This window comes from Acinetobacter sp. 161(2023), assembly GCF_037027805.1.
Lineage (GTDB): Bacteria > Pseudomonadota > Gammaproteobacteria > Pseudomonadales > Moraxellaceae > Acinetobacter.
Genome location: NZ_JAZEYD010000005.1, coordinates 115,344 through 173,014 on the forward strand (window position 1 = coordinate 115,344; position 57,671 = coordinate 173,014).

At 38.6% G+C, this 57,671-nt stretch carries 58 protein-coding genes and 2 pseudogenes (2 of these 60 cut by a window edge); 22 read left to right on the forward strand and 38 right to left on the reverse strand.

Annotated elements, in window-relative coordinates; genetic code table 11:
* On the reverse strand, nucleotides 1–266 hold the 5' portion of the coding sequence (locus WA249_RS06190) for a hypothetical protein (RefSeq protein WP_336167096.1). 1,009 nt of this gene lie to the left of the window's left edge; only the first 266 of its 1,275 coding nucleotides appear in the window; its start codon is at nucleotides 264–266; the stop codon falls past the left edge of the window.
* Between the two features lie 127 nt (nucleotides 267–393).
* Between WA249_RS06190 and WA249_RS06195 the strand changes: the two genes are divergently transcribed.
* Nucleotides 394–1,182, forward strand: a complete 789-nt coding sequence (locus WA249_RS06195) for a class I SAM-dependent methyltransferase (protein ID WP_336167098.1) — start codon at nucleotides 394–396, stop codon at nucleotides 1,180–1,182.
* 26 nt (nucleotides 1,183–1,208) lie between these two features.
* Nucleotides 1,209–1,742, forward strand: coding sequence for a hypothetical protein (locus tag WA249_RS06200; protein WP_336167099.1), 534 nt, complete (start codon nucleotides 1,209–1,211; stop codon nucleotides 1,740–1,742).
* Between the two features lie 50 nt (nucleotides 1,743–1,792).
* Here the strand turns inward: WA249_RS06200 and WA249_RS06205 are convergent, their stop codons facing one another.
* Both WA249_RS06205 and WA249_RS06210 read right to left on the reverse strand, forming a co-directional pair.
* A complete protein-coding gene (locus WA249_RS06205) occupies nucleotides 1,793–2,356 on the reverse strand; it encodes a hypothetical protein (RefSeq protein ID WP_336167102.1) in 564 nt (187 codons plus the stop codon).
* Between the two features lie 139 nt (nucleotides 2,357–2,495).
* Nucleotides 2,496–2,963 (reverse strand): Holliday junction resolvase-like protein, encoded by a 468-nt coding sequence (locus WA249_RS06210; protein ID WP_336167104.1) that lies wholly within the window; start codon nucleotides 2,961–2,963, stop codon nucleotides 2,496–2,498.
* 158 nt (nucleotides 2,964–3,121) lie between these two features.
* Here WA249_RS06210 and WA249_RS06215 point away from each other — a divergent pair, with 158 nt between their 5' ends.
* The 5 genes from WA249_RS06215 to WA249_RS06235 all read left to right on the forward strand — a co-directional run bounded on the left by WA249_RS06215 (nucleotide 3,122) and on the right by WA249_RS06235 (nucleotide 8,619).
* Nucleotides 3,122–3,766, forward strand: a complete 645-nt coding sequence (locus WA249_RS06215; RefSeq protein ID WP_336167106.1) for a ParA family protein — start codon at nucleotides 3,122–3,124, stop codon at nucleotides 3,764–3,766.
* A gap of 124 nt (nucleotides 3,767–3,890) precedes the next feature.
* A complete protein-coding gene (locus WA249_RS06220) occupies nucleotides 3,891–5,009 on the forward strand; it encodes an AI-2E family transporter (RefSeq protein ID WP_336167109.1) in 1,119 nt (372 codons plus the stop codon).
* Between the two features lie 124 nt (nucleotides 5,010–5,133).
* Nucleotides 5,134–5,703 carry a superoxide dismutase [Cu-Zn] SodC gene (gene sodC / locus WA249_RS06225; protein WP_336167307.1) on the forward strand — a complete coding sequence of 190 codons (570 nt, stop codon included), beginning with the start codon at nucleotides 5,134–5,136 and terminating at the stop codon, nucleotides 5,701–5,703.
* A gap of 203 nt (nucleotides 5,704–5,906) precedes the next feature.
* The gene (gene yccS, locus WA249_RS06230; protein ID WP_336167111.1) at nucleotides 5,907–8,057 is read left to right on the forward strand and encodes a YccS family putative transporter; all 2,151 of its coding nucleotides are present in this window, start codon (nucleotides 5,907–5,909) and stop codon (nucleotides 8,055–8,057) included.
* A 25-nt stretch (nucleotides 8,058–8,082) separates the two neighbouring features.
* Nucleotides 8,083–8,619: a hypothetical protein gene (locus WA249_RS06235; protein ID WP_336167113.1), complete on the forward strand. Its 537-nt coding sequence runs from the start codon at nucleotides 8,083–8,085 to the stop codon at nucleotides 8,617–8,619.
* A gap of 39 nt (nucleotides 8,620–8,658) precedes the next feature.
* Here WA249_RS06235 and craA read toward each other — a convergent pair whose 3' ends face one another.
* Nucleotides 8,659–9,888 (reverse strand): chloramphenicol efflux MFS transporter CraA, encoded by a 1,230-nt coding sequence (gene craA, locus WA249_RS06240; protein ID WP_336167115.1) that lies wholly within the window; start codon nucleotides 9,886–9,888, stop codon nucleotides 8,659–8,661.
* A 367-nt stretch (nucleotides 9,889–10,255) separates the two neighbouring features.
* A complete protein-coding gene (locus tag WA249_RS06245) occupies nucleotides 10,256–10,621 on the reverse strand; it encodes a hypothetical protein (RefSeq protein WP_336167118.1) in 366 nt (121 codons plus the stop codon).
* 242 nt (nucleotides 10,622–10,863) lie between these two features.
* Here WA249_RS06245 and WA249_RS06250 point away from each other — a divergent pair, with 242 nt between their 5' ends.
* Both WA249_RS06250 and WA249_RS06255 read left to right on the forward strand, forming a co-directional pair.
* Nucleotides 10,864–11,451: an NAD(P)H-dependent oxidoreductase gene (locus tag WA249_RS06250; RefSeq protein WP_336167119.1), complete on the forward strand. Its 588-nt coding sequence runs from the start codon at nucleotides 10,864–10,866 to the stop codon at nucleotides 11,449–11,451.
* A 13-nt stretch (nucleotides 11,452–11,464) separates the two neighbouring features.
* Nucleotides 11,465–11,779, forward strand: a complete 315-nt coding sequence (locus WA249_RS06255) for a putative quinol monooxygenase (protein ID WP_336167121.1) — start codon at nucleotides 11,465–11,467, stop codon at nucleotides 11,777–11,779.
* Nucleotides 11,780–11,824: 45 nt separating this feature from the next.
* On the opposite strand, the gene WA249_RS06260 is transcribed toward WA249_RS06255, so the two are convergent.
* Together WA249_RS06260 and WA249_RS06265 are read right to left on the reverse strand one after the other, a co-directional pair.
* Nucleotides 11,825–12,193, reverse strand: a complete 369-nt coding sequence (locus WA249_RS06260; protein WP_174745578.1) for a hypothetical protein — start codon at nucleotides 12,191–12,193, stop codon at nucleotides 11,825–11,827.
* A 92-nt stretch (nucleotides 12,194–12,285) separates the two neighbouring features.
* Nucleotides 12,286–13,695 carry an FAD-binding oxidoreductase gene (locus tag WA249_RS06265; protein WP_336167124.1) on the reverse strand — a complete coding sequence of 470 codons (1,410 nt, stop codon included), beginning with the start codon at nucleotides 13,693–13,695 and terminating at the stop codon, nucleotides 12,286–12,288.
* 411 nt (nucleotides 13,696–14,106) lie between these two features.
* Between WA249_RS06265 and serA the strand changes: the two genes are divergently transcribed.
* The 3 genes from serA (at nucleotide 14,107) to WA249_RS06280 (ending at nucleotide 17,278) form a co-directional block, all read left to right on the forward strand.
* The gene (serA, locus tag WA249_RS06270; protein WP_016140022.1) at nucleotides 14,107–15,339 is read left to right on the forward strand and encodes a phosphoglycerate dehydrogenase; all 1,233 of its coding nucleotides are present in this window, start codon (nucleotides 14,107–14,109) and stop codon (nucleotides 15,337–15,339) included.
* Between the two features lie 98 nt (nucleotides 15,340–15,437).
* Entirely contained in the window at nucleotides 15,438–16,322 is an 885-nt protein-coding gene (locus WA249_RS06275; RefSeq protein ID WP_336167127.1) for an EamA family transporter, read from the forward strand.
* A 92-nt stretch (nucleotides 16,323–16,414) separates the two neighbouring features.
* Entirely contained in the window at nucleotides 16,415–17,278 is an 864-nt protein-coding gene (locus WA249_RS06280; RefSeq protein WP_336167129.1) for an EamA family transporter, read from the forward strand.
* Between the two features lie 7 nt (nucleotides 17,279–17,285).
* Here WA249_RS06280 and WA249_RS06285 read toward each other — a convergent pair whose 3' ends face one another.
* The 3 genes from WA249_RS06285 to truB form a co-directional block, all read right to left on the reverse strand.
* Nucleotides 17,286–17,729, reverse strand: coding sequence for a hemerythrin domain-containing protein (locus WA249_RS06285; protein WP_336167131.1), 444 nt, complete (start codon nucleotides 17,727–17,729; stop codon nucleotides 17,286–17,288).
* Between the two features lie 213 nt (nucleotides 17,730–17,942).
* On the reverse strand, nucleotides 17,943–18,719 hold the full coding sequence (locus tag WA249_RS06290) for a sulfite exporter TauE/SafE family protein (RefSeq protein ID WP_336167133.1): 777 nt from the start codon (nucleotides 18,717–18,719) through the stop codon (nucleotides 17,943–17,945).
* 19 nt (nucleotides 18,720–18,738) lie between these two features.
* The gene (truB, locus tag WA249_RS06295; protein ID WP_336167135.1) at nucleotides 18,739–19,644 is read right to left on the reverse strand and encodes a tRNA pseudouridine(55) synthase TruB; all 906 of its coding nucleotides are present in this window, start codon (nucleotides 19,642–19,644) and stop codon (nucleotides 18,739–18,741) included.
* A gap of 153 nt (nucleotides 19,645–19,797) precedes the next feature.
* Between truB and WA249_RS06300 the strand changes: the two genes are divergently transcribed.
* Together WA249_RS06300 and WA249_RS06305 are read left to right on the forward strand one after the other, a co-directional pair.
* Nucleotides 19,798–20,829, forward strand: coding sequence for a lipase secretion chaperone (locus tag WA249_RS06300; RefSeq protein WP_336167137.1), 1,032 nt, complete (start codon nucleotides 19,798–19,800; stop codon nucleotides 20,827–20,829).
* Nucleotides 20,830–20,944: 115 nt separating this feature from the next.
* Entirely contained in the window at nucleotides 20,945–21,886 is a 942-nt protein-coding gene (locus WA249_RS06305; protein WP_336167309.1) for a lipase family alpha/beta hydrolase, read from the forward strand.
* Nucleotides 21,887–21,939: 53 nt separating this feature from the next.
* Here the strand turns inward: WA249_RS06305 and rplS are convergent, their stop codons facing one another.
* The 11 genes from rplS to WA249_RS06360 all read right to left on the reverse strand — a co-directional run bounded on the left by rplS (nucleotide 21,940) and on the right by WA249_RS06360 (nucleotide 31,988).
* Nucleotides 21,940–22,308 carry a 50S ribosomal protein L19 gene (gene rplS, locus WA249_RS06310; protein ID WP_003653770.1) on the reverse strand — a complete coding sequence of 123 codons (369 nt, stop codon included), beginning with the start codon at nucleotides 22,306–22,308 and terminating at the stop codon, nucleotides 21,940–21,942.
* 219 nt (nucleotides 22,309–22,527) lie between these two features.
* Entirely contained in the window at nucleotides 22,528–23,283 is a 756-nt protein-coding gene (trmD, locus tag WA249_RS06315; RefSeq protein ID WP_336167139.1) for a tRNA (guanosine(37)-N1)-methyltransferase TrmD, read from the reverse strand.
* Nucleotides 23,284–23,325: 42 nt separating this feature from the next.
* Entirely contained in the window at nucleotides 23,326–23,874 is a 549-nt protein-coding gene (gene rimM, locus WA249_RS06320; RefSeq protein WP_009392005.1) for a ribosome maturation factor RimM, read from the reverse strand.
* 20 nt (nucleotides 23,875–23,894) lie between these two features.
* Nucleotides 23,895–24,146 (reverse strand): 30S ribosomal protein S16, encoded by a 252-nt coding sequence (gene rpsP / locus WA249_RS06325; protein ID WP_000260334.1) that lies wholly within the window; start codon nucleotides 24,144–24,146, stop codon nucleotides 23,895–23,897.
* Nucleotides 24,147–24,292: 146 nt separating this feature from the next.
* On the reverse strand, nucleotides 24,293–24,715 hold the full coding sequence (locus tag WA249_RS06330) for a type IV pilin protein (RefSeq protein ID WP_336167311.1): 423 nt from the start codon (nucleotides 24,713–24,715) through the stop codon (nucleotides 24,293–24,295).
* Nucleotides 24,715–25,278: a type IV pilin protein gene (locus WA249_RS06335; RefSeq protein WP_336167141.1), complete on the reverse strand. Its 564-nt coding sequence runs from the start codon at nucleotides 25,276–25,278 to the stop codon at nucleotides 24,715–24,717. The genes WA249_RS06330 and WA249_RS06335 overlap by 1 nt, the downstream gene beginning before the upstream one ends.
* 9 nt (nucleotides 25,279–25,287) lie before the next feature.
* On the reverse strand, nucleotides 25,288–29,421 hold the full coding sequence (locus WA249_RS06340) for a PilC/PilY family type IV pilus protein (protein WP_336167143.1): 4,134 nt from the start codon (nucleotides 29,419–29,421) through the stop codon (nucleotides 25,288–25,290).
* A 24-nt stretch (nucleotides 29,422–29,445) separates the two neighbouring features.
* The gene (locus tag WA249_RS06345) at nucleotides 29,446–30,135 is read right to left on the reverse strand and encodes a pilus assembly PilX family protein (RefSeq protein ID WP_336167145.1); all 690 of its coding nucleotides are present in this window, start codon (nucleotides 30,133–30,135) and stop codon (nucleotides 29,446–29,448) included.
* Nucleotides 30,132–31,049, reverse strand: coding sequence for a PilW family protein (locus WA249_RS06350; RefSeq protein ID WP_336167147.1), 918 nt, complete (start codon nucleotides 31,047–31,049; stop codon nucleotides 30,132–30,134). The genes WA249_RS06345 and WA249_RS06350 overlap by 4 nt, the downstream gene beginning before the upstream one ends.
* A complete protein-coding gene (gene pilV, locus WA249_RS06355) occupies nucleotides 31,042–31,533 on the reverse strand; it encodes a type IV pilus modification protein PilV (RefSeq protein ID WP_336167149.1) in 492 nt (163 codons plus the stop codon). Before pilV ends, WA249_RS06350 begins: the two co-directional genes overlap by 8 nt.
* 14 nt (nucleotides 31,534–31,547) lie before the next feature.
* The gene (locus tag WA249_RS06360) at nucleotides 31,548–31,988 is read right to left on the reverse strand and encodes a prepilin-type N-terminal cleavage/methylation domain-containing protein (RefSeq protein WP_336167152.1); all 441 of its coding nucleotides are present in this window, start codon (nucleotides 31,986–31,988) and stop codon (nucleotides 31,548–31,550) included.
* Between WA249_RS06360 and WA249_RS06365 the strand changes: the two are divergent.
* A pseudogene (locus WA249_RS06365) lies at nucleotides 31,894–32,194 on the forward strand (hypothetical protein); the annotation flags it as partial. The gene WA249_RS06360 and the pseudogene WA249_RS06365 overlap by 95 nt on opposite strands.
* Here the strand turns inward: WA249_RS06365 and ispH are convergent.
* Nucleotides 32,160–33,110, reverse strand: a complete 951-nt coding sequence (ispH, locus tag WA249_RS06370; protein ID WP_003653781.1) for a 4-hydroxy-3-methylbut-2-enyl diphosphate reductase — start codon at nucleotides 33,108–33,110, stop codon at nucleotides 32,160–32,162. The pseudogene WA249_RS06365 and the gene ispH sit on opposite strands and share 35 nt — an antisense overlap.
* 122 nt (nucleotides 33,111–33,232) lie before the next feature.
* On the opposite strand from ispH, the gene gmk reads away from it, so the two are divergent.
* The 7 genes and pseudogenes from gmk (at nucleotide 33,233) to bfr (ending at nucleotide 38,180) form a co-directional block, all read left to right on the forward strand.
* Complete coding sequence (gmk, locus tag WA249_RS06375) at nucleotides 33,233–33,862, forward strand: guanylate kinase (RefSeq protein ID WP_336167154.1); 630 nt, start codon at nucleotides 33,233–33,235, stop codon at nucleotides 33,860–33,862.
* Nucleotides 33,863–33,934: 72 nt separating this feature from the next.
* Nucleotides 33,935–34,213 (forward strand): DNA-directed RNA polymerase subunit omega, encoded by a 279-nt coding sequence (gene rpoZ, locus WA249_RS06380; RefSeq protein WP_002116990.1) that lies wholly within the window; start codon nucleotides 33,935–33,937, stop codon nucleotides 34,211–34,213.
* Nucleotides 34,214–34,313: 100 nt separating this feature from the next.
* Nucleotides 34,314–34,382 (forward strand): annotated as a pseudogene (locus tag WA249_RS06385) (hypothetical protein); the annotation flags it as partial.
* A gap of 39 nt (nucleotides 34,383–34,421) precedes the next feature.
* Nucleotides 34,422–36,527 (forward strand): RelA/SpoT family protein, encoded by a 2,106-nt coding sequence (locus WA249_RS06390; protein WP_336167156.1) that lies wholly within the window; start codon nucleotides 34,422–34,424, stop codon nucleotides 36,525–36,527.
* A gap of 144 nt (nucleotides 36,528–36,671) precedes the next feature.
* A complete protein-coding gene (locus tag WA249_RS06395) occupies nucleotides 36,672–37,055 on the forward strand; it encodes a RidA family protein (RefSeq protein WP_002116996.1) in 384 nt (127 codons plus the stop codon).
* Between the two features lie 220 nt (nucleotides 37,056–37,275).
* Nucleotides 37,276–37,470 (forward strand): bacterioferritin-associated ferredoxin, encoded by a 195-nt coding sequence (locus WA249_RS06400; RefSeq protein ID WP_009392016.1) that lies wholly within the window; start codon nucleotides 37,276–37,278, stop codon nucleotides 37,468–37,470.
* 245 nt (nucleotides 37,471–37,715) lie between these two features.
* On the forward strand, nucleotides 37,716–38,180 hold the full coding sequence (gene bfr, locus WA249_RS06405; RefSeq protein ID WP_336167158.1) for a heteropolymeric bacterioferritin subunit Bfr: 465 nt from the start codon (nucleotides 37,716–37,718) through the stop codon (nucleotides 38,178–38,180).
* A 42-nt stretch (nucleotides 38,181–38,222) separates the two neighbouring features.
* Here bfr and WA249_RS06410 read toward each other — a convergent pair whose 3' ends face one another.
* From WA249_RS06410 to WA249_RS06485, 16 genes are all read right to left on the reverse strand, one after another.
* Nucleotides 38,223–39,851, reverse strand: coding sequence for a PglL family O-oligosaccharyltransferase (locus WA249_RS06410; RefSeq protein WP_336167160.1), 1,629 nt, complete (start codon nucleotides 39,849–39,851; stop codon nucleotides 38,223–38,225).
* 176 nt (nucleotides 39,852–40,027) lie between these two features.
* Nucleotides 40,028–40,498 (reverse strand): pilin, encoded by a 471-nt coding sequence (locus WA249_RS06415; protein ID WP_336167162.1) that lies wholly within the window; start codon nucleotides 40,496–40,498, stop codon nucleotides 40,028–40,030.
* 349 nt (nucleotides 40,499–40,847) lie between these two features.
* Nucleotides 40,848–41,408 (reverse strand): TPM domain-containing protein, encoded by a 561-nt coding sequence (locus tag WA249_RS06420; protein ID WP_336167165.1) that lies wholly within the window; start codon nucleotides 41,406–41,408, stop codon nucleotides 40,848–40,850.
* Nucleotides 41,402–42,484: a TPM domain-containing protein gene (locus tag WA249_RS06425; RefSeq protein ID WP_336167166.1), complete on the reverse strand. Its 1,083-nt coding sequence runs from the start codon at nucleotides 42,482–42,484 to the stop codon at nucleotides 41,402–41,404. The genes WA249_RS06420 and WA249_RS06425 overlap by 7 nt, the downstream gene beginning before the upstream one ends.
* 24 nt (nucleotides 42,485–42,508) lie before the next feature.
* Entirely contained in the window at nucleotides 42,509–43,099 is a 591-nt protein-coding gene (locus tag WA249_RS06430; RefSeq protein ID WP_336167167.1) for a LemA family protein, read from the reverse strand.
* Between the two features lie 155 nt (nucleotides 43,100–43,254).
* Entirely contained in the window at nucleotides 43,255–44,118 is an 864-nt protein-coding gene (locus WA249_RS06435; protein ID WP_336167168.1) for a metal-dependent hydrolase, read from the reverse strand.
* A 174-nt stretch (nucleotides 44,119–44,292) separates the two neighbouring features.
* Nucleotides 44,293–45,714: a glutamate synthase subunit beta gene (locus WA249_RS06440; RefSeq protein WP_336167169.1), complete on the reverse strand. Its 1,422-nt coding sequence runs from the start codon at nucleotides 45,712–45,714 to the stop codon at nucleotides 44,293–44,295.
* Nucleotides 45,715–45,783: 69 nt separating this feature from the next.
* Nucleotides 45,784–50,259, reverse strand: coding sequence for a glutamate synthase large subunit (gltB, locus tag WA249_RS06445; protein ID WP_336167170.1), 4,476 nt, complete (start codon nucleotides 50,257–50,259; stop codon nucleotides 45,784–45,786).
* A 461-nt stretch (nucleotides 50,260–50,720) separates the two neighbouring features.
* Entirely contained in the window at nucleotides 50,721–51,602 is an 882-nt protein-coding gene (locus WA249_RS06450) for a hypothetical protein (RefSeq protein WP_336167173.1), read from the reverse strand.
* 16 nt (nucleotides 51,603–51,618) lie between these two features.
* Nucleotides 51,619–52,701, reverse strand: a complete 1,083-nt coding sequence (gene aroB / locus WA249_RS06455; RefSeq protein WP_336167175.1) for a 3-dehydroquinate synthase — start codon at nucleotides 52,699–52,701, stop codon at nucleotides 51,619–51,621.
* A gap of 28 nt (nucleotides 52,702–52,729) precedes the next feature.
* Entirely contained in the window at nucleotides 52,730–53,299 is a 570-nt protein-coding gene (gene aroK / locus WA249_RS06460; protein WP_004789808.1) for a shikimate kinase AroK, read from the reverse strand.
* A gap of 11 nt (nucleotides 53,300–53,310) precedes the next feature.
* Nucleotides 53,311–55,476, reverse strand: coding sequence for a type IV pilus secretin PilQ family protein (gene pilQ, locus WA249_RS06465; protein ID WP_336167177.1), 2,166 nt, complete (start codon nucleotides 55,474–55,476; stop codon nucleotides 53,311–53,313).
* A 62-nt stretch (nucleotides 55,477–55,538) separates the two neighbouring features.
* The gene (locus tag WA249_RS06470; protein WP_336167179.1) at nucleotides 55,539–56,066 is read right to left on the reverse strand and encodes a pilus assembly protein PilP; all 528 of its coding nucleotides are present in this window, start codon (nucleotides 56,064–56,066) and stop codon (nucleotides 55,539–55,541) included.
* Between the two features lie 10 nt (nucleotides 56,067–56,076).
* Complete coding sequence (locus tag WA249_RS06475; RefSeq protein WP_336167181.1) at nucleotides 56,077–56,826, reverse strand: type 4a pilus biogenesis protein PilO; 750 nt, start codon at nucleotides 56,824–56,826, stop codon at nucleotides 56,077–56,079.
* The gene (locus tag WA249_RS06480) at nucleotides 56,823–57,464 is read right to left on the reverse strand and encodes a PilN domain-containing protein (protein WP_336167183.1); all 642 of its coding nucleotides are present in this window, start codon (nucleotides 57,462–57,464) and stop codon (nucleotides 56,823–56,825) included. The genes WA249_RS06475 and WA249_RS06480 overlap by 4 nt, the downstream gene beginning before the upstream one ends.
* On the reverse strand, nucleotides 57,464–57,671 hold the end of the coding sequence (locus WA249_RS06485) for a pilus assembly protein PilM (protein WP_336167185.1). It continues 851 nt past the right edge of the window; the window shows 208 of its 1,059 coding nt (coding positions 852–1,059); its start codon lies off the right edge, out of view; the stop codon is at nucleotides 57,464–57,466. The genes WA249_RS06480 and WA249_RS06485 overlap by 1 nt, the downstream gene beginning before the upstream one ends.

Sequence of the window (57,671 nt, forward strand, 5' to 3'; positions counted from 1 at the left end):
TAGCCCACAATATTTTTAAAACCCCGAAGAACAGGCGAAATTGTTTTCGCCAGCTCAATCATGCTCGCTTGAGGAAACCATGATTTTTGTTTTGGCATTATTCCAATAACATTGTATTGGTATTTAATTAGGGACTTTTCAGCATTGATAGATAAGCCACTCGCTCGGGTAATCAAATCGCCAAAAGAGAGAACCAATGTATTAGAATCGCCTGGTAAAAAAATGGCTCTAATGTGTTCGTCTTCAAAAATAATTTGCTTATCCATGCTCACACCGAAAGAAAATTTACTCCCACATACAACGTCAAAAATGAAACAAAATAGGTGTTTTGCCAATTTATGATTGCGGAGTATCTTATTTTATAGATGCCAGTCAGATTAAAAAGCGCAAAATATGACACAATCCTTACATCCTGCCGCTCAAAAAGGCTTCAGCTCAGCTGCTGAACTTTATCAGCAAGTTAGACCTAATTATCCCGCAGAAATAGTGAGTTGGCTGCAAAATTGCCTACAAATACAGGAAAACTCTACTGTTATCGATCTTGGATCAGGTACTGGCAAATTCTTACCCTACTTAAAACAAACACATGCAGATGTTATTGCGGTTGAGCCAATTGGCGAGATGTTACAGCAGCTTAAACAAGTTTATCCTGATATTAAAACATTACAGGCTTTTAGCAATGCAACTCCTGTAGCTGACCATGAAATTGATGCCATTATTTGTGCACAATCTTTTCACTGGTTTGACAACTTGGAGACCCTAACAGAAATGTATAGAGTATTAAAACCACAAGGACATTTAGGACTCGTTTGGAATCAACGCGACGAGCGTACGGATTGGGTAAAGGCTTTAGCTGATTTTCTAGTTCCACTTGAAGGAGACACGCCGCGTTATCATAGTGAAAAGTGGAAACGCGTATTTGAACAACAAGATTTTTTCGTATTTGATAGCCTACAAACATTTACTCAGTCACAACACGGCCCTGTCGAACAGGTCGTGAGTAAACGTTTACTCTCTACAAGTTTTATTGCCGCAATGACCGAAAAAGATCAGTTACAACTCAAAGCACAATTTGAAAAAATTGTTTATGATTTTACTGGATTGGGTCCTCAAGATCAGATTGATTTTCCATATGTCACATATGCATATCACTTTCAGAAAAGTACGTTACCCGTTAAATAATTAGTGAATAGGTTTGGTTGAAAGTTATGAAGAAAAAAACACCTCAGGTCATATTAATGTCTTTGCTTTGCTCTAGCCTATTACTTACTGCTTGTAAAAAAGCGGATGAGCCGGCAAAGACTGAGCAAAACTCGGCGACATCATCTACCGATCAGGTCTTAGAAAAACTAAATGAAAGACCTGTTAAAACTTTTCCAGTGACTGCTGATGATCCACACGATATTGCGCTCTTAGAGGATTATGACCGCCGCTTTACAGAAATGAGCGACGAGATGGAAACTGAGTTAGCAAAAATGCATAAAGCAGGCACACTAACAACAGAGTTTGAGCAAAAGCGTACCCTTGATAACGTGCGCTCTGCACTTACCATGTTAAAAGATTTAGATTTAAAAACTGAGCAAGGCCGTTATGTTCAAGGCCTCCTTTATCAATATTGGGAAAACCAAGAAAAACACTATAGTGATAAGCACGCGACTAAAGATGAACAGATCAATAACCTTGCCGACTACTTACAAGCACAAAACCAATTAAAATATTGGAAAGCATCGCAACAAAAGTAATTTCGAAAGACCAATAAAAAGCCTCCATATTCATGAAGGCTTTTTTAAAATTATATATTTTGCTTTTCAACCCAATGAATTGCTTGAACACGGAATAACTCACATGCACCATCGCCTGTATCAGTTGGGGTCAGTGAAGATTTCCAGACTAGGTTTTTATCCTTAATCTCGACAAGGTCACCTTTAAGATAAACCAGATCGCCACGTTTCACCTGTTTAATCTGCTGAGCAATTTGCGGGTTTGCAGGAATGATATGCATGTTCGACACCATCTGGATTGCTTGATCTGCTGGAACAGGTAATTTAGGGATTTTCCAGTTTAAATAACGGTCATATTGTTTCACCGAAATATGACGTGCGATTTCAGGCTGTGCAAACAATCCCCAACTTACCGCATAATCAATAGGTGAAAACTTGGCTTGTTCATCATTTTTATAAACTTTTGAACCCAAGATTCGAAAATTTCCTTGGAAAGGCTGTAATACAGAAATAGATTGGTCTTTTTCTATCGGACTCAAACCATTGGCAATATTATATTCAGCAGAGGTCGATGCAAATGCTGAACTCATGCCAATAGCAGCTAACAAGCCCATCATTAAACTTTGTTTTTTCATCGCTTTAAACCTCGAATATTGCTAGATCAAATTAAAAAGATCTTCAATTTATAGTAGTCCCAAGCCATGAAAAAAAAATCGGTATTTAGTAACAATACAGCTTAATTTCGTCTATTTTTGTGCATTCAAATTTTCTGTTTTAATCTTCTAACTGAATTCTTAAAGTTTCAAAACGAACCTTGCCTTGTTGTACAGCTTGCGCAATGGCCTGCTGACCTTTAGTGAGCCTTGCTCCCCCACTTTTCACATCAAGTAAAATAATATTGATGTCTTCTGCCGTACCATCACCATCACGAAAATCGGTGTATCCATCAAAAATAATATAATCCACTGGATCGCCCATGAATTTCGCATCGCTTGGTAAATACTGAAATTCTGGCAAAATTGGAGCAAATTGTTCTGCCATTTTTCCTTTCAATACCGCACGGCTTGTATTCACACTTCTCTTTTGTGCCTGAGTGAGGGCTTGTTGATGCTCGAGTTCAAGTTCAGCAATATATTGCTCATATTCAGCCTTAATTCGGCCATTACGAGTATTTGATAAAATAAGAGTAGTGATAATAATACCAATACCAGCACCAATAAGCATGGCAAGCCATACAGACATAAATTTTCCTTAAAAAGCACGAATCAAGATTACAGATCTAATCATATCTAAAATAACGAAACAGCTTAAACTTTTGTCAAATGTGAGCATCTCATCCACATAAAAAGATGCTAAGGTATAAAACATAAATAAATGTGCTGCTGAAAATAATTGGATTTATGAAAACGATACTTATAGCAAATCAAAAGGGTGGATGCGGAAAAACCATGACGGCCATTACGTTGGCAACAGCATTGGCACAAAAAGGATATAAAGTAGCATTAGCAGATTCGGACAATCAAAAATCAGCTTTACAGTGGTTAAAACAGCGCCCCGATACCGTCGCAACGATTCAAAGCCTCGACTGGCGACATGAGAAATCAATTGGTGATGCGCCTAAAAATCTGGATTATTTAATTATTGATGCGCCTGGTGCACTTTCAGGTGAGCATGCTGAGCAACTCATTAGTGAAGCTCATGCCATTATTACTCCGCTTCAGCCTTCATTTTTTGATATAGACAGTACTCGCCGCTTTTTAAAGCATTTACAAGATATTAAACGTATTCGCAAAGGCAAAGTACAAATTTTACTTCTCGCTAATCGTGTCAAACCGAACAGTGCCAGCTCAAAAGATATTCAACAATTCTTTGAGAAAATTGAACATGAACCTGTTGCATGGATTGCTGAACGTAGTGCTTATGGTAGCTTAGCGATGCAAGGTTTAAGCGTTTTTGATAAGCCTCAAAAGAACTTTATTACCATCCAAAACCAATGGCAACCCGTTCTAAACAAATTAATTGAAGATAAAGCAGAGTGGTTTTAAATAACTTTTAGTCTCTAAAAAAGGATGTATAGGATTTTTTACAATGCGGCCTTAAAATTTGCCTCAGGTTACTTTTCAGTTAATATGACTTTATTCTATTTAGAAAATTAGAGAAATATTTTTCGTGCATCCATACGCTCCTAATTTACAGCGGGTTTTATTGTTTGGGCTGTTTTTTATTTTGATATTTTTAGGATTTAATATCCTGAAATACTTTATTGTTCCTGTACTTTGGGCTGCCATCATTGCTTACATGACTTGGCCTATTTATTTAAGAATTCAGCATTTTTTTGGAGAAACCCGGAATAGTTTAAACGCAACTCTAATGATTAGTCTGGTCATTTTGGTTGTTGGCGTACCTTTTACCTGCGCTATTTTTATTTTGCAGCATGAAGGGCGCAACTTATATTTTGACTTACAACGTCAGGTTTTTTCAGGTCATTTAAGTGTTCCTGATTTTATACGAGAGCTTCCTTTCGTTGGAAAGGAAATTTCCCGCACACTCAATGAAATAAATACCGACCCTAATAGTACCATTCAGAACATTGCTGCTTGGCTTCAAAGCCATTTAAGTTATGGTCGAATGCTGCTCGGTGAAATTAGTAAAAATGTTGTCAAATTTGGCTTTGCCGTATTTAGCTTATTTTTCTTTTATCGTGATGGTCAACTCATCTTAACTCAGGTGAGTAAAGCCTTGGAAAAAGTAATTGGTCTACGTATCCATCATTATCTTGATACGATTTCAGAGACGACTCGTGCGGTAGTCTATGGCGTGGGTTTAACTGCAATTGCTCAAGCTGTTTTAGCTGGATTAAGTTATTTCGTAGCAGGTGTACCTAACCCAATGGTACTCACCATTGCTACTTTCTTATTAGCTTTAATTCCATTTGGTACACCAATTTCCTATTTAGGCGTCGGCCTATGGTTATTCTCTCAAGGACAAACCATGGAAGCAATTGGTGTGATCGTTTGGGGTGTAGTGATTGTCAGTAGCTCAGATAATGTGATTCGACCACTTGTGATTTCTGGTGCCACAAAAATTCCATTCTTATTGATTATGTTTGGAGTATTGGGCGGTATTGCGAGTTTCGGATTAGTAGGTTTATTTATTGGACCTGTAATTCTGGCTATTTTACTGGCAATTTGGCGTGAATGGTTACATGAAACCATTGAACCTGAACCAATGCCTAAAACGACTATGATTTATGATTCTGAGAGTGAATTTTCCAGTGACAAAGAGTGACATAATTTATTTAATTTAAAAATGTTTCTAGATACAAAGTGACTATTTAAATTAACTTGTAGGCTAGACCTGCGTTTGTTTGAATCTAACAATCATATATTTATAAGGACATCCAATCATGCAGATGTTTAATAAAATTGGCGCAGTTTTTGCGCTTACAGCTTTTTTTACGGTTGGCTGTAGTTCAGTCACAAAAACTGTATCTGATACCGCTCAAGCATTAACGACAATGCATACGAAAAAAGTGGTCGATGTAAATGAAGTGACTGCTGCTGGTATTGGTAAAAAATTAGGTACGATTAGCTTTCAAGATAGCGACAAAGGTTTAATCATTACCCCTGCTCTAGCTGATTTACCAAGTGGTACACGCGGCTTCCATATTCATGAAAATGCCTCTTGTGAACCAGCTGTAAAAGATGGGAAAGCTGGTGCTGCTTTAGCTGCTGGTAGTCACTACAACCCGAATCAAGCCCCTCATCACGGTACTCCAACGACTGGCCATTTAGGTGATTTACCTGCTCTAGTGGTCGATAATACTGGTGTTGCAACGACTGCTGTAATCGCACCTCGATTGAAACTTGCTGATCTTCAAGGTCGAGCTATTATGATTCATGCGGGTGGTGATAACTACTCAGACTCCCCTCTACCTCTTGGCGGTGGCGGAGCACGAATTGCATGTGGTGTGATTAAATAATTTATGTCTTTTTCAAATTGTGGGTATCTAAAAAGATATCCACAATTTTGTTAATTTATTGATCGTTACAACTTGGTTTAAGCCTAATAAAATCTTAAAAAATGACTGACTTTTGTAGATAAAAAGAATAATATTTTTGAAGTAATAAAAATTTAAAGTTACATACTGCTTTCTCACGTATTCTCTAATTTAGAACAAAAGCCGTGAACTATCTGACCCAAATATTTAATAGTTTTAAGACAAACTCCATTTTAATTTATTGCCTGCAAATTTTGATTGTACTCACAGGCACAACTTTAGGTTTACTTTGGCTAGGCCATAACGAACTCATCGTTCCTGTGACTTTAGGCGCGATTGCGGCAGCATTAACTGACTTTGATGATCGCTTAAGTATTCGATTACGTAACTTGGTTTATGTCTGCCTCCTCTTTTTTACAGTCAGCAGTATTCTTGGCTTTTTAGCTCCCTACAAAATTTTCTTTATTTTATATCTTTCTATTTCTAGTGCTTTTTTCATTTTATTAGGGGCGTTAGGGCAACGTTATGCCACAATTTCGTTTGGCACTATTTTGCTTTCCATTTATAGCATGTTCGGTTTAGGCGAATATGCTCATTGGTATCAACAACCTACCTACTTTGTTTATGGTGCTTTGTGGTACGGTTTCACTTCTATTTTATTTTTTATTATTAAACCGACGCTTCCCTTACAAGATAAGCTCTCACAAATTTTTAAAGAAATTTCTGTGCTACTGCAAGCAAAAGCACGTTTGTTTGATCCCGACAATAAAGAGAATGTTGAACAGCTTTTATATGAATTGTCTTTACAAAATACGCAAGTTGCTCAAAGTTTAAATCAAATACGTAGTTCCCTACTCACTCGGCTCAAGGCTTCTAGAGTCAGTAATAAAAGTATTTATTGGCTAAACCTGTATTTTTTTGCGCGGGACATTCACGAACAAGCGACTTCAAATTATTTACATTATGAACATATTCAACAGAACTTTAGCCGTAGTGATCTTATTTTCCGTTTTCAGAAAAATCTACGCCTACAAGCACAAGCCTGTCAAGATCTAGCTCAGTGTATTTTGCATAATCGACCATTTCAGCCTTCACAAGAAAGCCAGACCGTATTGAACCATTTGGAAAGTTCTTTAAAGGACTGGATACAGCAACACCCACAAAACTTTGAAGTTAAAAACTTAAGACTTATTTTTGATAATTTAAAAGGAATGCACGAACAATTTGAACAACTACAATATGCACAGCCCTTCCCTGAAAATAATACCCAAACAAGACAAGAACACTTAAATTTACTTGATGATGATATTCAAGGGTTTTCAGATCTTGTTTTAAAAATTCGTCAGCAACTGACTCCTCAATCGGCCCTATTTAGACATGCCATACGAATTGCAGTTGTGTTTGTCGCAGGCTATGCCATTTCACTATTACCCTTTGCCCGACACGGTTACTGGATTTTGCTCACTAGTTTATTTGTTTGCCAAATTACATACTTTGCGACTAAAAGTCGTTTAAAACTTAGAACAATTGGCACCTTACTCGGCGTTTTATTTGGTATTCCTATTTTGTACTTTGTTCCAAGTATTGAAGGCCAACTTATTCTTACTATTATTTGTGGAGTTAGCTTTTTTTACTTGCGCCAGAAGAAATATGCGTTGGCAACACTCATGGCAACCTTAATGGTATTGCTTATTTTCAACCTAAAAGGCGCAGGCTACAGCATTATTTTACCTCGTCTGATAGATACGCTGTTAGGCTGTTTTATTGCATGGCTTGCCGTAAACTTTATTTGGCCTGATTGGAACTTCCGCAATATTCCCAACAATATTAAGAAAAGTAGCAAAGCGACATTAGATTATTTCAATGTGATTGTTGAGCAATATCAATATGGCAAAAATCAGGATATTGAATATCGTAGAATTCGTCGCGCTGCACATAACGCACAAATTGAGCTGTCGAATATGATTTCGAGCTTGAGTGCTGAACCCAACCCGAAACCAGAGCTGATTCATTACGCCTTTCGTTATCTAGTGTATAGTCATAGCCAGTTGAGTTATGTCGCAGCATTAGGCAGCCAAAGACAAAAGATTGAGGATCAACAGGTATTACAGCTCTTACTGGATTGTCAGCAAATTCTTAAGCAGAGTTTATTAGAACAAGCTTCTGTTGACTTTAATTTTCTTGAGCAAACTTTAAAACAAATTCAAAACCTAACAACTCATGAGCACTTTTCAGAAAGCTACACTCTCGTCTTAAAACAAATGAGCTTACTATTAGAAACCTTACCTGAACTCTTAACGTTAAAAGGCAAACTTTTAGAACAAGAGATTAAATAGCTATAACACTTTATTGAGGATAAAAATGTACTTTCCAAAGATTTATAAATTTCTTTCTGCCACTTTTTTATTGCTGAGTAGCACATCATATGCATTTGAAATAAATGATTTAAAAAAGATTATAGAGTGTCAATCAGATCAAAAAACTTATACCAGTTTTGCTTCTGAATATGATGAAAATTTATCAGCGCTTGGCTTTAAAAGAATTGAAGATTCAGACCAACCTTTCATTTATTTATATAAAACTAATCAACCCATTGAACTGTTTGGTTTAAAGACAAACGAAATTGCCCTAGCTGGCCAAGGTATAACTGCCGTTTTTCGTAATGTAAATATTCAACAACTTTCAAAGAAATTTAATATTCCTCAGCATCCAGACTTTAAAACATTACCTTTTTTTAGAGGTGTTCGTACAGTCAAGACAGAACCCGCAACAGCAGATTCTTTTACTATTTATCATAATATCAATTTATCAGAAATGACCGGAAAAAGTCCGATGACCTTATTAGGTTGTACCTATGAAACAGACCGCGAAGAAATGGAAAAAATGTTAAAAGAATAGTTAAAAAAATACCGGAATATAAATTCCGGTATTTTTTATCTAGTTATTACCTTGTTGTTGTCGCTCTTGCATTTCCTGCTTTAAAGCACTTCGCGGTTGAGTAAACCAAAGAACAATAAAGGTAAATGCAGATAATACAAAGGCCCATAAATGAAATTGTGTATAGAGATAACGCACCAACTCAATCATTGCAAAGAAACTCATCATCAATAGCATCGAAACTGCCGCTGCAACAGTTCCTTTTGACACTTCAGATGACATGAGTGCAAAGCGATATAAGACTGAAAAGCTAATTCCCTCACCAAAACAGATGAGTGTCATGCCTGTAAGCAAACAAGGAATTAAATAGGTTGGCCAAACTACACCTAATATTAAAATGAGTGTTCCAATCAGCATAATCGGTAAACCAATCAGGATGGTTTTACCTAAAGCGAGACGGTCAATAATTTTAATTAAAACAATATTCCCGAGAATGAGACCAAGAAATACTGGAAATTGAGCCAAGCCATATTGCACACTGGTGAGCTTTAATTCATCTACCAAAATGATTGGAGATAAAGCAATCCAAAGCATTAAAGGCATGCCCACCAACGGTAAAGCAAGACTTAAGCCTAAAAAACGGCGGTTAGTGAACACCTGTTTAAAATCATCAAAAAGATAACTAAAAGGTTGTCGAGTTACACTGGCCTGCTGACTTGGCATCTGTTTTTTCAAACCGACCCAACTGAGTAATGCCAATACAGCGATAGCGATAAAGCCCCAATGCCAAGACACATAATCAATTAAAAAGGCTCCAAGTACTGGCCCCAACAATGGTGCAAGTAACGAGATATTTGCCATGAGTGCCATAACTTTAATTGCATCACGCTCAGCAAAACTCTCTTGAATAGCAGCATAACCCACTGCGGAAATTACACTTAGACCAATACCTTGTAAAAATCGTAATGCCAGAAACTGTTCTATTTGACGCGTTAGTAAAATTAAAAAGCAGCATAGAGCAAAGAATAAAACCCCTGCTAGCAGTACTTTTTTACGTCCGATACGATCCGACAATGGCCCAAGTAACCACGCAACCGTAGAGCCACCTAATAAATAAAATGACATTGAAGATGGTGCCCAAGTTGCACTTACACCAAAATCTTCAGTAATTGCCAACATTGCTGGCTGAATAAGATCATTACCAATATAAACCGCAAATTCAAATAGCACTAAGGCCAAAGGAAACATCAACGTTGTACGGTTCAACGTTGTCGTTTGAATATTTTTCATGAGTTGTACACTTCAAAATAGCGGCCATATGTCTCTATGACTACATATAAAATAGAATGTAGTCATGACGATGACAGTATGGTCTATCAATCTTTAGATAAGTTTTTATATGCAGTGAGAATGCATGTTTAGAATGTGAAACACCGTATTCACAAGGTGTTTAATAAAAGAAAAAATATATGACGTGAGATTCGGTAATTTTTACCAATTGGCACAATTGCCGAGCGCAACAATAGCACTTTTTAAATTGATCAGCAATCATGCAATTTCAAGAAGCTTAAATTTCAGTTTTTTGCACTAAAAGACCCACAAATTCCTGTTGTGCACAAACTCAAAGTTATCCACATATTCGATAAAAAATTAAGCATTAAGGACAAGGATTAACTTGAAAGTCTGGGATTTCCTGCCCTTTCGTACATTGATAAGTTTGCTTTTTATTGACAATTTTCCAGACTTGCTGGTCTCGCTTTAATAAATATTCTGTACGGACTTTTGTTATCGCATCTTCGCTCGGATCTGTCTGTAAAATAGTGACCTGAGCATTAGAGGGATCATCGGCAGCATTCATTTGCTGTGAAATATCCAAATTGTTTGCATCATTTAAAAGATCCGGCTGATCAAGTAATACTGCTTGTATCGGACTATCCGCAAGTTGGGCAGAAGAATTTTTCGCTGGAGTACACGCCGTTAGCGTTACAAGGCTAAAAGCAATCAGCAAACTCATTTTTCTCATACGTGATCTCTTAGATTTACCCAAACTTAATGCTAAAGACTACAAATACTTTTTTCCGTTCAACATTGTAAAGGGATTTATAAATATAAAGCTTTTCTTCAAAGCAAATAACTCAGAATGAGATAGCAACCCAATATTATTGATTTTTAGTCAACAATATTTTTCAAATTCATGCATTTTTCAACAAGAGTAAATTCCGTAAAGTACACATCAAATTTAGGAATTTAATTAGAGTGACTCCCATGAGTAAGATTTTAGTGATTAATGGTGCCAAACAATTTGCACATTCAAATGGTGAATTAAATGACACATTAACCACACTCGCAACGACCCATCTCACGGAACTTGGCCATGAAGTTCAAATGACCCGTGCCGATAGCGATTATGATGCCGAAAATGAAGTTGAAAAATTCTTATGGGCAGATATCGTTATTTACCAAATGCCAGGTTGGTGGATGGGCGCGCCTTGGACAGTTAAAAAATATATTGATGATGTATTTACTGTAGGTCATGGTTCACTTTACGCAAATGATGGTCGTAGTCGTTCTGATGCATCAAAAAAATATGGTTCCGGTGGTTTAATTCATGACAAAAAATATATGCTGTCATTGACTTGGAATGCACCGATGGAAGCATTTGATGATGCAGATCAGTTCTTCCACGGCGTAGGTGTAGATGGTGTTTATTTACCATTTCATAAAGCTAATCAATTTTTAGGCATGAGCACATTACCGACTTTTATTGTAAACGACGTGATTAAAATGCCTGACGTTAATAGTTATGTAAAAGAATATAAAGCACACTTGAACACTGTATTTGCAGCAGCTTAATAAGGAAAAATCCATGCTAACCATTATTGCAGAAATTCGCACCAAATCAGCTGGACAGCATCGTCAAAACGTATTGGATGCTTTTCAAAAAATTATTCCAACGGTTTTAGCAGAAGATGGTTGTCATGGTTATGAACCTTTGATTGATCATATATCGGATGCGAGCTTTCAAACTAAAGAGCCGGACACGATTGTGATGTTAGAAAAATGGGCAAGCGTTGCTCATCTTAAGGCACATTTGGCTACACCTCATATGCAAGCACATCATGAAGCAGTTAAAGATGATGTCATTGATGTCAAAATTAAAATTTTAGAAAGCGGCGTATAATTTAGCCCATAAAAAAAGACGATATATTTATCGTCTTTTTTGTTTTTAAGAACAAAGCTGTGTTTGGAATCCTCTAGAGCCTTTGCCTCTCGCACACTGATAGCTTTTTTGCTTATTCTGCAATTGCCATTTTTCATCGACTAATTTAAATGCATATTCTGTTCGAATGGCAGAGACAGAGTCATCCATTAAACCTGTTTGAATGACAACAATACGAGAAACAGTTGGAGATTCTACACGATTAAACACTTGCTGAACTGAAGTATTATTATGCTCTTTTGCAATCTCTGGTTGAGCTTTAAGTACTTGTTGCATCGGAGTTTCCGAACCTACAAAAGGAATTAACTTACTGGTCGTCGCACAACCAGTGAAAAGTCCAGCACAAAGTGCTGAAATCAAAAATAAGCGTTGCATCTTTATCACCAAAACAAAAGGCATAGCTTTATGATGCTATGCCTTTGTTGGTTACTCTGTAGAAACTATGTAGTTCTACAAAATAGATCTATTTAAAGATCAAATAATTTACCTGGGTTCATCAAACCATTCGGGTCAAATACTTTCTTCAAAGCTTTCATATATTCAATTTCTTCAGCTGAACGTGAATATTCCAAATATGGCTTTTTCGTCATCCCAACACCATGCTCGGCAGAGATTGAACCATCGTATTTTTTCACGGTATCAAACACATATTTATTCACAACCTGACACTTCGCAAAGAACTCATCTTTGGTTAAGTTTTCAGGTTTTAAAATATTTAAGTGCAAGTTGCCGTCACCGATATGACCGAACCAGCAAATTTCAAAATCAGGATAGTTCTCTTGAACAATTGCATCAATCTCACGAATAAACGCAGGTACATGAGTGATTAATACTGAAATATCATTTTTGTATGGAATAAACGGCGCGATTGATTCAGAGATATCTTCACGTAAACGCCATAAACTTTCGACTTGGTCAAGGCTCTGGCTCATTACACCATCAAGTACCCAACCCTGCTCCATACAATGCTCGAAAATTTCCATCGCTTTATCGATAATTGGCTCATATGGCGCTTCAAACTCAAGCAATACATAGAATGGACATTGAGTTTCAAATGGGCGTTGTACATGTCCATGATCTAAAACTTTTTGCATTGCAAGTTCACCAAAGAACTCAAATGCTGTTAAATCGATATCTTTTTGGAAAGCATGTAAGACAGGCATTACTGCATCAAAATCAGGAACACCTAAAACTAAAACTTGTAAGTTTTGCGGTTGACGCTCAAGTTTAATTTCTGCTTCAGTCACTAAACCTAATGTACCCTCACCACCAATAAACAAATGCTGCAATGCATAACCAGTTGCATTTTTAACCATACCTTTGTTTAAACGTAAAATATCGCCTTTACCAGTGACAACGGTTAAACCAAGCACCCAATTACGTGTCATGCCGTATTTAATGACTTTAATACCGCCAGCATTGGTACCGATATTACCGCCAATCTGGCTAGAACCCGCTGATGCGAAGTCAACCGGATAATACATCCCTTGTTCTTCAGCATAATTTTGCAATTGTTCAGTCACAACACCAGCTTGTACTCGTACCATACGATCTGCTGGGAAGAACTCAAGAATCTGGTTCATTTTGTCCATGCTAATGACAATTTCACCATTAGTTGCTACCGCACCCGCAGAGAGACCAGTACGACCACCTGACGGGGTAATTGCGATATTAAACTGGTTCGCAAGCTTTACAACTGCCTGAACTTGTTCAGTGGTCGATGGAAAAACGATGACCGATGGGTTCGGATTAAAATGCTTGGTATGATCTTTACCCCAGTTTTCGAGACTATCAGCATCGGTTTTAATACGGTTTTCACCAACGATTGCTGTTAATTGGGTGAGTAACTCAGGTGTTAAAGCGACTGGAGCATTCATCGTTTGCAGACCTAGCAAGAAATAAACTATGGTGGGACTATGACTTCATATTTTCAGGGTTTTCACCTGAGCAAAGCCATAATGATCATTCGCACATATGATCAAATGATCATATGTGCGAATGATCATTTGTATTCTACATGTATCCGCACAAGCGATAAAGTTCAGAATAGAGATACTGTCACTACAAAACATGTTTAACGTAAATAAATGCTTTTCTATAAGACTTTCAGAGAAAAATCGCATTTAAATCCCATACGAAACATATTTTAAAGTACTCACAAGCCATAAATAGAAGTGATTAGACATAGATAAAATTGCCATAAGACGATGGCGCAAACGAAATATCTATAGTACCGACCATTATGTTATGATAGCGCCACCAAATTTGGCCTTTGTAGCGGAGCCGTAATGAGCCAACATCTTTCACTACCTAAAGATAAAATCCGTTTCCTTTTGTTAGAAGGCGTTCACCAAAACGCAGTCGATACTCTAAACGCTGCGGGTTACACCAATATTGACTATCGCAAAACTGCTCTTGAAGGCGAAGCGCTAAAAGAAGCTGTTAAAGATGCTCACTTTATTGGTATTCGTTCGCGTACCCAATTGACTGAAGAAATTTTCGAAGCTGCAAATAAATTGATCGCAGTGGGCTGTTTCTGTATCGGAACAAACCAAGTTGATCTTAAAGCAGCAATGGCACGTGGTATTCCTGTATTTAACGCACCGTATTCAAATACGCGTTCGGTTGCAGAACTTGTACTTGCTCAAACGATTCTTCTTCTTCGCCGTGTTCCTGAAAAATCGGCGGCTTGTCATCGTGGTGGTTGGGATAAGTCTGCTGTCGGTTCTTTCGAAACTCGTGGCAAAACTTTAGGTATTGTAGGTTACGGTTCTATCGGTTCTCAGCTTTCTGTTCTTGCTGAAAGCTTAGGTATGCATGTGATTTATTACGATGCAGTGACTAAATTACCAATGGGTAATGCTCGTCAAGTTGGTTCGTTAGACGAACTCTTAGCGACTGCTGATGTCGTTACATTACATGTGCCTGATGTTCCATCTACACGCAACTTCTTCACTAAAGCACAATTTGCAAAAATGAAAGAAGGTGCAATCTTCCTAAATGCTGCACGTGGTACATGTGTAGTAATTGAAGATTTAGCAGATGCTATCAAATCTGGTCATATTGCTGGTGCAGCAGTTGACGTATTCCCTAAAGAACCAAAAGCAAATGGCGAAGAGTTTGTTTCTCCACTTCGTGGCTTAGACAATGTGATTTTGACTCCTCACGTTGGTGGTTCAACCATGGAAGCACAAGCAAACATCGGTTTAGAAGTTGCAGAGAAATTTGTTGCTTACTCTGACAAGGGTATGACGCTTTCTGCGGTAAACTTCCCAGAAATCGCGTTACCATTGACTGCTGGTCAACACCGTTTATTGCACATCCACAAAAACGTACCGGGCGTATTGTCTAAAATCAATAACTTGTTTGCTGAACAAGGCATCAACATTTCTGGCCAAACACTCATGACTAAAGGTGACATCGGTTACCTCGTAATGGACGTTGACGCTTCTGCTTCTCACGAAGCTTTAGATATGTTGCATGAAGTTGAAGGTACAATTCGCGTACGCGTATTGTTCTAATACGAACTGTAAATTTAAAAGCCACAGCATTGTCTGTGGCTTTTTTATGGGCATTTACATTATCATGTGAAAAGTATACCAATCGATCAAATAATAAAATGTCCAGTTCGAACCAGAAATCTCAGCTACATGCGTTGGGTTTTCTTATTCTCGCTATGCTGAGCGTACAAAGCAGCGCATCTTTAGCTAAATTTCTGTTCCAGAGCTTTCCTGTCCTTACCGTTTCTGCAATGCGCTTATGCTTAGGTGCAATTATTCTTGCCTTTATTTTTAGAATTTGGCGAATTAATTTTAGTCAGGTCCGCTGGAAAGCTATTTTAGCTTATGGCTTTGCTCTTGCAGGAATGAACGCACTTTTTTATCTGTCAATTGAACGGTTACCTATTGGTATTGCAGTTGCTTTTGAATTTATTGGTCCCTTAAGTGTAGCCTTATACCATGCACGCCAGAAATATGATTTTGTCTGGGTCAGTTTAGCGATTGTTGGCCTCATTTTACTTTTCCCTTTCAATCAGGCCCATAGTCTGGATTGGATCGGAGTATTATTTGCGGTTAGTGCTGGCGCATGTTGGGCACTTTATATTATTGCTGGACAGAAACCGTCAGGTATATCAGGCAATCACACTGTGTGTTTAGGAATGAGTGTGGGTGCCTGCATATTATTCCCCATTACTTTGTTCTCAGGCTCAATAGGGCAAGTTATAGAGCTCCCCAATCTTTTCTATTTTATTGGTTTGGCAATTTTAGCCAGTGCATTACCGTTCTCTTTAGAAATGCTAGCCCTACGTAATTTAACGCCCTTAAGTTTCGGAACCTTGATGAGCCTAGAACCCGCAGTTGCTGCACTTTCTGGTTTTATCTTTTTAGGTGAATATTTGTTATGGAACCAATGGTTGGCACTTGCAACAATTATTGTAGCTTCTGTCGGTTGTACCATAACTACCCAAAAAGCACGTCTGGAACGTGAAAAAACAGTAAGTTAAATCAACTAAAACTGTGAGTTAAAATATGGCATTCGCTATAATTGATCATTGTTATTTTTAAATAATATTAGATGAGGCCCTAGGGTATTTCCATGCAGAATCTTCCCATTATTGCTGTGCTCTATATGATTCTGTCGATGGTCTCATATCAAATCAGTGCTTCTTTTGCTAAGCAGCTCATTGCCATATTAGACCCTCTCACCGTTACAGCTTTAAGGTTGAGCTTTGCAACGATTATTGTCGCGATCATGTTCCGTTCATGGAAAATCTGGTCGCGCTTACCCTATTTAAAATGGCGTGATTTATTGATGTACTCTGCGTCTTTGGGTCTCATGAATATTTTATTTTATACGTCGCTTGGTAAGTTACCTCAAGGGATTGCCGTCGGCTTAGAATTTATTGGTCCATTAGGTCTTGCTCTACTTTCAATTAAACAAAAGAGTGACTACATTTGGGTAGCTTTTGCAATGTTAGGTATTGCTCTCATGGTTCCTTGGCAAGACTCAACACAGTACCACTTTTCCTATGTCGGTGCTGCTTGCGCGCTAGGTGCTGGATTTTGCTGGGCCTTCTATATTTATTTTGGTCAGAAAGTTGTGACCCAAAATATAGGGATGCATGCTTTAACCATTGGGATTGGATTATCTGCCCTGACCTTACTACCAATAGGCATCTGGCATAATGCTCCTGCATTACTTGAAACGCAGTATTGGGGTAAAGCTTTACTCATTGCTGTCTTAGCGACCGCTATTCCATATGCACTTGATTTAATGGCACTCAAACAACTCACTAAATTAACTTACGGCACCCTAACGAGTTTAGCACCAGCATTGGCAGCATTAACGGGTTTCTTATTACTTCACGAAGAAATCAGCATGCTGCAATGGGTGGCTTTAGCTTGTGTAATGCTGGCATCGATTGGGGTAACTTTAAGAAGTACTAAAAAAGTAGCATAGTTAAATACTATTGCTGCTTTTTATACTTTTTATATTCCTTTAAATATTTATTACCCAGCGTCTCTTTTTCACTGTCTTTAAGAATTTTTCCTGCTTGTTGGAAAAATTTTTGCTCTTCTTCTTTTAAATGGTGATGGACTTTTTCGCTCAGCTGTTTGGCAGTTGCTAACCAGCTTGGGCTACTCATATCCGTTTTTTCAAGCTGTTCGACCAACTCATCCATTTCATGATGCTCAGATAAAGCATGTCTTGTAATATCTAAACCCACATCATCAAACATTAAAGGAATATATAAATAACGGTCTTCGGCAACTGAATGGGCATACAATTCATTTTTTAATGCATCAAATAATTCTTTTCTTTCTTCGGTTAAACCATGTGTCTGAATAAGTTGTTCAGAAAGGTTTCGTTGATTTTCATGGCTTTCTCTTAATGCTTCGAAAATATTCATTCTCTTCCTCATTTTTTAGCTAAAAAATCTTTTTTATTTCAAGGTTTATCATACGTTGAAATTTATAATGCTTAAGTAGCTTAAAATGAGACTATTTTTTACACAGTTTTCTTTCTAGTAAATTTCTGTAATTATTTTTATATTTATGATTTTGAATGGCATCATAAAAAGTATGAACTTCGCCTCCTAATCAGTTCATACTTTTCGAAATATTTAGCCTGTTACAAACATTTGATAGCCCAAACGGCAAATCAGGATACTCACCAAAATTAAAAAGATAATACGAACAAATCCACTACCGTATTTAAGCGCGGTACGTACCCCAACAACAGAACCAAGCACGTTTGCAACTGCCATCATTAGACCAATATGCAAAATAGCGTGACCTGTCGGAATGAGGAAACTCAGAGCAGCTAAATTCGTCATAAAGTTACCGATTTTTGACAAAGCTGAAGCATGTAAAAAATCGACTTGTAAAAAACGAATAAAGAAGAAAATAAAGAAACTGCCCGTACCCGGACCAAAAATACCGTCATAAAAACCGATCGCTAAACTACCTATACCAGCCAAAATCAGCATTTTATTAGTAATTTTTTGCTCAGTGTGAACCTGTCCGAAGTTCTTTTTAACTAGCGTATAAACGGCAATCACAATCAACATCACGAACACGAAAGGTCGTAATACAGATTGAGGAATTAACGATAAACAAGCAGCACCAGCAAATGAACTAATCAGCGCACAAACAGCAATGACTGCTAAAAGCTTCCATTGCAACTTTACTCTTTTCGCAAAAGTATAAGCAGCCGATGCAGTACCAAAAATGGATGAAACTTTATTGGTACCAATTACGGTAGCAGTCGACATGTTAGGAAAAGTGCTCATGATCCCGGGAATCTGGATGAGTCCACCACCACCCACAGCAGCATCAATTGCTCCAGCAGTAAACGCAAAAAAGATCAAACTTAGGATAACGTCCCATTCCATGCCCATGCTCTATACTCTACATCTACTACAAATTTAAGATACGCTTAGGTACCAACCGTTTTTTATCGGTAATCTCAGCTAAGCCTAAACAACGCTCACCCGAAAAAACCAAAACTTCTGCTTCTGCAGAATGCTCAATATTGCTTTCTAAACCGTTGCAAAAATACTTTTCACGCCCTTCAGGCACCTGAATTTTTAAGAAATGATCAACTGGAGCATAAACTGGAAGTAGCAATGCTTCTCTTTGCTCTTCTGTCAGACTTTCCAGATATTCAATGGTATAACTCGGAATAAGCTCAAAATGTCCTGTTTGAGTCCGGTTTAGCATCGTTAAATGCCCACCACAGCCAAGTGCCTCACCAATATCTTCACCCAGTACACGAATATATGTTCCTTTAGAACACGTTACATCCAAAGTGATACTATTTTCAGTAAATTCAATGAGCTCTAAGGCATAAATTGTGATTGGACGTGCTTCACGCTCAATCTCGATACCTTTTCGGGCAAGCTCATATAACGGCCTGCCTTCTTTTTTCAAAGCCGAGTACATTGGCGGAATTTGTTGAATATCACCTCTAAATTTTTCTAAGGCTTGTTCAATAAGCTCTTGGCTGAGCACAGGAACAGAGCGCTCCTGTAGAATTTCCCCTTCCACATCACCTGTCGTTGTGGTTTGTCCCAATCGAACGATGGTTTGGTAGCGCTTTGTTGAGTCCAGCAAATAGTGTGAGAACTTGGTGGCCTCTCCTAAACAAATCGGGAGTAAACCTGTCGCCAATGGGTCTAAAGCCCCTGTATGACCTGCTTTTTGGGCGCGATATAACCAACGCACTTTTTGCAAAGCCGCATTTGAACTGAGCCCTAATGGTTTATTTAATAGAAATACACCACTAATATGGCGACGAGAAATTTTTTGATTTTTTGTCGTCATTTTTATTGGAACACAAAGCTAGAAAAAAGTGCCGACATGTTAGCAAATTCGGCAAGATATTTTCACAATATTTAGGTGCCTTTTCACTTATTTTATGGCACATTAATGATCGAGTAAAAAAACAACAAATTAAAACTTAAGGAAGATATCTTTATGCACGGAATGCAGAAGAAGGTATTGTGGTGTGTGCTCGGATTTTTTATTTTGAGCCTCATTGCATGTGTATATTGGTTAAGCCCTGACTCAAAAAACACATCAGCCCAAGTCAGTGAAAATACAGCTCAAAACTTAGCATCAGCCCCATCCACAGATCATTCATCGTTAAATGAAGATGCTTATCATAGTAAAAGTCAGCAAGACACTGAAGTTAACTGCCAGTTAAAAATTGATAGTTCCCAGCATTTAGTCGTTAACAGTCAAACACGCGACTGCTTTGAATATTTTATTACTCAATATGGCGAAAATGATTTAGAACAAATCAAAAATCACTTTGGGAAATTTATTCAAGGCCAATATCTAGAGCCAGCTCGTTCACAGATTATGGATTTATGGACCCGTTATTTAAAATATCGTGAACAGCTTGCTCAAATCCAAGCACCGTCAGCAAAACAACAAGATAAAAATTATTTTCAAAAGATCTTTAATTCAATTCAGGATATAAGAAAACGCTTCTTTTCGACCTCTGAAATTGAAGGACTCTTCTCTAACGAAGATATCTATCAGAACTATACGCTAGATCGAATGCAGATACTTGAAGACTCTTCTCTAAGTGAAATTGAAAAAGCACGAAAACTTAAAGAACGTTTTGAACAACTTCCAGAAGACTGGCAACAAAACCTGCAAGAACTTTCTAAACTTGATGATTTACATACACTGACCAAACAAATTAAAGCTCGTAAGGGTTCAGCAGAAGAACTTCGGCAAATGCGTACAGCACTTGTTGGAGCCGAGGCGACTCAACGATTAGAAACTTTAGATACAGAGCGGAATGCTTGGCAACAAAGGGTCAACAGTTATCTGGGTGGAAGAGATGAAATTCTTAAAAGTAACATGAGTGATAGCGCCAAAAATCAAGCTATTCAACAGTTACGCCAACAACAATTTAACTCATCACAAGAACAACTAAGACTTCGAACTTTTGAAACTGTGCATGATCAGGGAGGTGAACTGCCATTTAATTATTAAGCCTTTCCTTTTGGGAACTGGCTAAACATTCACTAGCAGTAAGAAGCTGCTTTTCATACAAAATAAAAATAGTGAGTAAAAAATGAAAAGGAAGTTAATGTTTTTCTGCGCTGCAATGCTCTCAGGACTGAGTATTTCAGCGGCCCATGCAACAAATGCTGAACAAGTTAAAAGCTCGTTCGTATATTCATCTTACGCACAAACAAAATATCCAATGGTTTTTAACCACGGTATGGCTGGCTTTAGCCGAGTTGGAACAGATACCCTTGGTCTCGATTACTGGTACCAAATTCTTCCTGATCTTGCTCGTAATGGAGGAAATGTCTGGGCTACAAGAGTCTCACCATTTAACTCAACAGAAGTGCGTGGAGAACAACTTGCACAGCAAGTAGAAGAGATTATTGCCATTACTGGCAAGCCTAAAGTCAATTTAATCGGTCATAGCCATGGGGGTCCAACAATTCGCTATGTAGCCGGTATCATGCCAGAAAAAGTTGCCTCACTTACCACGATTGGTGCACCTCATAAGGGATCACCAATGGCAGATGTTATTCTGAACGTTGAGGGTACTCCTCTTTCAGGCTTGGCAACGTTAGTAAACTGGTTTTCAGCAGCAATTACTTGGGCAGGAGGCCTAGATCCGACTAGCTATCCGCATGACTCCTTAGCAGGCGCCCATAGCTTATCAACTAAAGGTTCAGCTCAGTTTAATGCTCAATTCCCTATGGGTGTACCCACCACTTCTTGCGGAGAAGGAACATACCAAGAGAAAGGTATTTATATGTATTCTTTCTCTGGAAATAAAGCTCTGACTAATCCATTAGATCCATTTGATATTGCCCTTACAGGCAGTAGTTTAGTGGTCGATCCGTTTGGTGATAATGATGGACTTGTTTCTCGATGCAGCGCCAAATTTGGCAAAACAATTCGTGATGATTACAACTGGAATCATTTAGATGAAGTCAATCAAGTACTGGGAATACGTTCTATTTTTGCCTCAGATCCTGTCTCGGTTTACCGTCAACATGCAAACCGTTTAAAACTACAAGGACTATAGTTTTTAAACAAAAAAAATGCGCCAAAAGGCGCATTTTTTTACTCGGTATAAGCTTACGCTTTACGAGCTGGTAATTTTTCACGAATACGTGCAGCTTTACCAGACAAGTCACGGAGGTAGTAAAGTTTAGCACGACGAACGTCACCACGACGTTTCACTTCGATTTTAGCAACGATTGGAGAGTGAGTTTGGAATACACGCTCAACACCAACACCGCTAGAAATTTTACGAACTGTAAATGCAGAGTTTAAACCACGGTTTTTCTTCGCGATTACAACACCTTCAAATGCCTGAAGACGCTCACGCTCACCTTCTTTTACTTTAACTTGGACAATAACAGTGTCACCAGGAGCAAAAGCAGGGATATCAGTTTTTAACTGTGCATTTTCAATAATTTGAACTAAAGGATGTTTACCACTCATTGTGGGAATCTCCAATATGTGCGGAGTCAGAAGAGGTCTGAGGTTCCGCTGGGGATAGAGGCTAAAACGCATATCAACCCGTTTATCTTTCCCTTTACGACAACATGTCTATAAAGAGCCTTAGAATATACATGAAACTATTCATTAAATAGAATCATGCTTTAACTCGAAGCATTGCTTCTCGTTTTGTTGCAGAACTTTCGTTCCCGAGAATAGCGGTTAAGAATTACCACCATCCCCTTTAGCATCTTTTAGCCATTTTTTCTGCTGCTTATTCAACTCTACTTTTTCAGCCAACTCTGGTCGACGTTCTAAAGTTCGTTGATACCGCTGCACAAAACGCCACTTTTCGATATTGCCATGATGTCCAGATTTTAAAACTTCCGGTACATCCAGCCCCTCAAAATGGTCTGGCTTTGTATATTGTGGACAATCTAAAAGACCATCAACAAAAGAATCTTGTACTGCTGACTGTTCATCTGACATTACATTCGGCAAACGGCGAATAATACTGTCAAGTAACACCATAGCGGGCAATTCACCACCTGATAAAACGTAATCACCAATTGACCATTCCTGATCAACATAATGCTGGATCAAACGTTCATCCACTCCCTCATAACGTCCACACAGTACAATTAAGCCATCGTAATCAACAAACTGCTGTACTGCCTTTTCATTTAAGGTTTTGCCTTGTGGAGACATATACACCACAGGAACATGAACATGTCCTGCTTGTGAGGCAAGCTGTTTGGCATGCGCTATTGCTTTCGCTAAAGGCTCAGCCATCATCACCATCCCAGGGCCACCACCAAATGGACGTTCATCCACTCTTCTGTAGTTTCCCTCAGCAAAATCACGAGGGTTAATACAAGTAACTTGTACGATATCCCGTTTTGCCGCACGTCCGCTGATGCCGTAGGCTGTAATCGCTTCAAACATTTCAGGAAAAAGCGTAATGACTGCAAAAAACATCACAGACTCCTCTATTTTCCTGCTGTATTAATCCTAAAAGGATTAATAATCTACGCCCCAATTGACGTAAATACGACCAGCTTCAAGATCAACACGTTGTACTACATCTTTATGCCAAGGAATCATGCGTTCTTCTGAATCAATACTGTCTGGGGTAGCATGTACCACCATCACATCATTGGCTCCAGTTTCAAACAACTCATGAATTTTACCTAAGTTTACTTCCTGCTCTTCATCATCAAGACCAAACACTGTTAAGCCTTTTAAATCTGACCAGTAGTACTCATCTACATCTGCTTTTGGCAGTTGAGACTTAGCAATCCAGATATTAGCGCCAACCAAGTTTTCTGCTCCAGTGCGATCACTCACACCCTTCAAAGCAACAACTAGGCCTTTGCCATGTGGTTTCCAACGTTTTACATCTATTGTTTGCCAACCGGCCTTGGTCTCAATGTACCAAGGCAGGTAGTCAAACATATTGCTCATAGGTTCTGTATTTGAATACACCCAGAGCCACCCATTCAATCCATAAGCTGAACGTAACTGTCCAATCTGAATACGATCTTCGGGAACATTCTGTGTCGATGTCATGGGCTACCTACTACAAAAAATTATGCAGTAGCTTTTTTAGCTTGAGCAGCTAAAGAAGCAACACGTTCAGAAGGTTGAGCACCTTGAGAAACCCAGTGAGCAAAACGGTCTGCATCTAAACGAAGTTTTTCTGCTTGACCTTGTGCAGTAGGGTTAAAGAAACCGATACGCTCGATGAAACGACCATCACGTGCATTGCGGCTATCAGTCACAACGATTTGATAGAATGGACGTTTTTTTGCGCCGCCACGTGCTAAACGAATAACAACCATGATAAAAGCCTTATAATTCTTACGGATTATCCCTGCGCCGACCATCGGCAACACTTCAAACCCCTTTCATAGAGGGCAACATTCTACGTGATTTTTGCCCTGAAAGAAAGATTAAATTTTGAGTTATCCGCAGTTTTGAATTTAAATTAGCGCCCATCCCAATTGGAAGTGGTAGAAGTTGTACAAGACTGACCTTTAGTCCAACATTTCTGCCCGTCACTATTCAAAAGTACAGTCCCATTTCCAGCTTGAATCGTATTTGTTTTAGGAGTTGCAGTAAGTGTCCATGTTTGATCATTAACATTTAAAGCAATTCCATACACTGCATTTGAGGTAGGATAGTCTTTACTTATCAAGCCATTATCTAGCGTTGCACTAGTATAATTATGATTAATTACATAGTAACTTTGTAGACGCTGCGCTGTTTGCATCATTTCACTTTGCACATCTGCACGATTTGTCCGAATTCTATATTGTGTATAGGAGGGGTAAGCGATTGCTGCCAAAATTGCAATAATAGCAACCACAATCATTAGCTCTATGAGGGTAAAACCTTCATATTTTTTCATTACCATGTCTCACTACTACTACCACAATCAGTATATCCCCTGACTACATTTTTAACTTTTGTCATACAACGAAAACCATCACTGTTTATAAGTAAATCATAGTTATTAGCTTGCTTAGGTTCACCACTACTATCCTTAGCCCGTTCAACAATAATAACCCAGTTCAAACCTTGGACTTTTGCAGAATCTACTGTCTCGTTACCATCAGAGCCCTTTAAAATAGATAAAGGTAAATGTTGAGTGCCATCTAATAGAGTCAATGTGTACTTGGCAGTTGTTGATGTAGCATCCAGTGGCAACAATAGACTACCAGTGGTTGCATCATAAGGAGTGACCGTTCCAGCATTATAAAGATAAGTGACATCAAAACCTTTATAGCTAAAGTTTTTAGCTTTAAAGCGCTCTAACTCCGTAGCAATACGCTGAGCCTCTTGTTTTGCTACGGCTAGATCTTTTTTTTCAATGTATCGCGTATAACTTGGATACGCTATAGCAGCTAAAATCGCAATAATCACCACAGTGACCATCAACTCAAGTAGGGTAAAAGCTCGTTGTTTAAACATGACTTTCCCCTAACGTGTTTCATACCAACGTAAATACTGTAATTTTGCGCTGTTATCAAATACTTGGCATTCTGGTAAGTTTTTATTGGCTGCCACAGTACAATCTGTCGCTGTTGAAACTACATTCTTAATCAGTGTAGAGCCGTTCGCATAACTACCAAGCCCTGTACCTAAAAGTCCTGCCCCTAACTTTACTTTGTTTGGAGTAATTGTAGTACTTTTATCTGCAGGATAAAAATCACACTTCCCAGTCGGCAAACAAAATTGGTATAGATATGTATCACCTTTTACACCAGCATCACAGGAACCACTAATCCCTTTACCATCACGATGATAAACGTTGACATATAACATACTATCTAGAGCATAAAGCGGATTGATACCTTTATATACTCCAGCATCCGAACTATATGTATATTTCCAACCATTATGTCCTGCTACGGTGACACCTTTACTTGTTACATTACCAAATGAACTGAAATAGCTATTTAAATCTTCTAAGGTACTAATGTTTTTAGTAGTTAATGCAGTGTCAACTAAACTATATAAATTCGCTTTAACTACATCTTTATCAAAAACAACAAATACTCCATCATTTGCACTAGTTGTACCAATCGCATTATTTGTACCAGCTACACCTGATAATGGTGAACTACGGTTACCTGAACTCAGTGCAACCACACCAGCTAGGGAACCATTTTCATCTCTAGAAACAGAAAAACTTGGCATTTCGTAGAAACGAGGACTCCCCCCTTTACCAGAATCATCATGTTGATTTAGTATCCGAACTACATGTGTTGCAAAATTTCCTTTTTGGGTTTTTGCATCCGTACCAGTTGCATTATTATTTAAATCAACACGAAAAACTTGCCCCCCCAAGTCACCAAAATACAAATGATCAATTAAACCATCACTATCACGATCAACAGCATTAATTTGACTAACTACACTGTATTTTAAATCACTATTCTGAGTATATGCTTGAGCACCTTTATCTGCAGATGCATTAGCGCTTGACCACCAAAGCAAATTACCATTGTTGGCATCAAACATATAGAGGCCTGCACCTTTACTATTCGTCTGATTATAAGCAGGATCTTCATAACCAGTGTCGTACCCACCGCCAACAAACATAACCAGTTTCTTTTCACCGCCAAACTTAACATAGCCCAATGTTGGTTTTGACCAGCTTTGCCCCATATAACTTAATGCATTAGTAGTATTTAATGTTCCATCCGTATTATCTGCACCAGCTGGATTGATATGAAACTTAAGTGTAGGGTTTGTAATATCTGATAAATCTAACGCATAGTAGCTACGCCCTCCCATACGCAATCCACCATACACCCATTGCAAACCTTTTAAAGCAATTTCTTTACTACTGGTAGCATCTGTTACAGTACGCCCAGAGTCATTTACCGTGAGTGTTCCATCTGACTTTGCAATATATTGGGTATGAGCTGTCCATGGAGCATCTATGCCATAAAATAAATGATTACTTCCACCGCTACTCAATTTTTCGCTGAGAAACGCTTGAGGTTGATTCTGCATCATTTCATTAGGTGCAAAAGCAAAAACTTCTTTACCATTTGCAGCATCTATAATATGTAAAAGTCCTTGTGTGGTACCAAATAGAAGATAATCCTGACGATTTGTAGTATCTAATTTCCCATTTGTAACCGTAATTTTTCCTTGCTGAGTCAAAAGAATTGGAGAGGAATGCATTACTGCCCCGACTTGGCGAAGCTCCGTTTGACCAATTACATCACTTAAGTTAACCGTTTGATCTATCCCCACATTGTAACCTAATAAATTTAACCAATAGTTTTTTGCAGGGTCATTAACAAAAAGGGCGGTATTACCTGGGTTCATAGCAAATAGATCTTGTAAAGTTACTTTGTTCAGAGCAGTACTTTCTTTTGCGGTATAAGGCGCTACACTTCCTGTAATTTCACGATTGGTATAAATTGTTCTATTAGCGACTTGAATATTATCAGTATTTACCTGAATTCCTAAAGGTAATTGCCCTTTTATACCACCTGTCCAAATACCATTAGCAGATTGGTTCAATGAGCCATCTGTATTAAATAGTTTTGTCGATTTATCATCGGCGTACAATTGACCACTTAGGACATTATACTTATTCATATTTCCAACCCAAAGCTGAGTAGGGTCCTGAGGTTTTGGTGTAAAAGAGGCATAATAAGCATAAGGCTGAATACGCAATGAATTTAATGCATCTTGAGGTAAAGTTGGGGAACCTGTAAGAACTGGCTGAAATGGTGGTGTTACATTTTTAACAAAATTAATGATACTGTTTTTAATATCTGCTGAATTTTCAGCATAATAAAATCCCCCCCCTCCAAAATCAGAACCGCCCCATTTACAGACATTGTATGCATCTAAGTTAGTATTTTTGACAGCCTCACAGTTATAAGAACCATCTGCATTTTTTGGAATACCTGCAAATGATGAACCAAAACCTACAACAGCTGTTTTAATATTCATATCCTGCGGATTTTTTTGGGTATCTGATGCTGTTATTCTATTACGCAGTTTTTTCGCATATTCTCCAATATACTCCCAGCCTCCTGTTTCTCCTGCAAATAAGCCTGAATTTAAAGTTGGTGAATTCAATACTCCCGTACCTGATGGTTTTCCTCCAAACGCATAACTACTGGTTAAAGTAGTATTCATAATTGTTTGTGCCATTGTATCTTTAGTTGAGTTTGGTGCACCATCTGTTAAAAAGTAAATGCCATTACCATCACAAGAAGATTTACTACCACCAGCTTTATAGATATTTCCATTTTTTGTATCACTAGCAGAGTAAGCAAAGCCACCAATTAAACTATCTGATGAACCATCTACAGAAAAAGGATTAGTTCGATAGGATACTAAACCACGAATATTATCGCCATATCCCCAAATAGTTCCCACAATTGGCTCTATATCCATTGGCTCATTATCAACTTTCATCCACCCACCTAAACGCCAGCCTACAGGTAATTTTGTATAAATTTCCCATAGTCGGCTCATATTGCCCACATTAGGTGTATTTCTAAAATCTATGGCAGAAACACTTGTCCACCCTCCTGAACCATTAGGTTTATATATTTTTGTTCCAGAGGTTGCTGTTTTATTTGTAGCGTCATATCCTGGCCAACTATTAACACACTGTTTTACAGTCGCACCTAATGCTGAAGTGGTACTTGTGCCTAGTTCCACACAGATAAAATATACTTGCCCATCATTATCAGCTTGTTGTTTTACCATATAACCATCATAAATAGTCGTGACCTTACCACTATTCGTTCCAGCACTCCCAGTTCCAGTCCCCATCATATATGCACCAGCCTCTGCATAAGCCTGTGCAGTAGGTGTACCACTTGAGGATTTTGTTACGTTAGGGTAATTACTACTTGATAGTTTTAGATCTGTATTTGATGTGCCATCTTCATTAGTCGTTGTATCTAGTGATTTAATAGATGCAATTTGTTGAGCGATTTTAATTCTTTGTGCTTGCGTTAATGCTGTATTTGGAACCAAAATTCTTCCAGAGTGACCATCAGTCAATCTATTACTAGCAGTTCCAATCGTTAACTCCGTTTTAGAAGAAAACTGCCCTAGCCCCATAATGACATCATCACTTAAATCATTACTGGCTAACAAAGGTATAATTGCATCCTTCAAACGTGAAAGACGATCATATTGTGTAATTCCATTTTTAGAACAACCACGTACATAATAAGGAATTGTAGTTGTTCCAATTGTTACAGCTTTATAAATAGAAGATTTATTATAGGTTGGGCTAGAAGGCCGTGAATCTATAAGATTATATGCCCATTCATACATATTAGCTGTTGTGCGATCACTATAATACTCACTTACAGGAACACGACTACAAATTGATGTCTCCACATCACCAGGGCTACCATATTGATTAACTTTAGGTAAAACTAGAGAACTAATCCCCATACTTCCAGAAGTATCTAACATTAATAAAATAGATGTTTTACCACCAGTCGAACTTTTATAAATATCAATATCACTCGCATAGCCCGAAACACTATAACAAGTCGTAAATGTCATTAATGCTGACACCGTTATAGAAAGCAATTTCTTTTGATTTAAATTCATCATTTTTCAATCCCCAATCTTTCTGTATTACGATGCCAACTTTGGCGAACCACCAACGGTATAATCTGCATGCTGCATGTTATAAGGTATATTTAACCCATCAAAACAAGCACCTATAAAAGAAGCGCGTTGTTTAAAGCAATTTTCTATTTGTGAGCTACTCGCTCCAGAAAAACTTGGTAACACTGAAATAACAGTAGCTCCAATATTATTCGAAATACTAGGAATATCACTTTGTCCTAAACCAGTTCCTATTGGTACATTTCCAAATGGGCTACCTGTAGTTGTTGCACGGGTTAAATAAATTTGAGATAAAACGGCTGAACGACCTGTTGCAAACCAATTGGACTTACAAAAACCTTCCACCCCAATTTTCGTTGTCCCACCATCAGAAGTAATCGCACTTGCTTTTTGTAAACTAAAAAATGTACTTTCTGATGCCTTATAACAAAATACCAGTTCATCTTGTGCATTATCTGCCGAGTTAAAATAGGCAAACATGCCATTTAAAGCCAGTTGCTGCTCAATCTTTGCTGGGTTCTCAATATTAAATAATGCTGCATCAGAGTTTTCGAGCAACAAAGCATTTACTTGACTATTAGTAGCAATTTTTAAGCCCAAAATGCCTGATTTAATCGCAAGAGTACCTAACAAGGTCACCATGATTAAAATAATAAGAACAACAATGAGTGTTGCACCGCGCTGCTTTCTTCTCATGAGGCCCCCAATGTGTTTCTTAATGCCACCACTTGACTTACAGCCTGACGTAAATATTTTTGATTGACTGCATCTGTTCCACTTAATGTCACATTCTGTCCTGCCAATTTAAATATCTTTTGGTTATTTAAAGTTGAATCAGAACCAATTTTTCCTGTCGAGCGTGCTAATACCCCTATTTCAATAGAAATAACTTGTAAATATTTTTTTGGATCAGTAATGCTACTACCCATGGCTGCTTTATATTCACTCAAGTTCATATAGCGTAATGTGTTATCATCTAGTTTTCTGACCCCCAAACGCACTTTAAAAGCATCAATATATTGCATAATTTGTTGTGCGTTATTATCCAGACCAGTAATTGCGGTATCACCAGTCGCATACCATCCAGCATCACAAGCCAATGAATAAGAAATTGGCTCACCTGTAGGTTTATTAATCTCTTTTAGGAAGTAGCGTTGGACAATAGTTTTAGACTGTGCATCGGTAATCGTATTTCCCTCACAATCTATGATTTCATTTGCAGCAGGCACATACTGAATAGTTAACTGATCACTTTTCCCAGAAGTATTGTCAGTATCATTATTCTGTAAGGAAACAAATTTAGTTTCTAAATTGGGAATATTTTGTAAATTGCTAGGAAGATTCTCTTTCGCAAAAATAATACCTGAACCAATCACTTTATTATTTACATATTGACTGGATGGGGTATTCAAATTGGCATGTCGTAAATCATGTGTTAAAGATGAAAGTCCAAAATTGGCATTTTGCTGTAAGCCTCCTAAACTACTTTGCAAACCCATTGAGCGCTGACTACTTAAAAAAACAGCAAGTCCAGCAGCAACAATTAGCAAACCAAGCGCCAAAGCGATCATAAGTTCAATCAAAGTAAAAGCTTGTTGAGGTTTAATCATGGTTATAAACCTCCATAATGATACATTTGGCATCAGGTACATAGGCTGTGCCATTGGTACAATTTGGAGCACTACTTCCATCTGTAGCTGTAGTACCACCCCATGCAACATATATGCATTGACGAGTTAACGTAGAGCCTTGACAATTTAATACTGCAAGACTCATACCTAAGTCTGTAGCATGTTGTTTGACCTGAGCATAATCGTATTTTGCCATCTGAGCAGCATTACAAAATGTTGTAGAACAGTCTGTTAATATGTCAGTGCTACCAATATCTACATAACTACTTAAACCAGTTCGATTCACACGAATACGTTCTGCCAAATCTCGGGCAATATTGGTTGCTTGAATGTTCTGACCTGCTTCAGTACTTGCAGCAACTGCTCGTATTTGTAAAGCAACAAAACCAAGTACAGCAATGCTCAATAAAAGTAGTGCAACAAGTACTTCCATTAAACCAGCACCTTTTTGAGAGGTTATCATTATTATTTCCCCAGTTAATTCGGACAGCTTGTTGCCGATTTATCGTAAAAAACGATGCCATCTTTTTGCACATAAATATAAGATATTAAAGTGTTATCTAAAGTATGTCTGAATACAAAACATAAGTTTCCTGTTGCTGTGGATTGTCCCTGACGGTTATAGGTAACACTTGCGGCACCACTGTATTTCTCAACACGGCTAGAAGGTATCCATTTTTTATAAAAGGTGGTCACGCTACTATCTAAAGCCAACACTCGATTACTTTGTTTAAATACAGCTTCTGAGCGAGTTTCAGCCAGTAAGTTAACAAAATTACTAGTATCAGCAATCAATTCGTTTTTACGAATCGTTTGGGTAAAAGACGGCGCAGCCATCATTGCAATGATAGCCATTACTGTAATCGTCACCATGAGCTCAACCAAGGTGAACCCTTCTTGCGGAATAATTCCCCTCATCCCCAGAACCCCAAATAAACTTAAGAATTTTTTATTTATTATTTAAATTTTACGGTTTAGATTTACAAAACAAATACAAAGCAGACAAAGGGTATAAAAAAACAGATAATCGTCACATCAACAATTATCTGTTTTACTATTTTAAAATCAGTATGTTAAATAAGTCACATTTTATGCTTGAGTCACGTGAATGCGTAATTCTTTAGGAAGACTAAAAGTTATATTCTCTTCACGTCCATCTAATTCTTTAGGTGCTTGCGCGCCCCAGTCTTGTAAACGTTGAATGACTTGCTTAATGAGAATTTCTGGCGCTGAAGCACCCGCTGTCACACCAATTTTGCAAGTATCATTGAACCATGACTGTTCTAACTGATCAGCATTATCTACAAGGTAAGCAGCTTTACCCATACGCTCTGCAAGCTCACGTAAACGATTAGAATTTGATGAGTTAGGCGAGCCTACAACCAATACCACATCACATTGTTCGGCCAAGTCACGTACAGCATCTTGTCTGTTTTGAGTTGCGTAGCAAATATCATCCTTACGCGGACCTTGAATATGAGGAAATTTTGCACGCAAAGCATCAATAACTTTAGCTGTATCATCAATAGATAAAGTTGTTTGGGTTACAAATGCAAGTTTTTCAGGATGTCTTACTGCAAGTGCTGCAACATCAGCTTCATCTTCAACCAGATAAATGTCACCCCCTTTCAATTTGTCATATTGCCCCATTGTTCCTTCAACTTCAGGGTGCCCTTCATGACCAATTAAAATTGCTTCAGTACCTTCACGCGCGTATTTAGTCACTTCAATATGAACTTTGGTAACCAGTGGACAAGTCGCATCAAACACTTTTAAGCCTCGGCGCTCCGCTTCTTGCTGAACAGCTTTTGAAACACCGTGAGCACTAAAAATTACAATTGAGTCATCCGGAACCTGATCTAGTTCATCAACAAAAACTGCCCCTCTTTGACGTAAGTCATCTACAACAAATTTGTTGTGTACAACTTCATGACGTACATAAATAGGAGGGTTAAAACATTCTAAAGCCCGATTGACGATTGCTATGGCTCGATCAACACCGGCACAAAAACCACGCGGATTAGCTAACACAATTTCCATAACAGCCTCAAAATTAATAAAACAGGGGAATTTCTCTTGAATATTTGCAATTAAAACTATTCAGTTTAAACGCACGGTACACTACAATAGCGAAGATATTTTATCATATCAGGAAAAATATCATGTCGGGTCTATTGTTTGTCGTTTCTGCTGCATCAGGAACGGGCAAAACATCTTTGGTGAAAGCCCTGCTTGACCGTGTGAGCAACTTACATGTTTCAGTCTCACATACTACCCGAGGTCAACGTCCCGGCGAATTAGATGGTGTTCACTATCACTTCACCACAAAAGATGAATTTCTAGACCAAGTCAACCATGACGGTTTTATTGAATACGCTGAAGTATTTGGTAATTACTATGGCACGTCTCAAGCAACTGTAAAACAACAATTAGCTCAAGGACACGATGTTCTACTTGAAATTGATTGGCAAGGTGCAGAGCAAGTACGCAAACTTTTTCCTGAATCCAAGCAAATATTTATTTTACCGCCAACACAGTTTGATCTCCGTCAGCGTTTATCTAATCGCGGCACAGACTCAGTTGAAGTCATTGAACATCGTTTAGGCTGTGCAGTTGAAGATATGCAGCATTACACGAACTTTGATTACATCATTATTAATGATGACTTTAATAAAGCCTTACATGAGCTTGAAGCGGTGATTACAGCAAACCGTCTAGTGCTATCTCAGCAAGCAAAACGTCATCAAATATTAATTCAAGACTTGATTACTCCTCAACCAAAACAGGAATAACTTGAGTCTAGATCGAAAGCCTTTTATACTATTTAGTCTGTTCAAATTCACCATTCCAAAACGAGAACTTTTATGGCACGCGTCACCGTTGAAGATTGTTTAGATCATGTAGACAACCGTTTTGAGCTTGTGCTCGTTGCAAGTAAACGTGCTCGTCAATTGGCACGTCAAGGCATGGAGCCAACTGTAGAATGGGATAACGACAAACCGACTGTAGTTTCTTTGCGCGAAATCGCGGCAGGTCACGTTACTAAGGAAATTCTTAAACAACGTGAACAAGATTATCAAACTTCTAGTCTTGATCTTGCTCTTTCTACAAACAGCTTAAACTTAGAAGGTTTTTCTTTCTAATTCATTCTGTTTCATAAAAAAACCATCGTTTTTCTGCGGTGGTTTTTTATTTGGTTTTGCCTTGAATTTAAAGATATTGAAAAAAGCAATTATTTTCATTGAAAAAAAATACACTTTTTCAAATGAAAAAATTGACAAGTTCCGCAATATGCTTTTCATTAAGAAGTAGATAGATTTAGTTTCTCAGTATTAGGAAAAAGGGTGATTTATGCCAGGCGAAGAGGTCAGCCAAGCCAAGCAACAGCTTAAATTGATTGTCGACCCTTACTTATCGGTAAGTGAGGTCGAGAAAGTGCTTGCTGCCTGTGATTTTGCCGATCTAGCGCATAGTGGCATTACACGTAAAAGTGGTGAACCCTACATTCTGCATCCAATTGCTGTCAGCTGCATTCTTGCAAACATGCGTTTAGATGCTGAAACCTTAATGGCGGCACTTTTGCATGATGTTATTGAAGACACTCAATATACAAAAGAAGATATTACTGAAAAGTTCAGCCTGACAGTTGCCGAGCTGGTTGACGGCGTAACCAAACTTAGCCAGTCAAGTGATAAAGAATATAACAAAGCCGCCTCATTCCGAAAAATCTTGCAAGCGACCCTACAGGACCCACGTGTCATTATTATTAAATTAGCCGATCGCTATCATAATATGACAACCCTAGGTGCTTTACGCCCAGATAAACGCGCCCGCATTGCTCAAGAAACGCTTGATATCTTTGTGCCAATGGCAAGATTAGTCGGCATGAATGAAATGGGTGATAATTTAGAAAATCTTTGTTATCAGAACCTTGATCTTGATATGTTTGATAACGTGCAAAATGCACTACGTCTAACCAAACCAGAGCGATGTAAATATCAAAGTATCTGGGAACAAAACCTCGCTGAACTTCTTCATAATTATCATATTCAAGGGCGCATTAAAAAGAAAAATAACAATATCGAATTATTACGCCATTTCGTTAAAAATGAGATGGATCTACAAGAGCTTACCCATAGTCATGCTTTTGAAATCATTTTACAATCAATTGCTGACTGTGACCGCTTAGTTGAGGCTCTAAGAGAAAACTTTCAAGTTATTCAATATCAAGACCATATCCGTCGTCCGCTACCGGGTGGTAACCAATCTTTACTGATTAAACTTAAAGGCGAAAAAACCACTCTCTCTCTTACCATTCAAACCGAGCTTATGCGTAAAGCTGCCCGTTTTGGGGTAGTGCTTGGTGAAAATGCACCACAGACTTGTCGCTCAGCCATTCAGGCCTCTATGCAAAATTTGAACACGCTGATCGATGGAGAATGTGCAAAAACGACCTTCAATGATTTATTAGATTACTTACATCAAGAAAAAATCTGGGTTTACACACCACATGGTCAACTCCATGAATTACCACAAGGTGCTACCGTAGTTGATTTTGCTTATTCAGCTAGTTTATTTTTAGGTAACCATGCAGTTGGTGCAAAAGTAGATGGTGAGATTAAACCACTATCGACACCATTAATTAGCGGTCAGGTTATCGAAGTTATTACAGATGTGTTAGCAACACCAAACCCAGACTGGTTAAGTTTTATTAACACTCAAAAAGCTCGCCGTGCGTTGCAGCATGTTCTTAAAGATCAAGATATTGAAGAACAACGTTTAGTTGGTGCACAAGCACTTTCTCGAGCACTGAAACTCTTCAATCGTTCAATTAATGATCTTTCTGAAGCTGACTGGTTAGATTTACTTCAATGGCGTCATATCGATAATAAAAATACATTGTTTGAACAAATTGCGGTTGGTGACTTACTACCTCAACTCGTAGCTAACCACCTATTTGCTCATGACAAACATCCACAGATGGAAAATTCAGATCGACTCATTCAAAGTACTGAAGGTATCGACGTTAAATATGCGCATTGCTGCAATCCAGTTTTAGGTGACCCGATTCAAGGACATTTAACACGTCGTGGATTGATTGTGCATCGCATCCGCTGTCACAACTTACTCCATGAACAACATCTCCATCCTGAAAATATCATGCCGCTTCAATGGAAAGCAGATGATGTAGATGATGTACGTTTTACCGCCTACCTCGCTATAGATATGGCAATGAATGATGAGCAGGTATCAGACCTGATCTATCAATGCCGTAAAAATAATGCAGGGGTAGAAATGGTTCACTCAAATGAGCAAAGAACGTTTGTTAATATTGTAGTTAACAACCGTAAACATATTGCGAAAGTCATCCGTGACTTACGTATGCATTATGGATTCCCACGTATTGAACGCTTGGATGCTCCTAATCCACAAATGGAAATTTCAAAAGTAAGCTAAGTCTTTACAAGGGCTATTGGTCAGGTTTATGTTTATTTAACAAAATCAAACTTTCCAAATTCACTCAATCAGTTAAATCGATGATACTTTTGTCAAAACCTATCATCGATTATGATGGAATGAGATTTAATCAAGGAGAACCAAATGTCCCGCCAAGTGATTCATACTGAAAATGCCCCTGCTGCTATCGGCACATACTCTCAAGCTATTTTAGTTGATAATACATTATATCTTTCAGGGCAAATTGGTTTAGACCCATATAGTATGGAACTTGTAGAAGGTATTGAAGCTCAAATTCGCCGTGTATTTGATAATTTAAAAGCAGTTTGTGAAGCTGCTGGCGGTTCTCTAGCTGACATTGCCAAGCTCAATATTTTTCTAACTGATTTATCAAACTTCCAACTTGTAAACCAAATTATGGGTGAATATTTTGCTCAACCGTATCCTGCCCGTGCAGCTCTTGGTGTAGCAAGCTTACCAAAAGGTGCGTTAGTGGAAATGGATGGAATTGTAATTATTAATCAATAAGATATATAAAATATATTGAATATTTCCCGTTAAATTCTTAGCTCTAAATCATGAACCACCTTTGTATAAAATCTGAACATAACTCAGATTTCCGCTCAGGTGGTATTTTTTTATCCAAATTCCCAATAATAATAAATGAGATTTTAAATGAATTTCATTGACAAACGATAATAATTATCAATAATATCAATTATCGCATTTATATTTGGGGATCACTCCCATGTACGTTTGCTTGTGTCGTGGCATTACCGATCAAGATATTAAAGACGCTGTTGAAAACGGCGCTGAAAGCTATCGCGAAATTCGTGATTTGCTTGATCTCGGTACTTGCTGTGGACGCTGTGCACCAGAAGCACGTGCTATTATTAGTGAAGAATTAGCAGAAATCGCTGCTCGTATTTCCGTAGCTGCGTAATCGAATTATAAAAATTTAATAGTATTTATTAGCTCCTCCACCGCTTTTTGCGGAACATTCATAGTTCCTCATTCAAGCGGTTTTTTTTGGCTGGAAACTCTCCTTTCCTAATATTGTGTTGTTTTTGATTGCGATTTTCATTTGCTGTTCTATAAATTACTCGCCATATCCATGATTGTTCACTAAAATGGTTTTATAGATTGCCTTATTTGAATTGAGGCAGAAATTGTTTTGGAGTAGCTACAATGAAAGGCAATCGTGATGTCATTAACCAGCTCAATCAAGTGCTGTATCATCATTTAACGGCAATTAATCAATACTTTTTACATTCACGCATGTTTAATGATTGGGGAATTGAGCAGCTTGGCTCTGCCGAATATAAAGAATCAATTCGTCAAATGAAGCATGCAGACAAAATTATTGAACGTATTTTGTTTTTAGAAGGCCTGCCTAATCTTCAGCATTTAGGCAAACTTTATATCGGCCAACACACAGAAGAAGTTCTTCACTGTGATATTCGTAAAGTGAAAGAAAATATAGAGTCAATTCAAAAAACCGTTGCACTCGCTGAAACAGAACAAGACTATGTAACTCGTGATCTTGTTCAAGAAATTTTAGAAAAAGAAGAAGAATATTGGGACTGGTTAGATACTCAAATTGACCTTATCGGCAGCGTTGGCATTGAAAATTATATCCAGAGTCAAATGTAATTTCTCATAAAAAAATCCCCTTGTACTCAAGGGGATTTTTTATTACTTTTCTTTTAATAACTCTAGCAGCGTGATTTTTTGATTATAAAGATGCTGTAAAATAAATATTTGTTGTTCTGCCTGCTCTACTTTTCCATTATAAGCTAACAATTTTGCATATTTACGCAAGTTATATGGAGTAGGTTTATTCTTTACAAAATTTTCCCACTGAGCTAAATCAGCCTCAGATAATACAATTTGAGGATTAAGTTCAATCCATTTTAAACGTTGCTTAAACTGTGTTAAAACAAAAATTTTATTACTTCCCATGAACGCTGCATTTGGACGCTTATTATTAAAAAGCAAATCACTATTCAGAACATAGACATTGTAATCACGTAAAATCGCAAGAATAAGCAGCAAACTTACAGTGCATATTAAGCGGAGAAGTTGTTTATTAAGTACAACTCCTTTGAGGACAGGAACCTGTGCTTGCACAATACCAAGTAAAAAACCACAAGTAAGCAAGAAATAAGCATAGCGCTGTGGGAACTCTAACATGGCATGAATAAACACTGTGCACACCATCATAATTGCGATAATCGAGATAGTATTCTTAGCTTGTTGATTTAACCAAAGAAACCAGCAAACAAAGTAAGTAATGACTACAACACCCAGCGGAATACCATTCCAGATAATTAAGTCGAGTAGTACATTATGAGCACTTGTGGTCCATTCTCCTGTTGGAAAAGCATGATAAACCGTCATTTGTGCCACACTGGTTTGATTCCAGCCATACCCCAACCAAGGATGCTGCTGCGCCGCAAGCAACATTTGCGACCAGATGTTAAATCGTAAATATCCAGAGCTTGCTCGCTCTACCAACGTACTTGCTTCAGTTACATTTGCATTTGACCATGCTTCAATGAGGCTTGTTGCAAAAGGCAGAATCACACCTGCAACAACAAAAAAACCAACACACCATAAAAGACTTTGAATAAACCCAAAACGTTTTTGCTGTTTAAATTGCTTAACAATCCAATAGATGAATAAAAATGGGAAAACAATCCATGATGTACGTGATTGACTCAATGCAACCGTAAATAAAATAATCAGTGCTGAAGGCAAGAGTAACCACACTGCAGCCTTATTCTTTTCATATAAATATAAACAACCCAACAACCCAACAATTAAGAAGGTTGCCATATTGTTGGGCTGACCGAAGTTACCGTAAGGACGGTTGCCAATCAAGTGAAGCATATGAACAAAATGTGAGTCAATATTTAGCCACTGGCAAATTGCAATGAAGCTCGTGGCAACTGATACAACAATTACGAGTAGGCTAAAACCAGAAAAAATCTGATCTCTCTTTTGTTGATCTAAAGACAGGTTGTAACCAGCCAAGACCATAAACCAAAAACCTAACAAGTAAAATGAACTCAATAAGGCTGTGCTCAGATCAAAAACCAAACCGAAACCCCACTGCACTATTGGGATTAAAGTAAATGGCAGCAACAATAGTTGTGCTCTAGGAATTTTAATATCTTGCTGAATTAGAGCAGCTAATACGCATAACCCTGCCCCGAAAGTACTCACTTCACTAGAGAACATGACCCAAGGGCTATAGTGAAATGGAGACAACCATGCAAAACCTAACAGGATTGCAGCGAGAAATAGGAAGAATAATTGCATAAAGACAGGTTATAGCCAAAATTTGAGGAAATTATACATGTAAATAAGGAAAGAGAAGTTTTCTAACATATAAGAGTTTTATACTATTTTGAAATTATTAGTGAAAAATAAATTTTGATCTCTAACATAAAAAAGCACCTTACTTAAGGTGCTTTTCACTTTTACTTAGATATAAATTAACGCTTAGTGCCTTTCACATAAGTACTTAAAGTATCATTTGCAGTAGCTGTACAATCAATATTACCCCCCGTATTCATTTGGCAAATTCCCTCATACACCAAACTTTTAACTTCACTAACACCAGTAAAGTTAATAGTAACTGTACCATCCCCTGCTGCTGCTGCACTTGGTGCAGCACCCGACAAAGTAACAGCAGCTGTAGCATAATGCGGAGTTGGCAACACAGAACCAGCGAAACCATACGCCTTAAGTTGTGTTAATGTATTACACTTAGTACCATCACCAGCTTGGTCACTTAAGCAATTTTTAACAGCTTGTTTAATTCCTTCTACATCAGCAATATTAGATGCCCATTTAGACTTAACCGTATAGTCCTGATAAGCAGGAATAGCAACTGCAGCCAAAATACCAATAATCGCAACCACGATCATAAGTTCAATTAATGTAAAACCTTTTTGTGCATTCATAGCCTTTTCCCCAAAGATTGTATGTATGTTTTTATATAAGCTTTTTCAGCTCCCAACTACATAGCAGCAACCATGCCAACTTTTATTTTACTTATAAAACAAAAACTTATATTAATTTTTCAATTTAGTAAATATAAAATCACTGTAAATAACTGACAAAAATTGTCATATGACTTTTCACCATAACGTATCACATATAAAAAGAAGTAAACCAAACTTATCAAACTTTATATTTATTTCTGTGAACAAATCCTCTTTAAAAATAAATAAATAGGTGACATTTTTCGTCAGTCATCTTAAAAAATAAAAAGTAAAAAAACTATGAGATATAGGTTTTTTAGAACACAACTCAATTAATAATAATTGGAGCATTTCCCAATTCATCGGATTGATCTGGCATATTTTCGTCATAAAATCCTAACAACACCTCTCCAATTTGTTGCACACCCATCACTACAGCTTGCTGATATTTTTTCTGTTTAAGCTGTTGAACAATAGATTCACAAATCTGCTGCCAGACCTGATCATTGGTCGCATTTCTAATACCTCGGTCAAATATAATTTCGACATTACGTTCACATAAATTTAGATATAACAATACGCCGCTATTTAATGCGGTGTCCCAAACGCCTAACTCTGCAAATAACTGCTGTGCCCTTAAACGTGTATTTTGTCTATAGGCCTGTGAACATGGAATATGACCTTCAATTACAACCTGTATTTCACCAACATGCCCTTGTTCTGCTTGCTGGACAGCATCGGCAATAGTTTGCTTATCTTGTTTTGAAAAATAACGACTACTCGCAGGAAAGTAACATAAATGTTTAAACCAACGTTTTAGGCTTGGCTCTACAGATTCCTCAATTTTTGGTTGAGTAATAATTTGTGTTGTTTCTGATGTTGTTACCATGAGCCTGAAGCGCCTCCACCGCCAAAACGACCTCCACCGCCACCATAGCCTCCGCCACCACCGCCGAAGCCTCCTCCACGTCCACCGCCGCCAGAACCACTCAGAATAGCCTGCAAAATAAGTTGGGCAATAGAGGTAATGAGTAAAAAGAAAATACCAAAACCAAGTAATAAACTAGTCACTAGACCTGCGCCATTTACAAAACCTGCTACAGCGGCAGCAACACCAGCAGTAGATGCACTAAGAGGTCGTCCTACAATAAATGAACCAACAATTCCGGCAACAAGAATAAATAAAGCCATTGTCAGGGTTGTTTGTTTAGCTTGTTGCTCTTCTGTGGCTTGGTGTTGTCGTTCTTTTAAATCTTGAGCAGCTTGCTGAGCTACTTCTGGATCAAGATTTAAAATCCTGCCAATTTCATCAAGACCTGCATTTAAACCTTGCACATATTGGGCTTGTTTAAAATAAGGTGTAATTTGGTTTCGAATAATTCGACTTGCGACAATATCAGGCAACACGCCTTCTAAACCATAGCCAGTTAAAATTTGTATGCGGCGGTCATTTACCGCAACCGCAATGAGTAATCCATTGTCACGCTTAGCTGAACCTAATTGCCACTGTTCACCCACTCGTAGGGCATAATCAAAAATATCTTCTTGGCCCGTTGTGGGAACAATAACGACACCAATTTGTGCTTTGCCTTGTTGATATAAACTTAGAATTTTTTGGTCAAGCTGCTGCTTCTCTGTCTCGCTTAAGATATTGGCTTGATCAATAACAGGTTGGTTTAAAGTTGGCAAACCACGAATTGATTCACCATCTGCCATATCGTTAGAGACTTTAGGTGAAGGAACAACACTTGAAGCAGCTTGTTCACCCGATTTAGATGCGGTGGCTTGATTTTGCTGCTTTTGAATAATTTTGCCCGCTACTATTGTGTCGGTCTCATCAGTAGCAGTTGCAGTATTATTTTCACTCCATGCCGTATTCTGAAAAAGAACACCACAACAGAGCAAAATTAAGGTCGAGATAAAGACCTTAATTTGCTTTGATTGAAGCAATAGAGTATTTCTCATACGGCACTCCTTTGATTTATTAAATTAATCAAAAGAAACTTTTGGAGTCTGTTGTGCAGAAGCTTCTGCAGAGAAATTAGCTTTTGGATGCATACCAATTACTTTTGCAGTCACTGCTTGCGGAAACTGACGCACATAAGAGTTATAGTCTTGCACCGTTGTAATATAACGATTACGGGCAACTGCAATACGGTTTTCTGTACCCTCAAGCTGAACTTGTAATTCTTGGAATTGAGTGTTGGCTTTCAAATCTGGATAGTTTTCAGATACAGCAATAAGTCGAGATAATGCTCCTGTTAACTGACTTTGAGCCTGTTGATACTTTTCAAGTAAAGCTGGGTCTTCTAAAACTTCTTTATCAACCTTTAAACCAGCAACATTCGAGCGTGCCTGTGTTACTTCGGTTAATACTTTCTCCTCATGCTTAGCATAACCTTTAACTACATTTACAAGGTTTGGTACTAAATCTGAGCGACGTTGATATTGGTTTTGTACTTCAGACCAAGATGCTGTTACTGCCTCATCTTTTACTTGTAACGTGTTATAGCCACACCCCGAAAATAGTAAGGTACTGGCAAGTGTCGTTGCGATTGCAAATTGTTTCAACGTTTTCATCGTCACATTATCCTCAAGTTTTTCTTTATATTTTTAACCTCTTTACCCGATTGTATGATGAATTTGGCATTATTGTGTTGCTTTTATTTTATTGATTTTTAAAAAACCTGATTTTTAAATCCGGTTTTCTATTAACTTAATCTTTGATCTTTTTCTTATTGAAAACTTGCCATTTGATATTCTTCTGCTAACAAACTTTTCCAATAATCGACCATCTTGCCGTAATCCTTTTGACTAGGATGAAAATCTTTTTTGTAATATGAAAAATATTCAGGCATTAACTGGACAAGCATTTTCATCAGTAAATATAGCCCAAACAAATTACCACCAATTTTAGGTAAGCTATTCCACTTATCTTGCCAAAATAAACGAGTTGTCCCATAAAAAGCGAGACTCGCAAACCCAGTAGTAACACTACGCATGAGTAAACGACGAATACGATCATCTCCGTACACATGCTGATAGACATCGAATGCGACTGAACGATGCTCAATTTCTTCAATCGCATGCCATACCCAAAGTTTTAACGCATCTTGATCTAGGGTTTTTAATAGCTCTGGATGCTGTAAAACATATGCTCCAAGTAAAGCAGTAAAATGTTCAAAAGCACAGGTAAGAGCCAACTGTAGTTTAGGCGGAATCGTTCTTAAATATTTATCACGCTGATTTAACCAATTTTGAAAACTGTCCAGATTATAATCATCACGCCGCCAAGCTTCATTAAACTCACTATGAGCTTTGGAATGCATAGCCTCTTGCCCAATAAAAGCTGCAATTTGTGCTTGTAGTTGAGGGTCTGAGACTTTATCACGCACATTACGTACGCTATTTACAAAAAATTGCTCTCCTACAGGAAAAGTCGAGGAAAGTGCAGTTAAAAAGTGAGACATAAGAGGAGAATTGACAAAATAGTGCCGTTTAATCGCCGCTGGATTAAACTCAAGGCGACGCACTGTAATACCCAACGCTTTTCGACGATTTAAATATGATTTTTCTGCCGTCATACCTGCGATGTTCATACTCAACACCTATTGTATTGAAGAAGGAAGATTTAAGTATGTCGCGAGCTTAAAAAGCTAAAAAGGGCAAAAAAGCTTATTATATTTGCCAAAAACATCAAAGTGACTAATGGTAGGCAATAAAAAAAGCCTACTTGAAGTAGGCTTTTTTGAGTGTTTTAACACATTAATTTATTAAACACCAAGGTAATCCAAAATGCCTTCAGCAGCTTGACGGCCTTCCCAAATCGCAGTCACGACAAGGTCTGAACCACGCACCATATCACCACCCGCAAAGATTTTCGGGTTTGATGTCTGGAATTTGAATTCTTGCTTTTCAACCGCGACAACACGGCCCGAACCATCAAGATTAATATTCGCGTTACCAAACCAGTCAGCTGGACTTGGGCGGAAACCGAATGCAAGTAGAACAGCATCGGCTGGTAATACTTCTTCAGAACCCGGAACTGGTTCAGGGCTACGACGGCCACGACTATCTGGTGCACCCATTTGTGTGGTTACAACTTTTACGCCTGTCACTTTGCCATTTTCACCAACGATTTCGATCGGTTGACGATTGAATAGGAATTTTACACCCTCTTCATAGGCATTTTTTACTTCACGTGCAGAACCTGGCATGTTGCTTTCATCACGGCGGTATGCACATGTTACATCATGAGCGCCTTGACGTAATGAAGTACGGTTACAGTCCATCGCAGTGTCGCCACCACCAAGTACAATCACTTTTTTACCATCTAAGCTGATGTATTCACTTGGGTCTTTTTCCCAACCTTGGCAACGGTTCACGTTAGAGATGAGGAAATCAAGAGCATCATAAACGCCATTAAGATCTTCACCTGGGAAACCACCCTTCATGTAGGTATAAGTTCCCATACCCATGAACACCGCATCATATTCTGCAAGTAATTCATCGATGGTTACATCTGTACCAATTTCAGTATTTAAACGGAATTCGATGCCCATACCTGTGAAAATTTCACGGCGGCGTTTCATCACATCTTTTTCCATTTTAAATTCTGGAATACCAAATGTAAGTAAGCCACCAATTTCAGGGCGTTTGTCGAATACAACGGGTTTAACACCACCGCGAGCTAGGATATCTGCACAACCTAAACCAGCTGGACCAGCACCAATAATTGCAACTTTTTTGTCAGTCCATTTTACGCCTGACATATCTGGACGCCAGCCCAAAGCAAAGGCTGTATCATTGATATATTTTTCAGCATTACCAATGGTTACTGCACCAAAACCATCATTTAAGGTACAAGCACCTTCACATAAACGGTCTTGTGGACATACGCGACCACATACCTCAGGTAATGTGTTGGTTTGATGGCAAAGCTCAGCAGCTTGGAAAATTTGGCCTTCAGCGATGAGTTTTAACCAGTTTGGAATGTAGTTATGTACAGGACATTTCCATTCGCAATATGGGTTACCACAACCTAAACAACGGTGAGTCTGATTAGCAACAGTTTCCGATGTAAAAGGTTTATAAATTTCCACAAATTCTGCTTTGCGGACAGTAATATCTTTTTTCTCTGGATCTTGTCGTGCTACATCCAGAAATTGAAAGTCATTATTTAGGCGTTCTGCCATGTCTCTCTCCGTGGGTAGGCGCGGTTTTCACTGTTGCCCGCACCTGCCTATGTCGTTGCAGTCGTGGAATTATTGTGGATCAGCTTGTGTTGTTTTCAAAAGCGTTAGCAAATTAGCAGCCTTTGGTTTCACAAGCCAGAATTTACGGCTGTAGAAATCGAACTCATTGCGGATTTTATAAGCCCAAGCACTACCTGTTTCTTTAATATGCTCATCGATAATACGCAACAAGAACTCTTTATGATCTTCCATAGATTCTGTTGAAATACGATTTAAATCAATCAATTCGTGGTTGTAGTAATCTACGAAATCATTATCAAGGTCAAGTACATAAGCAAAACCACCAGTCATGCCCGCACCAAAGTTATGGCCTACTTTACCAAGTACAGTCACAACACCACCTGTCATATATTCACAGCAGTGATCGCCAGCACCTTCAATTACAGCGAATGCACCAGAGTTACGAACTGCAAAACGCTCACCCGCTGTACCCGCTGCAAAAAGCTTCCCGCCAGTTGCACCATACAAACAGGTATTACCAATAATTGCTGTGTTTTGAGTTTGGAAAGGTGAACCTTTTGGTGGGAAAATTGAGATACGACCACCTGCCATACCTTTACCCACATAGTCGTTGGCATCACCTTCAAGACGGATATGTAAACCACCCGCGTTCCATACACCAAGTGACTGACCCGCTGTACCCGTTAAGTTCATCACAACTGGATGCACTTCCATGCCTAAGTTGCCATAGCGACGAGCAATTTCACCTGACACACGAGCACCAATCGAGCGGTCACAGTTCACAACAGTAAAGTTGTACTGACCACCTGCACTTGATTCAATTGCAGGAAGCATTTCAGCAACCATTTTCTCAGCTAACACACCTTTATCAAATGGCGCATTTCCTTGTACTTCACAATACTGCGCTTTACCGTCAGCAGATGGATGAGACGTTAACAATGCACTTAAATCAAGATGAGCATGTTTTTCAGTTTCACCTGGTAATACTTCGAGTAAATCAACACGACCGATTAAGTCTTTCAATGAAGACACACCTAATGCTGCCAACCATTCACGCGTTTCTTCCGCAATGAAGTGGAAGAAATTGATGAGCATTTCTGGTTCGCCAATATAGTGCTCTTGGCGCAAGTGATCTTGTTGAGTTGCAACACCAGTTGCACAGTTGTTTAAGTGGCAAATACGTAGGTATTTACAGCCTAACGCAATCATTGGTGTTGAACCGAAACCAAAGCTCTCAGCACCTAAAATTGCAGCCTTGATCACATCAAGACCAGTTTTTAAACCACCATCAGTTTGTACGCGTACTTTGCCACGTAAGTCATTAACGCGAAGTGCTTGATGCGCCTCACTTAGACCTAATTCCCATGGAGAACCCGCATGGTGAATTGATGAAAGTGGAGATGCAGCAGTACCGCCGTCATAACCAGAAATGGTAATGAAGTCTGCATATGCCTTGGCAACACCAGCAGCAATTGTTCCTACACCCGGCTCAGATACCAGTTTTACCGAAACCATTGCTTGTGGGTTAACTTGTTTCAAGTCAAAAATTAACTGAGACAAATCTTCAATTGAGTAAATATCGTGGTGCGGTGGAGGTGAAATCAGTGTTACACCCGGCACTGAGTAACGTAAACGTGCAATTAAACCATTTACTTTACCGCCCGGTAACTGACCGCCTTCACCCGGTTTTGCACCTTGAGCAACTTTTATTTGCAATACTTCAGCAGAAGTCAGGTATGCAGGAGTTACACCAAAGCGACCAGATGCGATCTGTTTGATTTTCGAGTTACGAATTGTGCCGTAGCGAACAGGATCTTCGCCGCCTTCACCAGAGTTTGAACGACCACCAATTGTATTCATCGCAATTGCAATCGCTTCATGCGCTTCTGGAGAAAGAGCACCCAAAGACATCCCTGCAGAGTCAAAACGAGGCAAGATATCTTTAACTGATTCAACTTGCTCAACTGGAATCGGATTCGTTGTTTTTAACTTAAATAAGTCACGAATAGTCGCTACTGGACGGTTATTCACCAGCTCAGCATATTCTTTAAAGTGTTCGTATTTACCAGAGCGAACTGCTTTGTGTAATGAGTTAATCACATCTGGGTTGAACGCGTGATATTCTTTATCAAATACGAATTTAAGCAGACCACCTTGATCAATTGGTTTACGATTTGACCATGCTGTAGCAGCTAATTTTTTCTGGTCTTTTTCAAGATCAGCAAATGTTGCACCCTGAATACGACTTGGAACACCTAAGAAACACTGGTCTACAACTTCAGACGATAAACCCACTGCTTCAAAAAGCTGACCACCACGATACGAAGCAACGGTAGAGATACCCATTTTTGAAAGAACTTTTAATAAGCCTTTCTCAATACCTTTACGGAAGTTGGCTTGAGCATGGATTGGATCACCTAAAAGCTCACCTTTAGCAATTAAATCATTAATCACATCATATGCAAGGTATGGGTAAACTGCTGTTGCACCGAAACCAAGTAATACCGCAAATTGGTGCGGATCACGTGCAAAACCAGTTTCAACCAAGATGTTCGCATCAGTACGTAAACCAGTTTTAATAAGGTAATGGTGTACTGCACCTGTTGCAAGCGCTGCGTTTGCAGGCAAGAAACCTTGGCGAATATTTTTATCAGTTAAAACAATTAAAGTTTTACCATCACGAACTGCTTGAGCCGCTTCTTCACAAATACGTGTAATCGCAGCTTGCAAACCTTCTTCTTCAGCATAGTTCAGATTGATATCAACAGACTCATAGCCTGCACGATCAATACTACGGATTTGCTGTATTTTTGAGTTAGACAGAACAGGGCTCGAAATAATGATTCGATCTGCGTGCTCTGGACCTTGCTCAAATACATTCTGCTCACGGCCTAAACAGGTTTCGAGCGACATTACAATCGATTCACGTAATGGATCAATTGGAGGGTTAGTCACCTGTGCAAATTGTTGACGGAAATAATCAGTCACATGTCGTACTTGACGAGACAATACAGCCATTGGCGTATCATCACCCATAGAACCTACAGCTTCTTGACCACTTTCAGCAATTGGTCGCAACAACTGGTCACGCTCTTCAAATGTCACCATAAACATTTTTTGAGCTGCTTTTAAAGCATCACCAGTTAAGCCCTTATCAACTAATTGTTCTTCAAGTTCAGGGTTAGCATTTAAGCGAATTGCATGGTCACGCAACCATTCACGATACGGACGCATGTTTTTAAGATGTGTATTTACATCTTTTGTATCAAGTACTTTGCCCGTTAAAGTATCAACTACCAAAATTTGGCCTGGTCCAACACGACCTTTAGAAACCACATCTTCAGGCTCATAACCCCAAACACCAATTTCAGATGCTAAGGTAATGTAATCATTTTTGGTAACGACCCAACGTGCAGGACGCAAACCATTACGGTCAAGCATACAGATGGCATGACGACCATCTTGAATAACCAAGCCCGCAGGACCATCCCAAGCTTCCATGTGCTTAGAGTTAAACTCATAGAATGCACGTAAGTCTGCATCTAAAGTTTCAACGTTCTGCCAAGCTGGTGGCACGAGCATACGCAATGCACGGAATAAATCCATACCGCCACCGACCAAGATTTCAAGCATGTTATCTAAACTTGAAGAGTCTGAACCTGTACGGTTCACGATTGGATTAAGATCAGTTAAGCCCGGCAACAATGGATTTTCAAATTTAGGCGTACGCGCCAATGCCCAGTTACGGTTTGCTGTAATAGTGTTAATTTCACCGTTATGCGCAAGGTAACGGAAAGGCTGAGCAAGAGGCCAACGCGGTAAAGTGTTGGTCGAGAAACGTTGGTGGAATACCACAATATGAGATTTTAAACGCTCATCTGCTAAATCTGTATAGAACTCAGCAATCGCAGCCGGCATCATCAAGCCTTTATAGCTGATTACTGTCGAACAAAGCGTGTTCACATAGAATGACGGATCATTTAGTAATTGTTGTTCTGCACGGCGACGTGCCAAAAATAGTTTACGGTTAAACTCAACCTCTGTTACACCCATTGGACAGTTCACAATGACTTGTTCAAAAGCAGGTAAAGATTGAAGTGCAATTTCACCTAGTGCATCGTTATTTGTAGGGACAATACGCCAAGCCAGTACGCGTAAGCCATCAGCCTCAATTTCTTTAGTTAAAATATTTTTAGAGTGCTGCGCTAATGCCGGATCAACATTTAAAAATACAGTACCGACAGCAAAAACTTCACTCAGTGTAATATCACTCAGTTTTTTTGCTTCATCACGAAAAAATTGCTTTGGCATCGCCAATAATAAGCCGCAACCATCTCCCGTCTTGCCATCTGCGGCAATACCACCACGGTGCGTCATGCAACTTAAACTGTGAATTGCGGTTTCTACAAGATGATGACTTGATTCACCCTTCATATGGGCAATCAGTCCAAAACCACAGTTATCCTTAAACTCATCAGGTTGATATAAACCTTGAGCGGGAGCTACAGTATTAGGCGATGGCATGTGCATAGCGTACCCTTCTTTCAATAAGGCTCTTTCGAGCGTCAAACAAACAACTTCTTTCTGCGATATTGCCTACGGACGATAGTTAGCTCAATGTTTCGCAAAAAAAAATTTTGGGCTGATAAGCCAATATACGCTGTTCCATTTTTACGTACACTGGTTTTTGCTAGAAAAATGTTTTGACTTATTTCGCACTCTTTTAAAGCAGCTCGACCCCACGACTCTGCCTAGACTTCACTCTTTAGAGCGCCAAAATAGTTAGCAGTACATTAATAAGCACAAGAATAAAGCAAAAATTATGCCAATATAATTTTTGACACTTAAGTGTTTATATTTATTAAAAATAGATATGTTTTATTCAGGCTATCATTTTAATAAATGACCAAATATGCACCACACTTGATCAAAAAGTATATGTAACTTTTATTATTGCACTATATTTGTGCAAATTATTCTTATTGTTAGTTCCCTTTTGTGCCCTCATTTGTTGCATTTTTTGGAGGAGCTTCAGTTGCACGATTTTGTTGAGTCTTTTTAGCAGTATCAGCAGCAGAATTAGATTGGTGTACATCCACAACATTTCCCTCTGCATCTCGACGAATAATTGTTGTCCGAGTTGTAGAATTTGCTGCTGGAGCAGCCGCTTTAGGTTGCGTACTTAAATCCCCATTCACACCTGCACCCATGAGCAAAGACTCATCAATTTTAGGCAAGGCAGCTGGACGTAAACGCACTTCATAAGTTTGGCTAATCCCACCTTTCATTTCATCTGCACCCAAGTCATTAACTAAGGATACATAAGTTGAAAATTGTTGAGGTTGTGGCTTAATTGATTCAGGTAAATCAAGATTGAGTTGTGTTAACTGCTGAATTGCATCTTCAGAACGTTTAAATACACCATATGTCAAAACATATTGTTCAGATTGCTTATCTCCACTTAATCTGAAGTAGATGAATTTATTTCGATCTGAACGATTCTTTAAAAAGTTTTTAATAATATCTTCATCAGATGCACGGAACAGTTCGAGCGTCCATTGTTTCTTATTTTCGTTAATAAATTTTGTACCGCGGAACTCTGCCTCATGCTGACCAGATACGACAGTCCGAGTCGTTAAATCAAGAGGCCTAACTTCATCAGCTAAAGCCCCTAAGTTAGCCGTTGTTGCCACTTTTTCTGGCTGAATTTGCACTGGTGTTTCTGAATCGGCTGATTTTTCAACTTCGACAAGCTGCTTACTATCCGTCATTATCCAGAAAAGAAAAGCCAGAAACAAGCAGACGATACCACCCACCAACCAGATATATTGCTGAACATTCTGCCAAAGTGTACGTGATACAGTCATGTGTTACCTTAATTTATTATCCGTGTTGATTTGCCAAAATAGCTTGTTTCATGAGTTCAACATCAAAGTCTTTAGTAATTACCGCTTTTCCAAGTTGCTTTAACAGCACTAAGCGTAATTGACCATTGAGGACTTTTTTATCATGTGCCATATATCCAAGGAATTCATCCAATGGAATTTTTGGACATGATATCGGCAAATTAGCGCGTTGAATAATTTTTTTTGTACGCTCTACATCATCGCTTGAAATCCAGCCTAAACGCTGTGATAAATCAGCTGCCATGACCATGCCGGTAGCTACTGCTTCGCCATGCAACCAAGTACCATAACCAAGGTAAGATTCAATAGCATGACCAAACGTATGACCCAGGTTGAGTAAAGCTCTCTCACCTTGCTCTTTTTCATCATTTGCAACAATACGAGCTTTATGAGCACATGAACGATAAACAGCTTCTGCTAAAAGATCAGCATCGCGCCCAACCAACCCATCCATATTCTGCTCTAACCACACTAGAAAATCAGCATCACCTAACAAGGCATATTTAATAACTTCTGATAATCCAGCAGACAACTCTCGATCTGGTAAAGTATTGAGTTGAGCCATATCAGCCAAAACAACTTGAGGTTGCTGAAATGCACCAAGCATGTTTTTACCCAGTGGGTGATTAATTCCCGTTTTACCGCCTACACTTGAATCTACCTGTGAAAGAAGTGTGGTAGGAACCTGAATAAAATATACACCACGTTGAAAACATGCTGATGCAAAGCCAGCCATATCACCAATCACACCGCCACCTAAGGCTAGAACCGTACAATCTCGGTTAAAACCAGCTTCAAGTAATGCATCAAAAATTAAATTTAAATGTTGAATATCTTTATATTTTTCACCATCGGGCAAAATACAAGTAGCTATCGTTTTACCCAAACTTTTTAACGCTTCTTGATAGTGATCTAAATATAAAGGAGCGACTGTTTCGTTACTCACGATCATGACCTGTTGACCATGAATATAAGGCTCAAGCAACTGTTTAGGATCAAGTTGACTGCCAATAAAAATAGGGTAACGACGTTCGCCTAATTCAACATGTAACGTTTGCATGAGTTTATTAAACCACCAGTAAGTTTGGCTATTTTAGCGTGTTAGACAAAATAAGTTGCAAAATCTTTTGAGCAAGATCGCGTGCAGCACCCTGATTGGTTTCAATCGTGTAATGAGCAACTTCACGATATAAAGGATCACGTATTTTTAACAAATCTCGTAATTTTTGTTCAGGGTTTTCAACTTGTAGTAGAGGTCTGTTTTTATCGCGATAAGTTCGTTGTAATTGTAGTTCCACTGGAGTGTAAAGATAAACAACAATACCACGCTGCTTTAGGAACTCACGATTAGGTGCTTGAGTAATCGCACCTCCGCCTGTTGCTAAAACCAAAGCCTTGCGGGAAGTCAGCTCATTCAATACTATGGTTTCACGAGCACGAAATCCGAATTCCCCTTCTTTTTCAAAAATCCAAGGAATAGTAGCACCTGTTTTGCGTTCAATTTCATGATCACTATCTAAAAATTCACGCCCTAATATTTCGGCTAAATGACGTCCAACGGTTGTTTTTCCTGCCCCCATGGGCCCTACCAAATAAATATTTGGTAGGGTTTCAAACGCTTTGCTTGGCAAGGCGCCACCTATTTCAATTGCTTTCATTAAAAAATATATTAATGATTTCTCACCAAAGTGTCATTAACAATTCGTGGCGTAACGAAAATCAGTAACTCTTGTTTATCATCAGATTTCACATCTTTTCTGAATAAATGCCCAAGCACAGGAATATCACCAAAGAAAGGAACCTTAGTTTGTGAGTTAGTTGTCGTCTGCTCAAATACCCCTCCTAAAATGACTGTTTCACCGTTATTAACCAATACATTGGTGTTAATCTGATTTTTATTTAAAATTAACTCACCATTAGGGGCTTCGCCAGCAACAGAATCTTTTGAAATATCTAATTTCATTTGGATCTTACCATCAGGTGTAATACTTGGCGTCACGTTTAAGCTTAATAGCGCATCTTTAAAAGAAGTTGTGGCAGTTGAGCCAGCAGCAGAATTAGTCGTGGTTTGATAAGGAACCTGTTGACCTGTCGCAACTTTGGCAGGTTGTTTATCTGCTGTCATGACTTTAGGCGTCGAAATAACCTCACCATAACCATCGGCTTGTAATGCAGAAAGTTCAAGATCAAGCATAAAATCAGACATACTAATCAAACCAAAGGCAATACTTCCAGCCGGATTGCTTACCCCTAAATCGACATTTAAGTTATCTGGACGTTCAATCGTATATTTATAACCACCCGTTGTACTATCTTTTTCTGGCTGCCTTAAATTCCATAATGTTGTTTCACTACCTCCAACCAACAAATTTTTATTATTGGTAATGCCTTGAGATAGTATCCCCCATTTAACGCCAAGCTCTTTGGTGAAAGATGTAGAGGCTCTGACAATGCGTGCCTCAACCATGACCTGCTTAACTTGCACATCCAGTAAATCAACCATTTTACGAATTTGGTCAATCGATTGAGCTGTATCATTAATAATTAGAGTATTAGTTCGATCATCTTGAGTAATCGTGCCTCGCGGGCTAAGTAAACTACCCACATTATTGCCTAGGCTATCAACTCCGGTATTTAAATTGGTTGAAGTTGAAGTACCTCCACCTGAAGTACGCTGTAAACCATTACTATTATTTGAGCCTTGTGTAATCAAGCCCATAATATCGCCAGCTTTAGCATATTTAAGTTGAATATACTCAGTTTGCAATGGCGCTAACTTGACACTCTGCGCGACAGCTTTTGCTTCTTCTTCTTCAGCCTTGATTAACTCTGTAACAGGAGCAATCCAAATGACATTACCATTTCTACGTTTATCAAGATTTTTTGTCTTTAAAATAATATCAAGAGCCTGATCCCACGGAACATCTTTCAAGCGCAAAGTAATATTACCCTGAACACTATCGGCAGCCACCATATTAATGCCAGTAAAATCGGCAAGTAACTGCAGAACTCTACGAACTTCAATATCTTGGAAATCAAGAGAAAGCTTATTACCAGAATAATTAGGCGTCTTATATAAAGAGGTTACATTTTTGTCCTGAGGACGTTTTAAGCTAATGGTGAGTTTATTTTCCGCCTGATAAGCCATATATTCATAGCTACCAGTGGATTGGATCGTAATAACACCATTACCTTTTTCATTATAAGATTCGATGGTAGAAACAGGAGTCGCAAAATCATTCACATTTAAACGTTTAGCTAAATGTGTAGGAATTTTAGAACCCAGAGTTCTCACTACAACCTTGCTGCCTTGTTGTTGCACATCAACTGGGGTATTACTTCCCAATAAGTCGATGACAATAAGCCCTTCACCTTGGCCTCCACGCTGAAAGCCAATATTTGAAACCCCCTGGGGTTGAATCGTACTTGTTGGTAAAGGTTTAATAGCCGCTTGAGCTGAATTAATCTTTAAAATAAAAGTATTGCCTTCAATGCGCGTTGTAAACGCACCAGCCTCTTTTAAATTTACAGTTAAACGTGAGCGCTGATCGTCAGAACTTACATCGACCGAGCTCGCTTCATTTGTACCAATTGCTACTTTTGACTGTGTTAAAGTCTGCTGAGCTTTATTAAAATCCAAAATCAAACGTGAAGGATTTTCAAGTTGATATGCCTGTGGTTGCGGTGGCAAACCATTAAACATCACTCTAATTTCTGTACCCTGACCTGCAATTTGTGTCGGTACAATATTGGTCATGCTGACCTGTGCAGAGGCAACCTGCATAAGTGCAATGGCTACAGCCCCCATAGAAAACTGACGGAATACGTGATTCATTCTCTGACCATCCCCAATTAAATAATCTTTAAAAATACTTTTTCTTTGTTATTCCCTAAACTTTAGGGTGTGGGCCCAATGAGCACTAAAGTTCTTGGTCTTTCCACATAGCCTTCGCGCCCATCAGGAACAATTTCTACCAGATCAATCTGGGTTGGACCAATATGGGTAATACGCCCTTGATTCATCCCAATATAGTTACCCACCTGTACTCGCTCAATTTGCTGATCAGGTGACTGGATAAGAGCCAGCACTTGCCCACGGTTGTTACGGATACTTCCTTTCATGTTTAAGGATTCTAATGCATAACTTTCTAAAGGCTGAGGTGCTCGTGAGAAGTTCGGATAGACTCGTTTTCCTGCCATAATTTTGAGCTCAGCAGCAAGTGAGCTTGGTAAAAATGGACTCTTTAGCTGATGAGCCGCATAATTAAATTGTGGCACAGGTGTGAAAATAGGGGCTGGGTCTATCGGCTGTGGTGGCTGGTTACGTATATTTGCCATTTGCTGATTTACAGCATCAATTCTCGAATCACATCCGACTAAAACTAAACATGCCAAAATAGAAAAAGAAATTTGCTTAAGTTTCATTGTAATGCTCCTATTTCGACTGTGTATTAGCAGTAGAGGAAACAGGTGCTACCGAAGCAGGAGCTTTTTTCTCTGGATGTTCAGCATTTTCTACGGCACCCATATAGCGATAGGTTTTAGCTTTAATAGAATAATTAAGTACAGGAATATCCGACTTACTATCTTTAACTGGTGCAGCTTCTACAACAAAGTCATGCATCGTCACAATACGTGGTAATGCCGCGATACTACTGACAAAAGCACCAAAAGCGTGATAATCGCCGGTTGCTTCCATCGTAATAGGCTGTTCAATAAAAATTTCCTGCTTCACTTCATCTTCTAAACGGATATTTTTAAACTTCAGACCAGAATTCACCCCAGTTAAGTTAATATCTTCAACCAAGCTTGGAATTTCGGTTTCTTTTGGCAATTGCTCTAACTGTTGATTAAAGTTTGCTTGCATATCTTGAAGTTGAAGCTGATATTGCTGCAAGTTACGTAATTTTGAATCTTTTTCTCGAAATTCATTCAACAAATTACTTTCTTGCGCCTGTGCATTATCAATTGCTTGTAGCTTTGGCTGAATAACAAGAAAATATCCCAAAGCCAACACAGCAAAGAAAATAAAAATCCAACACGTAATTTTCACAGATAATGGCCAGCTACCATAACTGTTCATATCTAGTGTGTTAAATTGCTGAAGAAACCTGTCTAAAGTGATCTTTTTTTTCTTAGATGGAGTTTGTTCTAACGACAACTCATGAAGTTCATCTGGACTCATTTAACCGCCCCCTTATTCGCACTTACAGACGTCTTGGCGGTATCATCTGTTGTAGTCACCCCCGCTTCGCCCAAATCAACAGTCACCACAAAACTGCCATAGCTATCTTCCACTCTAGGAAGCAGCGAACTCGCAGCCTTATCTTTTTTCTCTTCAGACGCTAAAAAAGAGTTCATAAAAGCATTGCGATACCATTGTGAGGCTTCTAGTTTACGTAATAACTCTGCAACCGTATTTGGACTTTCTGCTTTACCTTCAATGGTAAATTTATCGCCAGTTCGACTAAATTTAGTCAAATACATCGCTGTAGGAGTCACGCGAACCAATTCATCTACCAAACGCACGACAACTGGACGCTGGCTTTGCAAGCCCTGAATGAGTTTCATACGCTCGATAATTGCGTCACGCTGTTCTTGCAAACCATTTAAGGTTTTAAGCTGTTGATCTAAACTCTGGTTTGTACTGGTGACGAGTTGATTAGCTTGCTCTTGATCATTTAATTTTTGATTCAAATAAAACCACCCGGAAAATACAGTGGTGATTCCCAGAACAACTACCCCAAAACATAAAATAATAAATTGTTTTTTGCGCTGTTCCCTAAGCCCATCGCGCCAAGGAAGTAAATTAATTGTTGCCATTAATCAAAACTCCTTAAAGCCAAGCCACATGCCACCATTAACGAAGAAGCATCATTTTCAATTTTTTGAACGTCGACTTGAGGAGAAAAACCCATTTGTAAAAATGGATTGGCAATAGTGACTCGGTAACCAAGCTTTTGCTGCAACAATTTGGCAAGCCCAGGAATATTGGCATTCCCACCTGCTAGTAAAATATGGTCAATTTCA

Bases quoted from the DNA above. Each gene is read 5' to 3' on its own strand.
- WA249_RS06195 (WP_336167098.1), top strand. From the start codon at position 394: ATGACACAATCCTTACATCCTGCCGCTCAAAAAGGCTTCAGCTCAGCT.
- WA249_RS06200 (WP_336167099.1), top strand. From the start codon at position 1,209: ATGAAGAAAAAAACACCTCAGGTCATATTAATGTCTTTGCTTTGCTCT.
- WA249_RS06205 (WP_336167102.1), bottom strand. From the start codon at position 2,356: ATGAAAAAACAAAGTTTAATGATGGGCTTGTTAGCTGCTATTGGCATG.
- WA249_RS06210 (WP_336167104.1), bottom strand. From the start codon at position 2,963: ATGTCTGTATGGCTTGCCATGCTTATTGGTGCTGGTATTGGTATTATT.
- WA249_RS06215 (WP_336167106.1), top strand. From the start codon at position 3,122: ATGAAAACGATACTTATAGCAAATCAAAAGGGTGGATGCGGAAAAACC.
- sodC (WP_336167307.1), top strand. From the start codon at position 5,134: ATGTTTAATAAAATTGGCGCAGTTTTTGCGCTTACAGCTTTTTTTACG.
- WA249_RS06235 (WP_336167113.1), top strand. From the start codon at position 8,083: ATGTACTTTCCAAAGATTTATAAATTTCTTTCTGCCACTTTTTTATTG.
- craA (WP_336167115.1), bottom strand. From the start codon at position 9,888: ATGAAAAATATTCAAACGACAACGTTGAACCGTACAACGTTGATGTTT.
- WA249_RS06245 (WP_336167118.1), bottom strand. From the start codon at position 10,621: ATGAGAAAAATGAGTTTGCTGATTGCTTTTAGCCTTGTAACGCTAACG.
- WA249_RS06250 (WP_336167119.1), top strand. From the start codon at position 10,864: ATGAGTAAGATTTTAGTGATTAATGGTGCCAAACAATTTGCACATTCA.
- WA249_RS06255 (WP_336167121.1), top strand. From the start codon at position 11,465: ATGCTAACCATTATTGCAGAAATTCGCACCAAATCAGCTGGACAGCAT.
- WA249_RS06260 (WP_174745578.1), bottom strand. From the start codon at position 12,193: ATGCAACGCTTATTTTTGATTTCAGCACTTTGTGCTGGACTTTTCACT.
- WA249_RS06265 (WP_336167124.1), bottom strand. From the start codon at position 13,695: ATGAATGCTCCAGTCGCTTTAACACCTGAGTTACTCACCCAATTAACA.
- serA (WP_016140022.1), top strand. From the start codon at position 14,107: ATGAGCCAACATCTTTCACTACCTAAAGATAAAATCCGTTTCCTTTTG.
- WA249_RS06275 (WP_336167127.1), top strand. From the start codon at position 15,438: ATGTCCAGTTCGAACCAGAAATCTCAGCTACATGCGTTGGGTTTTCTT.
- WA249_RS06280 (WP_336167129.1), top strand. From the start codon at position 16,415: ATGCAGAATCTTCCCATTATTGCTGTGCTCTATATGATTCTGTCGATG.
- WA249_RS06285 (WP_336167131.1), bottom strand. From the start codon at position 17,729: ATGAATATTTTCGAAGCATTAAGAGAAAGCCATGAAAATCAACGAAAC.
- WA249_RS06290 (WP_336167133.1), bottom strand. From the start codon at position 18,719: ATGGGCATGGAATGGGACGTTATCCTAAGTTTGATCTTTTTTGCGTTT.
- truB (WP_336167135.1), bottom strand. From the start codon at position 19,644: ATGACGACAAAAAATCAAAAAATTTCTCGTCGCCATATTAGTGGTGTA.
- WA249_RS06300 (WP_336167137.1), top strand. From the start codon at position 19,798: ATGCACGGAATGCAGAAGAAGGTATTGTGGTGTGTGCTCGGATTTTTT.
- WA249_RS06305 (WP_336167309.1), top strand. From the start codon at position 20,945: ATGCTCTCAGGACTGAGTATTTCAGCGGCCCATGCAACAAATGCTGAA.
- rplS (WP_003653770.1), bottom strand. From the start codon at position 22,308: ATGAGTGGTAAACATCCTTTAGTTCAAATTATTGAAAATGCACAGTTA.
- trmD (WP_336167139.1), bottom strand. From the start codon at position 23,283: ATGTTTTTTGCAGTCATTACGCTTTTTCCTGAAATGTTTGAAGCGATT.
- rimM (WP_009392005.1), bottom strand. From the start codon at position 23,874: ATGACATCGACACAGAATGTTCCCGAAGATCGTATTCAGATTGGACAG.
- rpsP (WP_000260334.1), bottom strand. From the start codon at position 24,146: ATGGTTGTTATTCGTTTAGCACGTGGCGGCGCAAAAAAACGTCCATTC.
- WA249_RS06330 (WP_336167311.1), bottom strand. From the start codon at position 24,715: ATGAAAAAATATGAAGGTTTTACCCTCATAGAGCTAATGATTGTGGTT.
- WA249_RS06335 (WP_336167141.1), bottom strand. From the start codon at position 25,278: ATGTTTAAACAACGAGCTTTTACCCTACTTGAGTTGATGGTCACTGTG.
- WA249_RS06340 (WP_336167143.1), bottom strand. From the start codon at position 29,421: ATGATGAATTTAAATCAAAAGAAATTGCTTTCTATAACGGTGTCAGCA.
- WA249_RS06345 (WP_336167145.1), bottom strand. From the start codon at position 30,135: ATGAGAAGAAAGCAGCGCGGTGCAACACTCATTGTTGTTCTTATTATT.
- WA249_RS06350 (WP_336167147.1), bottom strand. From the start codon at position 31,049: ATGATTAAACCTCAACAAGCTTTTACTTTGATTGAACTTATGATCGCT.
- pilV (WP_336167149.1), bottom strand. From the start codon at position 31,533: ATGATAACCTCTCAAAAAGGTGCTGGTTTAATGGAAGTACTTGTTGCA.
- WA249_RS06360 (WP_336167152.1), bottom strand. From the start codon at position 31,988: ATGAGGGGAATTATTCCGCAAGAAGGGTTCACCTTGGTTGAGCTCATG.
- ispH (WP_003653781.1), bottom strand. From the start codon at position 33,110: ATGGAAATTGTGTTAGCTAATCCGCGTGGTTTTTGTGCCGGTGTTGAT.
- gmk (WP_336167154.1), top strand. From the start codon at position 33,233: ATGTCGGGTCTATTGTTTGTCGTTTCTGCTGCATCAGGAACGGGCAAA.
- rpoZ (WP_002116990.1), top strand. From the start codon at position 33,935: ATGGCACGCGTCACCGTTGAAGATTGTTTAGATCATGTAGACAACCGT.
- WA249_RS06390 (WP_336167156.1), top strand. From the start codon at position 34,422: ATGCCAGGCGAAGAGGTCAGCCAAGCCAAGCAACAGCTTAAATTGATT.
- WA249_RS06395 (WP_002116996.1), top strand. From the start codon at position 36,672: ATGTCCCGCCAAGTGATTCATACTGAAAATGCCCCTGCTGCTATCGGC.
- WA249_RS06400 (WP_009392016.1), top strand. From the start codon at position 37,276: ATGTACGTTTGCTTGTGTCGTGGCATTACCGATCAAGATATTAAAGAC.
- bfr (WP_336167158.1), top strand. From the start codon at position 37,716: ATGAAAGGCAATCGTGATGTCATTAACCAGCTCAATCAAGTGCTGTAT.
- WA249_RS06410 (WP_336167160.1), bottom strand. From the start codon at position 39,851: ATGCAATTATTCTTCCTATTTCTCGCTGCAATCCTGTTAGGTTTTGCA.
- WA249_RS06415 (WP_336167162.1), bottom strand. From the start codon at position 40,498: ATGAATGCACAAAAAGGTTTTACATTAATTGAACTTATGATCGTGGTT.
- WA249_RS06420 (WP_336167165.1), bottom strand. From the start codon at position 41,408: ATGGTAACAACATCAGAAACAACACAAATTATTACTCAACCAAAAATT.
- WA249_RS06425 (WP_336167166.1), bottom strand. From the start codon at position 42,484: ATGAGAAATACTCTATTGCTTCAATCAAAGCAAATTAAGGTCTTTATC.
- WA249_RS06430 (WP_336167167.1), bottom strand. From the start codon at position 43,099: ATGAAAACGTTGAAACAATTTGCAATCGCAACGACACTTGCCAGTACC.
- WA249_RS06435 (WP_336167168.1), bottom strand. From the start codon at position 44,118: ATGAACATCGCAGGTATGACGGCAGAAAAATCATATTTAAATCGTCGA.
- WA249_RS06440 (WP_336167169.1), bottom strand. From the start codon at position 45,714: ATGGCAGAACGCCTAAATAATGACTTTCAATTTCTGGATGTAGCACGA.
- gltB (WP_336167170.1), bottom strand. From the start codon at position 50,259: ATGCCATCGCCTAATACTGTAGCTCCCGCTCAAGGTTTATATCAACCT.
- WA249_RS06450 (WP_336167173.1), bottom strand. From the start codon at position 51,602: ATGACTGTATCACGTACACTTTGGCAGAATGTTCAGCAATATATCTGG.
- aroB (WP_336167175.1), bottom strand. From the start codon at position 52,701: ATGCAAACGTTACATGTTGAATTAGGCGAACGTCGTTACCCTATTTTT.
- aroK (WP_004789808.1), bottom strand. From the start codon at position 53,299: ATGAAAGCAATTGAAATAGGTGGCGCCTTGCCAAGCAAAGCGTTTGAA.
- pilQ (WP_336167177.1), bottom strand. From the start codon at position 55,476: ATGAATCACGTATTCCGTCAGTTTTCTATGGGGGCTGTAGCCATTGCA.
- WA249_RS06470 (WP_336167179.1), bottom strand. From the start codon at position 56,066: ATGAAACTTAAGCAAATTTCTTTTTCTATTTTGGCATGTTTAGTTTTA.
- WA249_RS06475 (WP_336167181.1), bottom strand. From the start codon at position 56,826: ATGAGTCCAGATGAACTTCATGAGTTGTCGTTAGAACAAACTCCATCT.
- WA249_RS06480 (WP_336167183.1), bottom strand. From the start codon at position 57,464: ATGGCAACAATTAATTTACTTCCTTGGCGCGATGGGCTTAGGGAACAG.